This window comes from Arthrobacter sp. Hb9-2, assembly GCF_059091165.1.
In genome coordinates this window covers 1-47,257 of record NZ_JBNHGJ010000038.1, presented here as the reverse complement: position 1 = coordinate 47,257, position 47,257 = coordinate 1, and the positions used below count along the sequence as shown (strand labels likewise).

Sequence of the window (47,257 nt, the reverse complement as noted above, 5' to 3'; positions counted from 1 at the left end):
CCGCGCCTCGCCGCGCTGCTCGACCAGCGCCTGCTCGAAGCCGGGGTGACGGACCGCGACGTGATTGTCCTGGCCGCCGCCGGCTCGTCCAACCCCAAGGCAGCCAGGAGCGTTGAGGAGTTGCTCGGCCAGCTCCAGGAACTGCGGCCCAACCGGATGGTCGCCGCCTATGGGGCGTCTGCCAAGCCGTCCGTGCCCGACGCCGTCGCGATGCTTCGTGAGGAGCTGGAAGGGGGTGCCGGGGCAGGGGAGTCAGCAGGAGCTGTCGACGTCGGCGGGCGGGTGGTGATTGCCTCCTACCTCCTGGCGCCTGGCTACTTCCACGACCAGCTCGCCAAGGCGGGAGCCGACCTCGTGACGGAACCACTGCTGCCGTCGCCGGTGCTCGCCGAAATCGCGCTGGAAAGGTACGACGCCGCCGTCGCGAAAGCCCACGAAACCGCAGCCGGAACTGCTGCTGAAATACCAACAGGAACACCAGCTGAGGCGTCAGCCAGCGGTCCCGCCGCAGCCCCCGCGGAAGCCGGGCCAGATGCACAGCAGGGTGGCTTCTTCAAGGCCGTCCGGCGTTTCGTGACGAAATATTTCCCTAGGTGACTTAGCGTTTCCGGGCCTTTGTGACGCTATTCGGGCGGGACCTACAGTCGATGCATGACTGATACAGCTCTAGCCGGAGCGTCCACGGACACCGCCGCCCCGAAGCGCCCGGCCCGCACGTCCCGACCCGCCGCGAAGCCGCACGGGCAGTGGAAAGTGGACGGCAAAACGCCTTTGAACGCCAACGAAACCTGGAAACAGGAAGACGACGGCCTTAACGTGCGCGAGCGTATCGAGTCCATCTACTCCAAAGAGGGCTTCGACGCCATCCCCGGCCAGGACCTGCACGGCCGGTTCCGCTGGTGGGGCCTGTACACCCAGCGCAAGCCCGGGATCGACGGCGGCAAGACCGCAACGCTTGAGCCGCACGAGCTCGAGGACAAGTACTTCATGCTCCGCGTGCGGATCGACGGCGGTGCGCTCACCACCGAGCAGTTGCGCGTCATCGGCCAGATTTCCGTTGACTTCGCACGGGATTCTGCCGACCTCACCGACCGCCAGAACATCCAGCTGCACTGGATCCGCGTGGAGGACATCCCCGAGATCTGGACCCGACTGGAAGCTGTTGGCCTGTCCACCACCGAGGCCTGCGGCGACGTTCCCCGCGTCATCCTGGGTTCGCCCGTGGCCGGCATCGCCAAGGACGAGATCATCGACCCCACTCCGCTGATCGAGGAGCTGGGAGAGCGGTTCATCGGCAACCCCCTGCTGTCCAACCTGCCGCGCAAGTACAAGACCGCCATCACCGGCCACCCCAGCCAGGACGTGGTCCACGAGATTAACGACTTCGCCCTGGTGGGTGTCCGCCACCCTGAACTCGGCATCGGCTACGACCTCTGGGCCGGCGGCGCGCTCTCCACCAACCCCATGCTCGGTAAACGCCTGGGCGCCTTCGTGACGCCGGAGCAGGCCGCTGATGTGTGGCTCGGCGTCACCAGCATTTTCCGTGACTACGGCTACCGGCGCATGCGCACCAAGGCCCGCCTGAAGTTCCTGATGGCCGACTGGGGCCCGGAGAAGTTCCGCCAGATCCTCGAGGACGAGTACCTGGGTTACAAGCTGGCCGACGGTCCCGCCGCGCCCAAGCCCACCACTCCGGGTGACCACATCGGTGTCCACGAGCAGAAGGACGGCAAGTTCTTCATCGGCGCCACCCCGCTGGCCGGCCGCCTGTCCGGCGCAGCCCTGGTCAAGCTGGCCGACACCCTCGAAGCCCGCGGCTCCTACCGCCTGCGCACCACGCCGCATCAGAAGCTGGTGGTCCTGGACGTCGCGAAGGACCAGGTGGAGCCCCTGGTGGCCGAACTGGATGCGCTGGGCCTGTCCGCCCGCCCGTCCGTGTTCCGCCGCGGCACCATCGCCTGCACCGGCATCGAGTACTGCAAGCTGGCCATCGTGGAGACCAAGCACACGGCCGCCACCGCCGTGGCCGAGCTGGAACGCCGCCTGGCCGACCTCGCCGAATCCGGTGACCTGCCGCACGCGCTGTCCCTGCACATCAACGGCTGCCCGAACTCCTGCGCCCGCATCCAGACCGCGGACATCGGCCTCAAGGGCATGATGCTGCCCACGCCCGACGGCGACCCCTCCCCGGGTTTCCAGGTCCACCTGGGCGGCGGGCTGGCTTCCAACGAGCGTGAGGAAGCAGGCCTGGGACGCACTGTCCGTGGGCTCAAGGTCTACGTTGACGACCTTCCCGACTACGTGGAGCGCGTTGTCCGCACATTCGTGGCCCAGCGCGCCGAGGGCCAGACCTTCGCGGAATGGGCCCACGCAGCAGACGAGGAGGCACTCCAGTGAGTCCCCAGCCGCACCCCAACCTCGCAAGCTCGGCCGGGGACCCCGGCGGCCGTGGGCCCAAACACGCAGCTGGCATCACCCCGGTGGTTGCGCCGGCCGTTGCCTCGGCCGAGGTTGACGCCACCGTTGCGGCAGCAGCTCCGAAACTCCGCTCGAAGGAAGAGCTGAAGGCCCTTGCCGAAGCCGGTGCTGCCGAGCTCGGCTGGGACGCTCCGGCCCGCGATGTGATCGCCTGGGTGGAGCGCAACTTCGACCTGCCCGCGGTCGCCGTCGCCTGCTCCATGGCCGACGCCGTCCTGCCCGCCCTCGTGGCGGACCAGCTGCCCGGCGTCGACGTCCTGTTCCTGGAGACCGGCTACCACTTCCCGGAAACCTATGCCACGCGCGACGAGGTGGCCGCAAACCTCCGTGTCAACGTGGTGGACGTTCTCCCCGAGAACACCGTGGAGCAGCAGGACCGGCTCCTGGGCAAGGACCTCTTTGCCCGCGATGCCGCCCAGTGCTGCGCCCTGCGCAAGGTGGCTCCGCTGCGCCGCACCCTGTCCGGCTATGAGGTGTGGTTCACCGGCGTCCGCCGTGAGGAAGCACCCACCCGTACCAACACCCCGCTGGTGACCTGGGACGAGGCGAACGGCCTGGTCAAGGTCAACCCCGTGGCTGCATGGACGTTCGACCAGCTGGTCCAGTACTCGGACGACAACCTCCTGCCCGTCAACCCGCTGCTTTCCCAGGGTTACCCCTCCATTGGCTGCCAGCCCTGCACGCGGAAGGTGGCGCCGGGCGACGACCCCCGCGCCGGCCGCTGGGCGGGCTCCGACAAGACAGAATGCGGACTACACGTATGAGCACTTTCCTAACCGAGGAGACTACCCAGGTGACTGACTCCGCCGTCTCCACCCGACTGAGCAGCCTGGACACTCTCGAGTCCGAGGCCATCCACATCATCCGCGAGGTTGTTGCCGAGTTCGAGAAGCCCGCGCTGCTGTTCTCCGGCGGCAAGGACTCCGTGGTGATGCTGCACCTGGCCACCAAGGCATTCTGGCCGGGCAAGGTTCCGTTCCCCGTGCTGCACGTGGACACCGGGCACAACTTCCCCGAGGTCATCGACTTCCGCGACCGCACCGTGGAGCGCCTGGGCCTGAAGCTCGTGGTGGGCTCGGTGCAGGAGTTCATCGACCGCGGCGAACTGGCCGAGCGTGCCGACGGCACCCGCAATCCGCTGCAGACCGTCCCGCTGCTGGACGCCATCCAGCAGAACAAGTTCGACGCCGTCTTTGGCGGCGGCCGCCGTGACGAGGACAAGGCCCGCGCCAAGGAGCGCATCCTGAGCCTGCGCGACGAGTTCGGCCAGTGGGACCCGCGCAACCAGCGCCCTGAGCTGTGGAACCTCTACAACGGCCGCCACACGGTGGGACAGCACGTCCGCGCGTTCCCCATCAGCAACTGGACCGAGCTGGACATCTGGCGCTACATCGAGCGCGAGAATATCGAGCTGCCCGGCCTGTACTACGCCCACGAGCGCGAGGTCTTCGCCCGCGACGGCATGTGGCGCGCAGTAGGCGAAGTGTCCCAGCCGCTGCCGCACGAGGACGTCATCACCAAAACCGTCCGCTACCGAACCGTGGGGGACATGTCCTGCACCGGCGCCGTCGAGTCCGACGCGTACACGGTGGCCGACGTCGTGGTTGAAGTCGCCGCCTCCACCCTGACCGAACGTGGCGCCACCCGTGCAGATGACCGCATCTCCGAGGCAGCCATGGAAGACCGCAAGAAGGACGGGTATTTCTAATGACCACCGAAGCAGTTCTCCCGGCGGACCTGGAAACAGCCCTGCCCACTACGCTCTTCCGGTTCGCCACCGCAGGATCGGTCGACGACGGCAAGTCCACCCTGGTGGGCCGCCTCCTTCACGATTCCAAGGCCATCCTGGCTGACACGCTCGACGCCGTTGCCCGCACCTCGGCCGACCGCGGCTTTGGCGGGGAGAAGGGCGGCATCGACCTGGCCCTGCTGACCGACGGCCTGCGTGCCGAGCGCGAACAGGGCATCACCATCGACGTGGCCTACCGCTACTTCGCCACCGACCGCCGCAGCTTCATCCTGGCCGACTGCCCCGGGCACGTTCAGTACACCAAGAACACGGTGACCGGCGCGTCCACCGCGGATGCCGTCGTCGTACTCATTGACGCCCGCAAGGGTGTCCTGGAACAGACCCGCCGGCACCTGTCCGTACTCCAGCTGCTGCGCGTGGCGCACGTGATCGTGGCCGTCAACAAGATCGACCTGGTGGACTTCAGCGAGTCCGTGTTCCGTGAGATCGAAGCCGACGTGCAGCAGGTGGGCCGGGAGCTGGGACTCGGTTCCGATGGCATCACCGACCTGCTGGTCATCCCGGTGTCGGCGCTCGACGGCGACAACGTGGTGGACCGCTCGCAGCGCACCCCCTGGTACACCGGCCCCGCGCTGCTCGAGGTGCTCGAGACCCTTCCGGCCGCCGACGAGCTGGAAAGCCACCTGGAAAGCTTCCGCTTCCCGGTGCAGCTGGTCATCCGGCCGCAGGGCGCCCTGGCTCCCGACGCCGTTGCCGCCGGCCTGGATGTGGAGGCCTACCGCGACTACCGCGCGTACGCCGGCCAGATCACCGAAGGTTCAGTCAAGGTGGGGGACAAGGTCTCCGTCCTGACTCCCGGCCAGGACCCGCGCACCACCACGGTGGTGGGCATCGATTTCGCCGGCGCCTCGCTGGAGGAAGCCGCTGCCCCGCAGTCGGTCGCCATCCGCCTGGCCGAGGAATTCGACGTCGCCCGCGGTGACACCATCGCCGCCGCCGGCACCGTCCGTGAAGCTTCCGCGGACCTGTACGCCTCACTCTGCTGGCTCTCCCCGAAGCCGCTCCGTGAAGGCGCCAAGGTGCTGGTCAAGCATGGCACCCGCACCGTCCAGGCCCTGGTACGCAACGTTGGCGGCAAGCTGGACCTGGCCTCCTTCAAGCTGGAGCCGGCATCTACGCTGGAACTGAACGACATCGGCCACGCGCAGCTCCGGCTCGCCGCACCGCTGCCGCTGGAGAACTACCTGCACCACCGCCGCACCGGCGCGTTCCTGGTCATTGACCCGCTGGACGGCAACACGTTGGCCGCCGGCCTGGTCAAGGACCACCCGGGCGACCACGAGGACGAGCGTTACAGCATCTAGGGTTTCGCCCAGGTCGCCGGAACGCTGCGTGGTAGCCGTAGCGCTACGGCTACCACGCAACCGTTCCGGCGGACTCGACGGTGGTTCCGGTCTAGTATCAGGCAGTGGGAGGCACTGCATGGAAACCATCAACAGCAAGCTGCTGAACTGGGCTTCGATCCTGGACGGCCAAACGCGGGAGCAGGCCGTGATGACGTCCACGCTGCCGTTCATCTATCCGCACCTGGCGCTCATGCCTGACGCGCACCTGGGCAAGGGCGCCACCGTCGGTTCGGTCATCCCCACGCTGCACGCGATCATCCCGGCGGCCGTGGGGGTGGACATCGGCTGCGGCATGATCGCCGTCCGGACCCAGTATTCGCTGAAGGACCTGCCGAAGGACCGTAAGAAGCTCCGCGAAGACATCGAGCGCGCGATTCCGCTGTCCGCCGGGCACAACAACAAAAAAGTGCTGCCCACGGCGGAGCCCCGGATCGCGGAACTGAAGGAACTGGCGGCAAAGGCGGGCTTCAATCCCGCCCAGTACGTGGCGAAGTGGGAGCTGCAGCTGGGTTCGCTGGGCTCGGGCAACCACTTCATCGAAGTTTGTGCCGACGAGGCCGACGACGTCTGGCTGTTCCTGCACTCCGGCTCGCGCGGCGTCGGCAACAAGATCGCCCAGCACCACATCGGCGTGGCCCAGCACGTCTCCCGGAAGAACCAGATCCACTTGCCCCACCCGGACCTGGCCTACCTCGATGAGGGCACGCCGCAGTTCGACCGGTACATCGCGGAGCTCCGCTGGGCCCAGCACTTCGCCCTGCTGAACAGGGAGGAAATGATGGACCGCGTCCGCACGCAGTTCGGCAACTGGGTGGGCGGGCCGGTGCAGGAACGCGAGCGGATCAATTGCCACCACAACTTCACGCAAAGGGAGACGCACTACGGCAGGTCCCTCTGGGTGTCGCGGAAGGGGGCCATCAAAGCCGCGCCAGGCGATCCCGGACTCATTCCCGGTTCCATGGGGACGGCCTCGTACGTGGTGGAAGGACGCGGCAACCCCGCCTCCCTGAACTCCTCGCCGCACGGGGCGGGCCGGGAGTACTCCCGCAACGCTGCCCGCAAAACGTTCTCCCTCGAGGAGCTGAAGAAGGCCATGCGGGGCATCGAGTTCCGTGCCTCCGAAGCGTTCATTGACGAGATCCCGGCTGCCTACAAGTCGATTGACCAAGTGATGCAGGACGCCGCCGACCTCGTCACGGTCCGGCACAAACTTCGGCAACTGGTCAACGTCAAAGGCAACTGACGCGGATGGACCGGCCGGTCCTGTTGGAAAACCGGAGAACTTACGTCAGCCCAGGTCCGGTTTCTGTTTAAGCGTTGCCTGCAGCAGGTACGTCGTTTGGCGGCCACACTGTTTGATCCGTCGGAGGTGCTCCGCGGCCAGATGGGGCAGTGCAACGGCAGGGTCAGTGCCACGGATCTCGTTGCGAAGGGCCCGCTCCAGGTCGATGGCCATCTCGGCAAGGCGTTCAGCGCCCACCATCTGGCTGGACGACTTGAGGCTTAACACCGCATCCATTGCCCCTCGGACGTCCCCGGTTGTCAGGGTTTGCCGCAGCCGTTCAATCCGGTCGGGCAGGTACCCGATGAAGTTCTGCACGAAAACCCTCCAGACTCCCTCATCGCCTTCCAGCTCTTCGCGAAGCCTTTCCAGCACGGCTGGATCAAGGAGGGGCGCGTAGCCGTCGCCCTGCGTCACTGTTGCCCCCCGCGGCAAGCCCACCCGCCGGGCAGGGCCCAGTGACACAACCGTCGCCTGCATCGCTCGATACCCATGACGTGCCCCTGAAAGTCAAAACACCTATGTGCCTCCCAGCAGGACTTTAGATGGACGCTACGTGGCGGGGGATGGCGAAGCACGAGTAGTGAGTACTCGAATCTCTTGGCATGGGGAATTCCCAGCTCACAAGTGGTGCGACGCCGTCGTCGAAATATGACGCTAAATGAACCCGCGTGACCCCCCGTTTCCGCTTCATTGAACGGCTTTCGGCCACTCCCTATGGTGAAACAATGACTAGTTCCAAGCCCGGGATGACCCGCATCGTGGCAGGCGAAAGCGCGGTCCCCAAGCGCAGGCGTGCCATTGAGGCTGCCCTGGCTGTTGGGCTGGTCCTGCTGATCGTGGTGGGGGCAGTGGTGGCATCCACCATTTCGCGTAACACTGAGGCGCAGGCTGTTGAACCCACGCCCGCGGCGGACTTAAAGCTGGGATATTTTGGCAACGTCACGCACGCGCCCGCACTGGTGGGCATCAAGGAAGGCTTCCTGGCTGAAGCCCTTGGCAATACCGCCCTCAGCACTGAAACTTTCAATGCCGGGCCGGCGGCCATCGAGGCGCTGAATGCGGGCGCTATCGATGCTGCCTACATCGGCCCCAACCCGGCCATCAACTCCTTTGTGAAGAGCCAGGGCGAGTCCGTCAGGATCGTGGCCGGGGCTGCTGCAGGAGGTGCCCAGCTGGTGGTCAAGCCGGGGATCACATCCGCGGCGGACCTCAGGGGCAAGACCCTCGCGTCGCCGCAGCTCGGCGGTACGCAGGATGTGGCACTCCGCGCCTGGCTTGCGGACCAGGGCTACAAAACCAACGTCGACGGCAGCGGCGACGTCGCCATCAACCCCACCGAGAACGCGCAAACGCTCAAGCTGTTCCAGGACGGAAAGCTCGACGGCGCGTGGTTGCCTGAGCCTTGGGCGTCCAGGCTCGTGCTCCAGGCCGGCGCGAAGGTACTGGTGGACGAAAAGGACCTGTGGGATGGCAGCAGCACCGGCAAGCCGGGCGAGTTCCCCACGACGGTCCTGATCGTGAACCAGAAGTTCGCTGCCGACCATCCGGACACGGTGAAGGCGCTGCTGGCGGGCCACGCAAAGTCTGTCGCCTGGCTGAACGAAGCACCGGCCGCGCAGAAGGCCTCCGTCATCAACTCGGCCCTTCAGGAGTCAGCGGGCGCAGCATTGGCCGACGACGTCCTCGCACGGTCCCTGGCCAACATCACCTTCACCCTCGACCCGCTGGCCGGAAGCTACCCCCGGCTGCTGCAGGACGGGGTGAAGGCCGGCACCACCAAACAGGCCGACATCAACGGCCTCTTCGATCTTCGCCCGCTCAACGACGTCATCGCCGGCAGCGGCACGCAACGGATCCCGGCTGCCGGCCTCGGCCGGGACTGATCCCCTTCCATCACTACCTAAGGACGGCACCATGCCAGTCGTACTGGAACATCTGGGCAAGCGCTTCGGCGACGGCGCCCCGGTACTGGACGACGTCAACGCCAACATCGGCAAGGGCGAGTTCGTTGCCCTCCTCGGTGCCTCCGGCTGCGGCAAATCCACCCTGCTAAACATCATGGCGGGACTGGAGGCGCCGACGTCGGGCGCCCTCGAAGTGCCCAGCGACGGTGCCGCCTTTATGTTCCAGGACGCCGCACTGTTTCCCTGGCTTACAGCCCGGGAGAACATTGAGCTGGCCCTGAAGCTCCGTGGAGTGGGCAAGGCCGAGCGCAAGGCCAAGGCACAAGAGCTCCTCGAACTGGTGCACCTTGGCACCGCGGGGGACAAGCGCCCGCACGAGCTGTCCGGCGGCATGCGCCAGCGTGTGTCCCTGGCCCGGTCGCTGGCGCAGGACCGGCAGCTGCTCCTCATGGACGAGCCGTTCGCTGCCTTGGACGCCATTACCCGCGACCTGCTGCACGACGAGCTCGAGCGCATCTGGAAGGAAACCGGGCGCACCATCGTCTTCGTAACCCACAACGTCCGCGAGGCCGTGCGGCTGGGCCAGCGTGTGCTGTTGCTGTCCTCGCGTCCCGGCCGCGTTGTCCAGGAATGGGCAGTCACTGAGGAACACCGGACCGACGCCGGGCTTGCCGGCCAGCTGACCGGGGTCATCACAGCCCGGCTGCGTGAGGAGATTCGCCGCCATGCCAAGTAATCAGATCCCAGTTGCGGAAGCACCTGCCGAACCCACGGAAACCCGGCACGTCCATGCCGCTTTAACAAGAAGTTCTACGGGCAGGGAGGACTTGCGGGAACTGGAATCCGGCCTTGACTCGCTTCAGTCCGACGCCGACCGCAAGCACCGGATCGACTGGAGCCGTGTGCTCCTGCCCATCGCGGCCCTGGTGGTCCTGGTGCTCATTTGGCAGTTCTACGTCTCGCTCGGCGTGAAGCGCCGCGACCTGGTGCCCGGCCCCATGGACGTGGTGACCCAGATGGGCGTCCTCTGGAACGAGGGCAAACTTCAGGAAGCCGTCTTGACCTCCATGCAGCGGGGGGTGGTTGGCTTCGTGATCAGTGTGGCCATCGCTACTCCCGTTGGCCTGTTGCTGGCCCAGGTGGCTCCGTTGCGCCGTGCTTTCGGTCCTCTGATTTCCGGCCTTCAGGTGTTGCCTTCGGTGGCCTGGGTGCCTGCCGCCATCATCTGGTTCGGCCTCACCGACGCCACGGTGTACTTCGTCATCTTTATGGGCGCCATTCCGTCCATCATCAACGGACTCATTTCCGGGGTGGACCAGATCCCGCCGCAGTACCGGCGCGTGGGAACGGTCCTGGGTGCCTCCCGGCTGGAGATGGCGCTGCAGATCATCCTTCCCGCCGCCCTGCCTGGATACCTGGGCGGGCTCAAGCAGGGCTGGGCTTTCTCCTGGCGCTCACTCATGGCCGCGGAAATTATCGCCGTGGGCGGAACCATCGGGTTCGGCCTGGGCTCCCTCCTCGACCAGGGCCGCATCCTGTCCGACATGACAGTGGTGATGTCGGCAATCCTGCTGATCCTCGCAGTCGGCATCCTGATCGAACTGCTGGTGTTCGGCCCGATTGAGAAGCGCCTCCTGCGCAGCCGCGGCCTGCTCTCCGGCAGCACCCGCTAACCGGCACCGCACAAAACCCCAAGCAGAGCCCGACGGCAATTCCCGCCGTCGGGCTTTGCTGTGTTTCCGTTCCTGCCAGTACTAACCGGGGCAAGTTGGCGCGGACACGCCGCTGAATGCGCCTGTTCCGGCTCCAACACCCGCCAATGTCCCCCACGGCGACGGCGGACCGGTATGTGACGCAGCATTACCTTGCGTGAACTGGTGTTGCTCGGCCTTTGTTGGCGATTGTGACGCGGCCCTACCGTTGATTCATGGCAATTCAGGATATCTACCCCACAGCGCTGCGGTTGCTCGGCCGCCCGGTGCTGGTGGTGGGCGGTGGCCCCGTGGCCGCGCGCCGCGCCAAGGGCCTGCTCGACGCCGGTGCACAGGTCACCGTCGTGGCGCCGGTTGCCTCCGCCGCGCTCCGGGAGCTCGCCGACGCTGGCCTCCTCGCCTGGGAGCCGCGCACCTACGTTCCAGCCGACGTCGACGGCGTGTGGTTCGTCCAGACGGCCACCGGCGATTCCGCTGTGGACGCCCAGGTTTCTGCCGACGCCGAGGCGCAGCGCATCTGGTGCGTCAACGCCTCCGACCATGAAGCCTCCGCCGCCTGGACCCCCGCCGTCGCCGTGGTGGACGACATCAAAATCGCCGTGAACGCCGGGGGAGACCCGCGCCGCGCCATGGCCGTCCGCGACGCCGTAGCCACCGCGCTCGAGACCGGAGACCTGCCGCTGCGACGCCGCCGGGCTTCCGCCGGAAGCGTTGCCCTTGTAGGCGGTGGTCCCGGGGACACCGGCCTCATCACCGTCCGCGGCCGCCGCCTCCTTGGCCAAGCCGACGTCGTGGTGGCAGACCGCCTGGGCCCCCGCGAACTCCTGAACGAGCTGGCCCCCGATGTCCGCGTGATCGAGGTGGGCAAGACCCCCGGCCACCACCCCGTGCCGCAGTCAGAGATCAACCGGATCCTCGTCGAGGAAGCCCTGAAAGGCCACCGCGTGGTCCGGCTCAAGGGCGGCGACCCGTACGTCCTGGGCCGCGGCGGGGAAGAAGCCGAGTACTGCCGGCAGCACGGCGTCGAGGTCGAAGTGGTGTCCGGCGTCACGTCCGCAATCTCCGTTCCCGCCGCCGCCGGCATCCCCGTCACGCACCGCGGCCTGGCCAAAGGCTTCAGCGTAGTGACTGGCCACGAGGAACTGTCCGAAGTTCCGGCCCGCCCGGACCACACCGTCGTGCTGCTCATGGGCGTAGGCCAGCTGCGCGAATCGGCGTCCGCTCTGGGCAAAGCCGGTCTGCCCGCTGACACCCCGGTTGGTATTGTGGAAAACGGCTATTTGCCGAACCAGCGCGTTACCATCGGCACGCTCGGTACCATTGCGGACCAGGCGGAAGCCACCGGCGTCGCAAACCCGGCAGTCATTGTCATCGGCGACGTGGTGCGCGTGAGCCCGTTTGCCCCGTCGCACTTCAAAACCGCTGACTACAGCACCATCACCCCGAACAAGCCCCGCGTCCTCACTACCTAGCCCACCAACCCAACTGGGTAGCGCCAAGTGTCGTTATGAGCTGTGAAAACGACAAGTAGTGCTACTTAGTTGGGACGGACCGAAGAAAAGGAACACAGCCGTGTCATCAAGCACCACCGTAGGTTCTGCCGAACGCCCGCTGCGCGTCGCCGTCGTGGGCTCCGGCCCGGCAGGCGTCTACGCCGCGGACATCCTCACCAAGAGCGAAGCCGTCAAGAGCGGCGAGCTGACCGTGAGCATCGACCTCTTTGACCGCTACCCGGCACCCTACGGACTGATCCGCTACGGCGTGGCCCCGGACCACCCCCGCATCAAGGGCATCGTCAACGCCCTGCACAAGGTCCTGGACCGCGGCGACATCCGCTTCTTCGGCAACGTTGACTACGGCACCGACCTCACCATCGAGGACCTCCGCACCCACTACGACGCCGTTATCTTCGCCACCGGCGCCATCAAGGACGCGGACCTGAACATCCCCGGCATCGAACTGGACGGCTCCTACGGCGGCGCCGACTTCGTCTCCTGGTACGACGGCCACCCCGACGTCCCCCGCGAATGGCCGCTGGAGGCCAAGGAAATCGCCGTGATCGGCAACGGCAACGTGGCCCTGGACGTGGCCCGCGTCCTGTCCAAGCACGCCGACGACCTGCTCGTCTCCGAAATCCCGGACAATGTCTACGCCGGCCTGAAAGCCTCGCCCGTCACCGATGTGCACGTCTTCGGCCGCCGCGGCCCGGCACAGGTCAAGTTCACCCCACTGGAACTGCGCGAGCTGTCCCACTCCAAGGACGTGGACATCATCCTTTACCCGGAGGACTTCGAGTTCGACGAGGAATCCGACCGCCAGATCCAGACCAACAACCAGACCAAGACCATGGTTGGCACGCTCACCAACTGGATCGCCGAGCAGCCTGAGGACCTCTCCGAGCTCAAGGCTTCCCGCCGACTGCACCTGCACTTCCTGCACAGCCCGGTGGAGATCTATGACGACGCCGAGACGCCGGGCAAGGTGGCCGGCATCAAGTTCGAGCGCACCGAGCTGGACGGCACGGGCAACGCCCGCGGCACCGGTGAGTTCGTGGACTACCCGGTCCAGGCCGTCTACCGCGCCATCGGCTACTTCGGCTCCGCCCTGCCGGAGATCGAGTTCGACCACAAGAAGGGCGTCATTCCGAACGACGGCGGACGCGTCCTGGACGCCGCCGGCACCCACGTGCCGGGCATTTACGCCACGGGCTGGATCAAGCGCGGCCCGGTCGGCCTGATCGGCCACACCAAAGGCGACGCCCTCGAGACCGTCACCTACCTGCTCGAAGACCGTGAAAACCTGCCGGTTGCCGCCGTTCCCGAGGCGGACGCCGTCGTCGACCTCCTTGACGGCCGCGGCGTGAAGTTCACCAGCTGGGAAGGCTGGCTGGCACTGGACACCCACGAGCTCTCCCTCGGCGCTGCTGCCACCGAGGCCGGCGGTTCGCACGGCGTTGAGGTCAAGCGTGAGCGCATCAAGGTGGTGCCGCGCGAGGACATGGTGGCCATTTCCCGCGACGGCGTCGCCGCGCAGGTCTAAGACATCGCAAGCAACGCCCGCCGGCACCGGCAGGGTCTGCGGGTGGCGAGGTCACTTAGCGCCCATCCCTTGAGGGGGTTATGGGCGCGAGGTGACCTCGCGTTGTTTCAACCAGCTTGCGCTACTTCCCGGCCCCGCCGGCCGCCATCAGCTCCAGGCGCTTGAGCGTCTCGCGGTTCCGCACTGTGATCATGGGGTCCCGCATGATTTTGGGCACCTTACTGCCCGGACCGCGGATGGCGTCTTCCGCAATGGTGACCAGGCACTGCGCCCCCTGGTCCTGCAGCGTGATGGCCACCTTGGCTTCGCCCATGGGCCAGCCGCGCGCCACCAGTTCCAGGGACTTGCCGGGTTCGACGGCGGTCACCCGGGTACTGTCGTTGATGACCAGCGGCCAGGCTCCCACGGAGTGATGCAGGCGCGATCCCGCCTGGGGCCAGGTGTCGTCCACGGCGCGGATCCGGGACGCGCCCACAACCCAGCCGGAGTACAGCCAGCCGTCGGCAATGACCCGCCAGACGTCGGCGGCAGGGGTATTGAACAGCTGGGACACGGTGGACATGGTGTTCCTTCCTGGGGTAGCTGGGCTGGTGTGGATCCCCTCCCGAGGGGGAGGGGCGGCAGAATGCGCGACCGCGGGCGGCGGGGGTTGCTGCGCCGCCTGGTAGGAGCGCTCCCGCAGGCGGCGGGTCCAGTCGTAGGCCTGTGTGCCGGGCGGCTGGTTCTCGAGCGGATTGAAGCGCAGGGGAGTGTCGGCCGGCTCAGGGGAGGCGCGCAGCCGCAGTTCGCCGCACTGCCGCCACGGCCCCGCAGGCTTGGCCCAATACAGCCCGAGCACCCATTCGCCGCCCGTGACCGACCCCGCCGGCAGGCTGATGGTCCGGAGCCCCAGTACCACGGGTCCCTTCCGGCCTCGGTAGGGCATCAGCGTGGTGAAGGTGGTCGAGGAGACGTCGAGCCTGGGCTGGAGCAGGAACCTGCCGGGAAGCTGCCAGCCGGTGGAGGCGAAGAGGACGTCGGCAGCGCCGCCGCCCGCTGTTGCACCGTCCGGGGTGCCGTCAGCAAAACCGCCGCCGCCCGGGCTGCCATCAGCAGAACCCCTGTCCACGCCGTCGTCGAGCAATATACCTCGAGCGCTGTTGCGGGAGGGCGTCACCCGGAGCGCCAGCCCCAGGACGTCAGGCAGCCTCTCCGGCAAGCCTGCCGAACGTGAAAACCGGGCCACAACAGCGTCAACGCCGGGAGCGTCGAGCCAGTCCAGGCCGCTCGGCTCGCCGGGTGTCCCGGTCCTGGTCAGTTGTCCGGCCAGCCCAATTCCCGTGGGATGGATCGGACGGTCAGGCCGTGCCACCTTGAGGAGCCGGAACAGGGCGGCAAAAGCCCGGCCCGCCGTGGCCGTGACGGCAGGGGCAACGTCCCGCGGCCCGCCGCCGTCGGCTGTCTGGTCACTCAACACATGGTGCGTCATGCTTCCTTCCTACCCACATCCGGGGGAAACTACATGCGTCCGAACCGGGACCGGATCAGGGCGAATATCCCGTAAGCAATGAATCCTGCCCCAATGGCGACCAGAACATAGGGACCGAACGGGTGGTCGCGGAGGGCTTTGAGGCCGCCGTCCAGTCCGGTGGACTCCTCCGGACTGTGCTTGGCGGCGGCGATCACAAAGAGCAGGCCGGTGAGGCCCAGAGCGGCGCCTTTGGAGATGTGGCCTGTGACGCCGAGTGTGTCGATGAGCCGCCCGCGACGGGTGCCGTCAAAGTGGAAGAGCTCTTCCTTGAACCCGCGCCGCACGCCCTTGAAGACAAAGTAGATGCCGATTCCGATGATGGTCAGGCCCAGCGCCACCAACGCCCACAGCCCCAGCGGTGTTGCCATCAGCGAGGCGCTGAAGTCCTTCGTGCGTTCACTCGAATCCCCACGCAGTCCCACGGCAAAACCGCCGAAGCTCAACCCCACGCTGGTGTAGGCGACGGCCAGGAAGCCCGATGAGATCAGCTTGGACAGCCGTTCCTTGCGGGGCAGGCGGCGGGCGCGCAAGGTAGCTTCGCTCGCCTGCCACAGCCCCAAACCGACGCACGCCGCGACACAGGCCCACATCACTGCCGGACCCCAGGGGTTGGCGGCCAGTTGCTCTATGGCGCCCGTAGGTTCCGCTTCGCCGGGCTGGCCGAAGGCCACGGCGATGGCAATCGCACCGATAATGACGTGCAGCAGGGCCATCACGGCGAACCCCGTCCGGGCAAGGACGTCCAGGGCGGGATGGTTGGAGGCCTCCTCGACGGCGTCCGCGGCCTGGCTGATGGTGGAATCGCTGTCCGACATCGGTCAGCCGTTCATGGGTCCTTCGGCACGGATCTTCTCAGCGCCTGGTCCTTCGACATGAACTGTGCAGCGGACCACGAGCTTTCCGGGGGCGTTGTCCAGCTCCACGAGGGTGTCATCCGCGCTCAACACCGTGAAAACCTCCGAGCCTGCCACAACGGCCACTCCTTTGGCTTTCGCGGTATCCCGGGCGTTCCCGAATGCTTCGCGCTGAAGCCCTTTCACGTAGCCGTCCTCATTTTCACGGGCGGGGTCTCCGAAGGCCCAGCCGAACAAACTGCCTGTAGTTCCCATGGCGACGATATTACGCGGTCCGTCCGAGCAAGACGGTCTTTCGTAACATTAGTAAGTGTGCTTACCATAGACGGACCATGACCTTGATGGGACACGGCAAGTGAAGTCCGCAGGCGCGGCATCTCAACCAGTTCAACGTTAGGAATGCACATCATGGCAGGAAATCTCATTGCCCGGTCAGTTCACGATCTGACGGCAGCAGCGTGGTTCGGTGGATCTTTGATGGGTGCCATTGGCCTGAACGGTGCAGCGGCGGCGGCTAAGGACCCGTCCGAGCGCACGCGGCTCTCCAGCGCAGGGTGGATGAAATGGGCACCGTTCCAGACGGCAGCCTTTGCCTCGCACCTGGTGGCGGACCTCGCCATCGCCTGGGAGAACAAGGAGCGCATCGCCAAGCAGGACGGCGTGGCCAGGGACACCGTGATCAAGACTGCGGTGACGGTGGTGGGCGCAGCGGTGACCCTCTACTCCGGGATCCTGGGCAAGAAGGTTGAAAAGCTGGCGGGGGAGGGCGCTGAAGGTGCCACCGAGCCGCGGCCGGGCGCCTCTGACGAGCTCCAGGCTGCCCAGCAGCAGCTCAAGATGCTGCAGTGGGTGATCCCCGCGTTCGCGGGCTTGGTGGTCATCCTCGGTGCCAAGCATGGTGAGATGCAGCGTCCAAAGAACGTCTTTGCAGGGCTCCAAAAGTAGCACTGACGGAACGTAAAAAAGGCTGGCGCACCTGGTTTTCCAGGTGGGCCAGCCTTTTTTATGCGTCTCCAAGCCGGAGTCCGCGGCCTAGATGGGTTTGGTGCCGGCCGGTGGAAGGTCCGGGTTCATGTCCTCAAGGTTCGGATCCTCCGCCGTCCACACCTGGATGATGGCCCAGACGACGGCGGCCAGCGGCACGGAAAGCACAGCACCTACGATGCCGGCCAGGATGGTTCCGGCGGTCAACGCCATGAGGATCACAAGCGCATGGAGCTGCAGCGACTTGCCCATAACGATCGGCTGCAGGAGGTCACCTTCGAGCTGGTTGACGGCGATGACTACGCCCACCACGATCAACGCCACCACGGGACCGTTGGCCACCAGTGCCACCAGGGCGGCCAGGATACCGGCAACAGTGGCACCCACCAGCGGGACGAAGGCGCCGATAAAGACGATGAGCGCCAGGGGGAGGGCCAGCGGAACCTGCAGGATCAGCAGTGCGGCCCCAATGGCTACCGTGTCCACCAGTGCCACGATCGCAGTGCCGCGGACGTAGCCGCCAAGCACCTCAAGGGTACGCTTGCCCACGCGGCGCAGCTTTGCCTCGCGTTCCCCCTTAAAGGGACGGAGGAAGAAGTTCCAGATCTTGGCGCCGTCCTTCAGGAAGAAGAACAGGATGATGATCACCAGGCCTGCGCCGGCAAGGAACTCGGTTACCACGGACAGTCCGGTGATGGCGCCGGAACGGACCTGGCTGCTGGTGGCAAACTGGATGATGCCCTCACGGGCCTGGTCCAGTTGCTCCTGCTCGATGGGGACGGGGCCGGTGAGCAGGAACCGCTCCAGCTCGTCCAGCCCGGAAGCAGCCTGCTGCGCCAATTCCCCCCACTGGTTGCGGACGGAGTAGTAAATGACTGTGCCGACGCCACCCAGCACCAGCAGGAGCCCGATGAAAGCGATGCCGGTTGCCAGCCCGCCGCGCAGCCCGCGACGGCGAAGCATATTGACGAACGGGCCGATGGCCGCCGCCAGGATGAGTGCGATCAATATCGGTATCACCAGGAGCTTGATCTGCATCAGGGCATAAACCAACACCACAGCTACTGTCAGGATCAGCAGGATCTGTGCTGAGCGGATGCCCACCCTGCCCAGCCCGTCTGCCCACAGTGCGCCGGGCGGCTTGGGTTCCTGTTTCCTGGCGACGGTTGCCGGGGCCTGCTGCTGCAGGGCCGAGCTGGCAGGTGCGGGCTGCGGGGTGTCGCTGTCCGGCCCGTGGTCGTTTACGCGTATTGCTCTCGCCATGGGGACTCCTTATCTCGGCGGGTGCCCTGGCGCAGCGTATACGCGGCAGGGATACTACCTTTCTCAGATAGTAAGCCTACTGACCGATTTGGGAGGCGTGAAACCCCGAAGCAAAAAGCGAACTACGCCGCGAGCCACTCCGCGCAGGAGTTCAGGTTTGCGTTGACGGTGGCGACGGCGGCGTCCTCGTTGCGCTGCTCAATGGCTGCCAGCAGGACGTCGTGCCCCTCGTGCTGGAGCCCGTCGAACCCCGGCCGGCGCAGTTGCCTGAGCAGGTCCTCATGGACAACGGCACCGAAGCTGACGTACAGCTCGTGCAGCAGGGGATTGCCCGATGCCTGGGCCACCCGCTCGTGGAAGCCCCAGTCCGCCCGGGCCCAGGCCTGGTAGTCCTCTGAGTTCCACGCTTCGGTCCGGTCGGTGAGGAGGGCGCGCAGGGCCGCGACGTCGTCTGCTGTTGCGTTCCGCGCCGCCAGCCGGGCTGCCTGGGTGTCCAGGCCGAGCCGGACTTCCAGGATGTGGGCCTCGGTGTGGTCCTGGTACATGCGGCGGGCCGCACCGGAGATCTCGCTGGTTGCTCGGACGTACGTGCCGTCGCCGCGGCGGACTTCCAGCATGCCGCTGTGGGCGAGCGCCTTGATGGCCTCGCGGAGGGTGCCGCGCGAGACGCCCAGGTCAGCCATCAGTCCGGTTTCGGACGGGATGCGCTGGTGGAGGGGCCACTCGCCGGACTGGATCATGGTCCGCAGCTTCGCGGTGACTTCGTCCGCGAGCGGCGGGCGGTGTGAGGGGCTCAGTGCCATGGCGGCCTACTTCCTCTTCCCTGCCACGCGGCCGGCGGTGCTGCCGGCAGCGCCGGAAGGACTGGCGGCGGCTGTGCCGGAAACGCTCCGGATCATCGCGCCCCCGGTGATCAGGTGTGCCACCACAATCTGCACCAGCGCCAGGGCCAGCAGTAGGGCGAGGGGAAGGGTCCAGCCGCCGGTGGCGCTGTGCAGGAGGCCCATCCCGAACGGGCCGGTGGTCGCGAGCAGGTAGCCAGTGGACTGGGCCAGCGTGGACAACGCGGTGGTTTCGGCCGTGCTCGCGCCGCTGCGGCTGATCATCACCATCACCAGCGGGAAGATGCCCAGGCCGAAGCCCAGCAGGACGGCGGGAACGATGGCCAGGCCCACCGGCAGGACCAGGAGCAGGGCCAGGCCCACCGCCATGGTGATGCTGACCAGGTAGAACGCGGGGCGCAGCATCCTGGGGCGGGAGCCGATGGCGATGAGCAGCATACCTGCGGGAACGGACACCAACTGCATCAGTCCGAACATCAGCCCGCTCCCGGAGGCGTCCATCCCCATGGTGGTGAGCATGTACGGGAACCAGCTCAGCAGCGCATAGGCCAGCAGCGACTGCAGCGTGAAAATGGCGGTCAGCAGCTGTCCCTTCCTGGTCCGCAGCAGCGGCCAGGGTGACACGTGCCCAGCCGTCGAACGGATGCTGTTCCGGTGCGCATGCAGAGCTACGGGAAGGAAGCCCAGGAATGCGGCCACGGCCGTGATGCCAATCGCGCCGACGGCTGCTGACGGCGAGCTGAGGGCCTGCGCCAGTGGAACCACAGCGACGGAGGCGACAGTTGCCCCGGTGGTCATGGTCACCGTATAAACGGCCGTCATAAGTGATGTCCGGGAGGCAAAGTGCTCGCGGATGAAGGACGGCATGGCCACGTTGCAGACCGCCAGCCCTGACATCCCCAGCACACTGCCTGCCACCAGCATTCCGGTGGCAGGGATGCCCCGGAGCAGGAGTCCGCCGGCCAGCATGGCCAGGGACAAAAGGATCGCCTTCTCTACACCCAGCTTGCCCGTCAGCCAGGAGGTGCCTGCACCCGCCAGGGCAAAGCACAGGGTGGGGATGGACGGGATGAACGCAGCCACCAGCGGCCCGTAGCCCAGCACCGTCTGCAGGTCATGCAGCAGCGCCGATGCCCCGGTGATGCCTGCCCGCAGATTAAGCCCGATCAGCACCAGGGCAATAACCCCGAAGACGACGGCGGACCGCGGCTTGGTGAGCTTGGTACCTGAGGGAGGTGCGGACGCAGCACGCGCTGGCGACGGCATCTCGGCGGTCACAGGCGAGGCCGCGGTGTAGACGGCGGAAGGCGCGGCAGTAGGAGCGGGGGAAGTGGCGGGCATCTTTTAAGGCTAAAGGTTAGACGTTTGATGTCTCCAGTTTTGTGGCCAAGCTCTCCCGGCCCGTCCTACCCGGGCAATAGACTTCCACCGAGGGCCGGGACCACCGTAGGACCCGCCTGCAGAACCAATGCGGAAGGACGGCTGTGGAGGCTTCGCAAGGGATCGAGATCGAGAAGAAATACGACGTCGACAACGACGCCACAGTGCCTGCGCTGGAACAACTGCCCGGCGTTGCCCGCGTGGGAACGCCCCATACCGCTGTGCTGGAGGCCGTCTACTTCGACACCGCCCGGCACACGCTCGCATCCCGACGCATCACCCTTCGGCGCCGCACCGGCGGGATGGACGCCGGCTGGCACCTGAAGCTGCCCCCGGAAACCCGCACCGGCTCCGGAACAGACCCCCAGCAGCGCCGGGAGCTGCACGCACCGCTGGGCCAGCCCGGCGTCGTACCCGACAGCCTGCTGGCCCGAGTGCAGGCGTACCTCCGCGGAACGGACGTAGCGCCGGTGGTCCGGCTCGAAACGCGGCGGACCACCCATGCGCTCTACGGGGAAGACGGTGTCCACCTGGCCGATCTGGCCGACGACCACGTGGAAGCTACACGCCTGCATCACGGCAGAGCGGACGAACAGCCGCAGCGCTGGCGGGAGTGGGAGCTGGAACTCGTCAACGGCGGACCCGACCTGTTTGGCCTCGCTGAGCAGCTCCTGGCAGCCGCGGGCGCACGCCCCGCCGGCCACGCATCCAAACTCGCGCGGGCACTCGGCAGCGCTGCCGGCGGGAGCGGAGAGCCGGAGAAGGAAAGTCCCCTCGCGCTCCTGGCCGGAAAGAAGGCCCCCGCAGCCGCCGTCGTCACCGTCTATCTGGCGGAACAGCTGGGCCAACTCTTCGCCGGGGATGCCGCGGTGCGGCTGGAAGAGCCCGAGGCCGTCCACGATATGAGGTCCGCGACCCGGCGGATCCGCTCGGTGCTGGCCGCCTACCGGAAGCTTTACCGGGCCGTCCCGGTGCGCCGCCTTCGGGATGAATTTGGTTGGCTGGGCCACCTGCTGGGCGAACCCCGCGACGCCGAGGTCCTGCTGGGCCGGCTGCGGGGCCACCTTGACGAGCTGCCGCCGGGCGAGGGCACGGATGCAGCACGGGAACAGGTGGAGCGCAAGGCCGGTGCTGCCTACGACGCCGGATACCGCCGGCTTCAAGAGGCGCTGCGGTCGGACCGCTACTTTCGGCTGCTGGACGATTTTGAGCTTTTCTGCCGCCAGCCGCCGGTGCTGTCACAGGCCGTGGCTCCTGGGCGGACCGTCGCCGCAAAAGCGGTGGAAAAGTCTGCCCGCCGGCTGCGCCGCTCGCAGAAGGCTGCAGGGCACGCCCGGCGCGGGATGGCCCATGAAAACGCACTCCACCAGGTGCGCAAGGACGCCAAACGGCTACGCCATGTGGCCGAGTCGGCGGGGCTGGTGCGGGGCAAACGCGCCCGGAAGGTGGCCAAGGCTGCCCACCGGCAGCAGAGGATCCTGGGCGACTTCAATGACGCCGTGATTGCGCGGAACCTGCTGCAGACACTCGAAGCGGGCCGTGCGCTGCCCCAGACCACGGCCGAGGCCCTGGCCGCGCTGCGGGCCCGCCAGGCGGAACTGATGACCGCGGCCGAGGCCAAGTACCGCAAAGCCCGCAAGAAGTCCCGCGGCCTGCTGAAGCCCCGCGTCATCTAGTCCCCACCCGCACCCTAGCCTCGCAAGCTCGGCTAGGGAACCCTGCGGGCGTGGGCCCCTCCACCCGCACCCTAGCCTCGCAAGCTCGGCTAGGGAACCCTCCCCGCTACCTCCCCAATCTCGCAAGCTCGATTGGGGCCCCTCGGTAGCGTGGGCCCAGGCGTGGGCCCCTCCACCCGCACCCTAGACGGGCGGCTACTTGCCCTGGCGTGCGGACAGCCGGGCCACCGCCAGTGCCAACCACAGCTGGACGCGGTCGGTGGTGACGGCGGGATCGTAGCCGGTCAGTTCGGTGATCTGCGCCAGCCGGTACCGGACCGTGTTCCGGTGCAGGGTGAGTTCCTCGGCGACGGCGGCCACGGAGCCGTTGTTATTGAGGTAGCTTTCCAGCGTGGTCATCAGCTCCGCGCCATGGGCCGCATCGAACATCCGGAGTGGATTGAGGGACTCGTGCGCCATGTCGGCCAGCGGCACATCCTCGCTCGCCAGCAGCAGCGACGTCAGGCTCAGCCGCTCCGGCTCATTGACGGGCAGCCCGTGGCTCGCCGCGTCACGCGCCTCGAAGTAGCTCCAGCGCAGGCCGTTCGGTTTGGTGTACGCGCCGCCGATGCCGATGGTCGCATGGATGCCCGCCTCGGCCAGGTGGTCGCTCAACTTCCGCGCCAATGACGGCGCCGCGCCGCCGTCGTCATTCAATACCAGCACCAGGTCCTTGCCCACGACGGCGGCAACCGCCTTCTCCAGTTCCCGCGGCACCGAGGTGCTCACCAGGGCCTTGTGGTGGGCTGCGGAGACGGCCAGCAACACGACGTTCTTGCGGGTGCTGTTTATGCCGACGCCGGCCAGCCTGCGCTGGGCCTCACTGGTTTCCAGCGCCCCGTGAATCACATCCTCCAGCACCTGCCCGCACAGGGCACGCTCCGCCTGGCGCTGCTTGACCATGTTGTTCAGTTCAACGCTGATCAGGTTCTGGGCATACCCGATGATGCCGGTGTCCTCGAAGGGCTTGCGGACCCAGAGCGTGCAGGCGTCGCGCCGGCCGGTGGGGATGGGGTAGGAGGCCCAGGTGTCAGCCTGCGGCGTGTCCTTGCTGCTGTTGTACAGCTGGGCCGTGAACTGCGTGAGGACAATGTCCGCCCGGAGCATGCCGCCCAGGTGCTTCAACAGCTCGGCGAGGCCGCCGCCCGTCAGCAGGGCACGGGCCAGCACCTGGTGTCCTGCGATCAGCCGCTCCAGCTTCGCGTAGTGGTCAGCGGACTGGGCATCCGCCACCAGCTTGCCGATGGCGATGAACGGCGTCTCGTACGGGACCTCCACCACGGGCAGGCCCCAGCGGTTCGCCTCGGCGAGCAACGCCGGCGGGACTGCCTCGTGGGAAAGGCCCACACCAAAACCGATACCGACGGCACCGGCCCGCTGCACCTGCCGGACGAACCGCCGCTGCTCGGGCGCGGACTTCAGCCGCAGGCCGGTGGTCAGGATGAGCTCACCGCCGTTGATGAACCGCTGCGGATCCTCCAGCTCGGTCACCGCCACCCAGTTGATGTCCTGGTGCCACGTCGTCTCGGCAACCCCTGCCTTGGACAGGTTCAGGGATTTGACACCCAAGAGGGCAGCAAGGGAAATGGCCATGGACCAAGGATAAACGGCCGCTAGTCAACCGCACTAAAAAGCAGCAGAAAGGGTGTGCAGGTGGCTATTCACGGCGCAGGAGTGCTGGCATAGGCTCAAGGCAGTCAAATCCATCCGCCTTGCCGCCGATGGCCCCCAGGAAAGAGGTTGCACACCGTGGTCCACACCTTGCAGAACTTCATCAACGGGACGTTTGTCACGCCTGCCGGCACCGGCACGCTGGACATCGTCAATCCCACCAACGGTGACGTTGTGGCGCACTCGCCCATCTCCGTCCAGGAAGACGTTGACGCGGCCATGGCAGCCGCCAAGGAGGCCTTTAAGAGCTGGAAGCACGTCACGCCGGGCCAGCGGCAGCTGATGCTGCTCAAGCTCGCAGATGCCATCGAGGCCAACAGCGACGAACTGGTGGAGGCACAGCACCGCAACACCGGGCAGGTGCGTTCCCTGATCGCCTCGGAGGAAATTGCCGCCGGAGCTGACCAGCTGCGCTTCTTCGCCGGAGCCGCGCGGATCCTTGAAGGCAAGTCCGCCGGTGAGTACTTCGAGGGCCACACCTCCTACGTCCGCCGGGAACCCATCGGCGTCGTGGCCCAGGTTGCCCCGTGGAACTACCCGTTCCTCATGGCCATCTGGAAGATCGGCCCTGCGCTCGCAGCGGGAAACACCGTAGTGCTCAAGCCCTCGGACACCACCCCCGAGTCGACCCTGGTCCTGGCCCGCCTCGCCGGTGACATCCTGCCGGCTGGCGTCCTGAACGTAGTGCTCGGGACCGGCAAGACCGGCGCCATGATGGTGGATCACAAGGTCCCGGGACTCGTGTCCATCACCGGCTCCGTCCGCGCCGGCATCGCCGTCGCCTCCGGTGCTGCCAAGGGCCTCAAGCGCGCCCACCTGGAGCTGGGCGGCAAGGCTCCGGCCATCGTCTTCAAGGACGCCGACATCAAAAAGAGCGCCGCAGCGATTGCCGAGTTCGCTTTCTTCAACGCCGGCCAGGACTGCACGGCCATCACCCGCGTGCTGGTGGAGGAATCCGTGCACGACGACGTGGTGGCAGCCATGGTGGAACACACCAGGACCCTCCGCACGGGTTCCCAGAACGACGAAGACAACTACTTCGGCCCGCTGAACAACGTGAACCACTTCAACCAGGTCACCTCCGTGGTGGAAAGCCTGCCCGCTCACTGCAGGATCGAAACCGGCGGACACCGGGCGGGGGAGAAGGGCTTCTTCTTTGAGCCCACCATCATCACAGGTGCGAAGCAGTCGGACAGCATCGTCCAGCAGGAAACGTTCGGCCCTGTCATTACCGTGCAGAAGTTCAGTACGGAGCAGGAAGCCGTGGAGCTGGCTAACGACGTTGACTACGCCCTGGCCTCCAGCGTATGGACGTCCAACCACGGCACCGCCATGCGACTGAGCCGCGACCTGGACTTCGGTGCAGTCTGGATTAACACCCACATCCTGCTCACCGCCGAGATGCCCCACGGCGGCTTCAAACAGTCCGGCTATGGCAAGGACCTCTCCATGTACGGCGTCGAGGACTACACGCGCATCAAGCACGTGATGTCTGCGCTCGACGCTTAATCCCCACCGGCCCCTCACCTCGCTCCGCTTCGGCCAAGGAACTCCGCCGGCGTGGCCCCACCCAGCAAGGAAAGAATCATCATGACCACCACCGCATCAGACATCACCTTCCGCCTGGAGCAGAAGCGGCGCGTCCAGGCCGACTTCCCGGGCCCCAAGTCGCTGGCCTTGGCGGAGCGGCGCAAAGCCGTGGTCGCCGCGGGCGTCGCGTCTGGCGTTCCCGTTTACGTTGCAGACGCCGACGGCGGCGTCATCCACGACGTGGATGGCAACTCCTTTATTGACCTGGGTTCAGGCATTGCCGTGACCAGCGTTGGAGCCTCCGATCCCGCCGTCGTGGGCGCCGTGAAGGAAGCCGTGGAGCACTTCACGCACACCTGCTTTATGGTTACCCCCTACGAAGGCTACGTGGCCGTCGCCGAGCAGCTGAACCGCCTCACCCCGGGCGACCACGAAAAGCGCACCGTCCTGTTCAACTCCGGTGCCGAGGCAGTGGAGAACGCCATCAAGGTGGCCCGCCTGGCCACCGGGCGCGACGCCGTCGTGGCGTTCGACCACGCCTACCACGGCCGCACCAACCTCACCATGGCACTAACCGCCAAGGCCATGCCGTACAAGACCAACTTCGGGCCGTTCGCACCCGAGGTCTACCGCATGCCCATGAGCTACCCGTACCGTGAGGAAAACCCGGAGATCACCGGTGCCGAGGCCGCCAAGCGCGCCATCACCATGATCGAGAAGCAGATCGGCGGAGACCAGGTCGCCGCGATCATCATCGAGCCCATCCAGGGCGAGGGCGGCTTCATCGTCCCGGCCGAGGGTTTCCTCCCCGCACTGGCCGAATGGGCCAAGGAGAAGGGCATCGTCTTTATCGCCGACGAAGTCCAGTCCGGATTCTGCCGCACCGGCGAATGGTTCGCCGTCAACCACGAAGGCGTCATCCCGGACATCATGACCCTGGCCAAGGGAATCGCCGGCGGCATGCCGCTCTCCGCCATCACCGGCCGGGCGGACCTGCTCGACGCCGTCCACCCCGGCGGCCTGGGCGGTACCTACGGCGGCAACCCGGTAGCGTGCGCTGCGGCGCTGGCCTCCATTGGCACCATGGAGGAGTACGACCTTGCCGGCCGTGCCCGCCACATCGAGTCCCTGGCCACCACGAGGCTCCGCGAGCTGCAGACCGAGCTGGCCGGTACCGGCTCGGGCGTGATCGGTGATATCCGCGGCCGCGGCGCGATGCTGGCCATCGAACTGGTCCAGGCCGGCTCCAAGGAACCGAACCCCGAACTGACCAAGGCTGTTGCGGCCGCGTGCCTCAAGGAAGGCGTCATCATCCTGACCTGCGGCACCTACGGCAACGTGATCCGGCTCCTGCCGCCGCTGGTCATCACCGATGAACTGCTGAACGACGGCCTGGACGTCCTGTCCGCCGCCATCAAGGCCAACGCGTAACGCCGGCCACACAGAGTTAGCGTCCCCTCGCAACGGCGCAAACAAACCCTGAGGCCCCGGAACAACCGTTCCGGGGCCTCAGGGTTTAACCAGCGATCTGCTCTCACGCCGTTATCTGGCGTCGTTGTCCGGTCCGCCGATGACCACCTGCGCCGGGCTGTGCAGGACGTACCCGTTGAGCCAGGAAAACAGGGCCCGGACTTTCTGCTGGAATCCGGACAGGAGGGCGAGGTGCACGAGGAGCCAGGACACAAAAGCCAGTGAACCCTGAAGCTGAACGCGCTTCCGGCCGAGCTCAGCGACGGCGGCGCCCCGGCCAACCATGGCCATGTATCCCTTGTCCGTGTAGCGGAAAGGCTGCCGGGTACCGCCGTGCAGGTCCGCGTAGACGTTGCGGGCAGCCCACTTTCCCGCCTGCTGGGCCACAGAGCCAAGCTGCGGCAGCTTCGCTCCGGTCGAATCGGTGATGTTGGCTGCGTCGCCAACGACGTAGACGCCTTCTGACCCAGGAGCTGTCAGATCCGGGTTGACGTCGATCCGGCCACCTTTGCCCTGCGGAAGCCCCGAGCCGGCGATCAGGTTTCCGGCCTTCAGGCCCCCGGCCCACACAACGACGTCACCCGGGATGTCGGTCCCGTCCGCCAGCGTCACGCCGTCCGCCCGGACTTCGGTCACGCTGACACCCATGTGCAGGTGGACACCGATCTTCGTGAGTCGCCGGCGGGTATATTCCTGGGACTTTGACGAGAACATGGTCAACACCGTCGGGACCATGTCCACCAGGTGCACGCGGCACCGTGCCGCGAGGTCCGGAGAAAAATACTTGCTCACCACGAATTTGATGTTCTCCGCCAGGGCTCCGGCGGTCTCGACGCCGGTAGGACCGCCACCGACCACCACCATGTCCACCGCGGAGCCGGGCTCCCTGTCGGCCCGGTCCAGCAGGCGCGTCACGCTGGTTCCCAGGCGGGTGGCGTCCGTGACCGAATACAACGGGAAGGCATGTTCTTCCGCGCCGGGGGTATTGAAAAAGTTGGGCACGGCGCCGACGGCAATCACCAGGGCCTGGGCCTGGAAGGTGTCACCCTCGGCGGTGGTGACAGTGTGGTTCACGGCATCGATTGCGGCCACGTCCGCGGTCAGGACCCGCACGTTTCGAAGCCGCCTAAAAACGGACCGAATGGGCCGGGCAATGGCAGAGACGCCGATCTGCGATGTGGCCACCTGGTACAGCAGGGGCTGGAACTGGTGGTAGTTGTTCGAGTCAATAAGCAGGACGCGCACGCCTTTGCGGCCAAGTTCCTTCGCTGCCGCTATGCCGGCAAATCCGGCCCCGATCACGATGACCTGATATGAGTCCTCCATCCGAGCAACCTACTCCACAGAGGTTCCCGGCAACAGTGCTTAGGAGGATTTCAGTGTGGCTTTGCTCCGCCGCCGGGCTACTGACGTTTTGCGTGCGGTCCGCAGCATGTCCACCGTCAGGACCAGCAATGCCACCCAGACCACTCCGAACCCAATCCACCGGTCGAGGGTCATCGCTTCCTTGAACACCACGAGGGCGAGGACAAACTGCAGCAGGGGTGCGAAGTACTGGAGCAGCCCGATAGTGGTCATGGGGAGCCTGCGCGCCGAGGCCCCAAAGAACAGCAACGGAACCGCGGTGATGACACCGGAGGCCAGCAGGAGCCAGAAATGACCAGGGCCCTGGGTGGTGAGGGTCGCCGTTCCGGTTAGGGCGAGGTAGACCATGGTCACCGCCGCGAACGGGGCCAGCACCATGGTTTCCACGCTGAGGCTGGTGACGGCGTCCACCCTGGGGCCAACACGTTTCTTGACGAAGCCGTAGAGGCCAAAGCTGAAGGCCAGCGTCAGGGCGATCCACGGCAGCTTGCCGTACGAATAGGTCAGCACCCCCACCGCAACAAACCCGATGCCTACCGCCGCCCACTGGAGCGGGCGGAGCTTTTCCTTCAGCACAAACACGCCCAGCAGGACCGACACCAGAGGGTTGATGAAGTAGCCGAGGGAGGCCTCCACTGCCTGGCCGGTGGTCACTCCATAGGTGTAGGTCAGCCAGTTGACGGCGATCAGGAACGCGGCCAGGGCCAGGGAACCAAACACGGCGCGGTTCCGCAGTGCGCCGGCCAGAGCGGCCCATGAACGGGTGACGGTGATCAGCAGCGCGCAGAACAGCAGCGACCACACCACGCGGTTCGCCACGATTTCCACGGCGCCGGCCGGCATCAGGACAAAGAAGTAAAGCGGGAGCAGCCCCCACAGCCCGTACGCCCCGATGCCAAAGAGGATTCCCGCCGTCGTCTCCTTGTCCACCGCCTTGGGAGGCGCGCCCTTGCTGCCTGCCGCTGGCGCTGCCGCTGGAACGGCCGACGTCAGCACGGCTGGCGATGCTTGAGACGCGGACGGAGCAGGGACAGGGGAGGCAGGTCCATCGGGAGAACGCACGACATCCATAACATCAGTTTTAGGGCAGGTATTCCGGCAAATAGTCAGTAGGCTTGCTTTTATGATGTTTGCCGACCGGATGGAGGCCACCCGATGAGACTCCGCCGCAGCAACGCTTTGGGCCGCGGCTACCGCCGTGTCGCCGCAGGCAAGGGCTTCAGCTACAGGGACCTTGATGGTTCAACGCTGCCGCCCGGCCCTGTGCGGGACCGGCTGGAGAGCATCGGAATCCCGCCGGCCTGGACGGACGTGTGGATCGCCCCGTTCGAGAACGGGCACATCCAGGCCACCGGTGTGGACGCGGTGGGCCGGCGGCAGTACATCTACCATCCGGAATGGCGGGAACGGAAGGACCGGGTGAAGTTCAACCGGGCGCTGCAGCTGGCCGAATCGCTTCCCGCCGCCCGCCGGCGGGTCACCATGGACCTGCGCGGCGAAGGGTTCTCCCGCGAGCGCGTCCTCGCTGGAGCCTTCCGGATGCTGGACAGCGGGTCGCTGCGGGTGGGATCCGAACGGTACACCAACGAAAACGGCAGCCACGGGCTCGCCACCCTCCTGTGCGCCCACGTCCAGGTGCGCAAGGACCGGATCCTCCTGAGGTTCCCGGGTAAGAGCGGAAAGGACTGGGAGTCCGAAATCCGCGACGCCGACCTCGCGGCCTTGCTGCGCCTGCTCAAGCGGCGTGGCGCCAATGCCAGGCTCCTGGCGTATAAGGAAGGCCGGCACTGGCGGCCCGTTACCAGCGCCGACATCAATGCCTACGTCAAGGAGCGGACCGGTTCGGACTTCACCGCCAAGGACTTCCGCACCCTGCGCGGCACCGTGGCCGCTGCCGCCAGCTTGGCCCGGACCGGCGCCCAGCGGACAGCCGCCAAACGAAAGCGCGCCATCAGCCGGGCCATGATGGAAGCGTCCGAGGTGCTGGGCAATACGCCGTCGATTGCCCGCAAGAGCTACGTGGATCCCCGCGTGCTGGACCATTACCACGAGGGCGAAACCATCGACCCAAAGCGTCCCGACTCCGCTGAATCGGAGCTGCGGGCGTTGCTCTACCGCGAAGGCAACGTTGTACCACTCGAGAAAAGCGGTTAGCGCCCTGCGTTACAGGCAGCAATATTTCGCGGAAACGGACAATTAGAATAAGTGACTGTGCGCTGCACCTGCCGCGTATCGTCATCGGCCAGAAGGGTTCCAGGTGTCCAACCTCGGCGAAACCACGCCCGCACGTCCCCTCCGCGTAGCAATTGTGGGCGCGGGACCTGCCGGTGTCTACGCTGCGGACATCCTCACCAAGTCCAGGGGTGTCAAGGACGGCGATTTTGAGGTCAGCATCGACCTTTTCGAGGCTTACCCTGCGCCGTACGGGCTGATCCGTTACGGTGTGGCGCCTGACCATCCCAGGATCAAGGGAATCGTCAACGCCCTCCACAAGGTCCTAAACCGTGGAGACATCCGGTTCCTGGGCAACGTGACCTATGGGCGGGACCTCACCCTGCACGATTTCCGTGCGTTCTACGACGCCGTCATTTTCTCCACCGGCGCCGTTAAGGACGCGGATTTGGCCATCCCGGGCATTGACCTGCGGGGCTCCTTCGGCGGGGCAGACTTTGTATCCTGGTACGACGGGCACCCGGACGTCCCCCGCGAATGGCCGCTGGAGGCCAAGGAAATTGCTGTCATCGGCAACGGCAACGTGGCCCTGGACGTAGCCCGGATGCTGGTGAAGCACCCGGAGGAGCTGCTATCCACCGAAATTCCGGACAACGTGTACCAGGGGTTGAAGGCGTCGCCGGTCACCGACGTCCACGTCTTTGGGCGGCGCGGCCCGGCCCAGGTCAAGTTCACGCCCCTTGAGCTGCGGGAACTTAGCCACATGAACGACGTGGACATCGTGCTCTATCCCGAGGACTTTGAATTCGACGAGGCTTCCGATGAGGCGATCCGGAGCAACAACCAGATCAAGACAATGGTGAACACGCTCACCAACTGGCTGGTGGAGGAGCACACCGAGTCCGAGAACCCGTCGTCCCGGCGCCTGCACCTGCACTTCCTGCACAGCCCGATAGAGATTTACGACGACGGCGGGTCCGGCAAGGTGGCGGGCATCAAGTTTGAGCGTATGCAGCTTGACGGCACCGGCAACGCCAAGGGCACCGGCGAGTTCATCGAATACCCGGTGCAGGCCGTGTACCGCGCCATCGGTTATCACGGCTCGGCCCTTGATGAGCTGGAGTACGACGCCAAGCGCGGGGTCATCCCCAACGAAGGCGGCCGCGTGCTGGACGCCGAAGGAAACCCTGTCCCGGGGATCTACGCCACGGGCTGGATCAAGCGCGGACCCGTGGGCCTGATCGGCCATACCAAGGGTGACGCCCTGGAAACCATCGGTTTCCTCCTGGAGGACCGGCTCACGCTCCCGCCGGCGCAGAATCCTGATCCGCAGGCCATCATCCACCTGCTGGAAGAGCGCGGCATCGAATACACCACGTGGGAAGGCTGGAACAGGCTTGACGCCCACGAAGCAGCCCTGGGCGCAGCCTGGACCGGGCCGGAAGCTGACCATGTGGTGCGCGAACGCATCAAGGTGGTGCCGCGCGAGGAGATGATCCGCATTTCCCGCGCCTGACCTTCCCCGCCTTTGCTCCCGGATAGGTGGGGGAGGAGGGCCGCGTTAGAATGGCGACCTCCCTTGGCCGGCCGAGATGAAGCCGCGCCAGTAGGCAGCAGCAGGAGTTCAATGAGGAACCTGATACAGCCAGGCCCGGCAGCCGACGCTGAAGCGCGCCAACGTGCCGCCCTCGCCGGGCATGAATACTTGGACAACAGCTTCCGCGACAGCAATTTCCCGGAAAGCACCGTTGCGACGGAGAACCGGGAGCTGCCCGGACTGCGGCAGCTCATCAGGGAGTCGTGGCAGCGGTCGGCAGGCTTCAAGGCCAACCCGGACAACCCCGGAGCCCCGCTGGCCATCGACCGGGACGAGCTGGAGGACTACCGGCGGCAGCACCCACTGGCTGCCGTCATGCCGGTCATCAACAAGCTCCTGGTCCAGCCCAGTCATGACAGCGGATTGCTGGTGGCGGTGGGGGATGAGGTAGGGCGCCTGCTGTGGGTGGAGGGTGACCCCGCTCTTCAGCGGCGTGCCGAGGGCATGATGTTCGTCCCTGGCGCGGATTGGTCCGAAGCGACCGTAGGCACCAGCGCGCCGGGTACTGCCCTCGCCCTTGGCCGCGGCATCCAGATCGCCGGGGCCGAACACTACCAGCGGGCCGTGCACGCCTGGAGCTGCACGGCTGTTCCGTTTCACGACCCCGACTCCGGAGCGGTCCTGGGAGTCGTGGACATCACTGGCACGGCCACCGCCGTGGCACCGCACACGCTGTCCCTCGTGGAGGCAACGGTGGCTGCCGCCCAGGCGCAGCTGCGTGTTGAACGCCTCCAGCGTGCGGCCGGGGCCACGAGCAGGCCGGAACGACGGCGGTCGCCACGCGCCGCGTCCCGGGCGCCGGGCGAAAGCACGACGGATGGCAGCCTCTACCGGAACAGCCTTCAGCTGCTGGGCCGCGACCAAGCCTTGCTCAGCCTGGGCGGCAGGACCGTTGCACTGTCCGCCCGGCACAGCGAAATCCTCGCCCTGCTGAGCACCCACCCGGGCGGACTCAGCGCCGAGGAGCTCAACCTCCTGCTCTACCGCGGGGATGGTTCCACCATCACGCTCCGCGCCGAAATGGTGCGCCTGCGCAAAGTCCTCCAGCAACTCGAGCCGGATGCCGTTCCGGGTTCCCGGCCGTACCGCCTTCCCCTCGACCTGGTCCCGGACAGCGCCCAGGTGCTGAGCTGCCTGCAGCGCGGCGCCCACCGGATCGCCTTGGAGATTTACCGCGGCGCAGTGCTTCCCCGCTCCGAAGCACCCGGCATTATCGAGCTGCGGAACAAAGTTTCGTCACTGCTGCGGGAAGCAGTGATGACGGACGGCAGCGCCGAGTCGCTGCTTAGGTACGCCGGGCTCCCGGAGGCAAGGGACGACGTCGGCATCCGCCGTGCCGCGCTGCGCCTTCTTCCGCCCCGCTCGCCAAAGCGGGCCGCCGTCGTCGCGGACCTCGAACGGCTTGACGCCGAACTGGGCACTTAAGCGGGCCCACCTGGTCCCGAAGGTTGCAACCTTGCTGCAACCTTCCCGCTCGTACGCTGGCCACAACGGCGAAAGCCTGATCGGCACAGCAAAGGAGCTAGCAATGACTGTTTACGCACAGCCCGGGACCGAGGGCTCGAAGGTCACCTTCAAGGACCGCTACGAGAACTGGATCGGCGGGGAGTGGGTGGCCCCAGTGAAGGGGCAGTACTTCGAAAACATTACGCCGGTAACGGGTAAAGCCTTCTGTGAAGTGGCCCGAGGCACGGCCGAGGATATCGAACTGGCGCTGGATGCCGCGCACAAGATTGCACCGTCCTGGGGAAAGACTTCCGTGGCAGAGCGCGCTGCGATCCTGAACAAAATTGCGGACCGCATCGACGAGAACCTGGAAATGCTGGCCGTGGCCGAGTCCTGGGACAACGGCAAGCCCATCCGCGAAACGCTTAACGCGGACCTTCCGCTCGCGGCCGACCACTTCCGCTACTTCGCCTCGGCCGTCCGCGCCCAGGAGGGCAGGTTGTCCCAGCTCGATGACGACACCACCGCCTACCACTACCACGAACCCCTCGGTGTCGTCGGCCAGATCATCCCCTGGAACTTCCCCATCCTCATGGCCGTGTGGAAGCTCGCCCCCGCACTTGCGGCGGGAAACGCGGTGGTGCTCAAGCCGGCCGAGCAGACGCCGTCGTCCATCCTGGTCCTGATGGAACTCATCGGGGACCTGCTGCCCGCGGGCGTCATCAACGTGGTGAACGGCTTCGGTGTGGAGGCGGGAAAACCTCTTGCGTCCAGCCCCCGTATCCGCAAGATCGCGTTCACCGGCGAGACCACTACCGGCCGCCTGATCAGCCAGTACGCCAGCCAGAACCTCATTCCTGTCACGCTGGAGTTGGGCGGCAAGAGCCCGAATATCTTCTTCAGCGATGTCGCCCAGGACAATGACGCGTTTTACGACAAGGCACAGGAAGGGTTCGCGCTGTTCGCCTTCAACCAGGGGGAGGTGTGCACCTGCCCGTCCCGCGCGCTGGTGCAGGAGGACATCTACGAGTCGTTTATGGCCGACGCCGTCGCCCGGGTGGAAAAGATGGTCCAGGGCAACCCGTTGGACACCGAGACGCAGGTGGGGGCCCAGGCCTCGAACGACCAGCTGGAAAAGATCCTCTCCTACATCGACATCGGAAAGCAGGAGGGCGCCAAGGTCCTCACCGGAGGCGGCCGTGCAGAACTGCCGGGCGACTTGGCCGGCGGGTACTACGTCCAGCCGACCGTGTTCGAAGGCCACAACAAGATGCGCATCTTCCAGGAGGAGATTTTCGGCCCGGTCGTCGCCGTGACGAAGTTCAGCGACTACAGCGACGCCATGGGCATTGCGAACGACACCCTTTATGGGCTGGGTGCAGGTGTCTGGTCCCGTAACGGCAACGTGGCCTACCGTGCCGGCCGCGAGATCCAGGCCGGGCGCGTCTGGGTCAACAACTACCACGCCTACCCGGCCGGGGCCGCGTTCGGAGGGTACAAGTCCTCCGGTATCGGGCGTGAGAACCATGCGATGATGCTGGACCACTACCAGCAGACCAAGAACCTGCTGGTCAGCTACAACGAAAACAAGCTGGGCTTCTTCTAGGCCATGGCTCCGAGAAGTGCGATCGACGCCGCGGTGACGCTGCCCGGGGAGGACTTTTCCCGGGTGGCCCTCACGCCCGAGGCCGCGGAACTGTTGCGGACGCTCTGGCTCCGGCACGGGCCGCTGATGTTCCACCAGTCCGGCGGGTGCTGCGACGGGTCATCGCCCATGTGTTTTCCTGTGGGCGACTTCCTCACCGGTGACTCCGACGTCCTGCTGGGCCTGTTCGATATCTCGTATGGCCTTGAACCCCAGCCCCTTGAGTTCTGGATGTCCCGGGAGCAGTTCAACTACTGGAGCCACACGCACCTGACTGTTGATGTGGTGCCGGGGCGGGGCAGCGGTTTCTCGGTGGAAGCACCGGAAGGCAAACGGTTCCTGATCCGTTCAACCCTCATGGACTGGCCCGCCTAGCAGTTCGACATTAAGCGCTTGAGGCCCTCCGCCTAGAGGGTCTCAAGCGCTTTCACAGAATAGAGTTCGGCCCGTGGGCCGTCTCACCATTCGGGACAATTGGGACCGTCCAGTGGATGGACACTATCGTTGATAGGTCTGTTTCCATCAGAAATCAGGATAGTGATCCCCTTATGAACCTTCTCCGGACCAAATCGATCGAGCAGTCGATGGCCGACGCCGATGAACCCGGACGCAAGCTCAAGCGGTCCCTCAGCACCTGGGACCTCATGATCATGGGCGTTGCAGTGGCCGTGGGCGCCGGTATCTTCTCCGTCGGTGCCAAGGCAGCTGCCAACTTCTCCGGCCCTGCCGTCACGCTGTCCTTCGCGATCGCTGCCGTCACCTGCGCCCTTGCCATCATGTGCTACGCCGAGTTTGCCACCGCCATTCCCGTGGCCGGCTCCGCTTACGTCTTCACTTACGCCACGATGGGCGAACTCCTTGCCTGGATCATCGGCTGGAATCTGATCCTCGAGCTCTTCACAGCAGCCGCGGTCATCGCCAAGTACTGGGGCATCTACCTCAGCAAGGTCTTCGCCCTCATGGGCGCCGACGTACCGGCGGCACTCTCCCTCGGCGGCGTGGACCTTTACTGGGGCGCCTTCCTGATCGTTGCCGTCTTTACGGTGCTGCTGGTGCTGGGCACCAAGCTGTCCGCCCGAGTAGGCAACATCTTCACCCTGATCAAGATCGGCGTGGTCCTCTTTGTGATCATCGTTGGCTTCACCTACGTGAAGTTCGAAAACTACAGCCCCTTCATCCCTGCTGCCGAACCGACCGGCGGCACCGGCACCGCAGATGTCCTGAAGCAGTCCTTCTTCGGCTTCCTCACCGGCGCCGCCCCGGCACAGTACGGCACCCTCGGCATCTTCGCCGGCGCGGCCCTGGTGTTCTTCGCCTTCATCGGCTTCGACGTGGTGGCCACGTCCGCCGAGGAAGTCAAGAACCCGCAGAAGACCCTGCCGCGCGGCATCTTCGGCGGCCTTGCCCTGGTGACCCTCCTGTACATCCTGGTTTCCCTGGCCCTGACCGGCATGGTGTCCTACACCCAGCTGGCCGAGGCGGAGAGCCCCACCCTCACCACCGCTTTCGAAGCTGTAGGTGACACGTCCGCGGCCAAGGTTATTGCCTTCGGTTCCCTGGTGGGCCTGACAACCGTGATCATGGTGCTCCTCATGGGGCTGTCCCGCGTGGTCCTTGCCATGAGCCGCGACGGCCTCCTGCCACGTTCACTGTCCAAGACCAGTGACAAGCGTTCAACCCCGGTGCGCCTCCAGGTCATCTGCGGCGCCGCGGTTGCGCTGGTGGCCGGCCTGACCAACGTGGACCTGCTTGAGGAAATGATCAACATCGGCACGCTCTCCGCGTTTGTGGTGGTGAGCTTGGGCATCCTGGTGCTGCGCAAGAAGCGCCCGGACCTGAAGCCTGCCTTCCGCGTCCCGTTCGGCAAGGTCCTGCCGATCGTTTCCGCCGTGCTGTGCCTCTACCTGATGACCAACCTGGCCGTGGAAACCTGGATCTTCTTTGCCATCTGGCTGGTGATTGGCCTCGCCATTTACTTCGCCTACGGCCAGCGCCACTCCAGGCTGAACGAACGGTTCGCTGAGGCCAACACAGCTGTCAACGGCGCTCCTGCTGCATCCTCCCAGGATGACGAGGACGAGCTGACCCGCGCCTGATGCCGTAAAAGGTGCCCAACCAAGCTATGCCAACCGCCCGCTGATTCCCGATCAGCGGGCGGTTCTGCTTTCTCCCACCCGATCGCGCTTGAGAATTCTCGTGCAGCCCGGCCGAGTTTGGAGTTCAATAAAAGCTGGACCTGAGGCGGGCCCAAAGACGCCTATGGGAGGAAGCGGGCGCTATGGAGAGCACCATGGAGTCGGTGGCAAGGGCTTTTTCAAGCCACCGGTTTGAGGATTCCCTTCCCCAGCTGGACGACGACGTTGCCTGGGAGCTTGTAGGCGGCGAAGAGCTGAGAGGCAAGGCGGCCGTTGTCGATGTCTGCACCTCCCTGGCGCGGGACCTCGAGGACGTGCACACCAGTTTCGACCAGTTCAGGGTGATGGTCGCCCCTGACTGCGCTGTGGTTGACAGTGTTGCCAGCTACCTCGCCACGGACGGCAGCATCAGCCGGGTTGCGTCCTGCGACATCTATGACTTCGTAGACGGTCGGGTGGTCCGGATCCGCTCCTACAATGTGGAACTGGCTTCCGACACTGCCGGCTGACGCTCACGGCGCGGCGTAGCGGCCAACCCAGTCCACCAACGGCCGCAGTTCATCCCACAACGCCCCGATCTCCTGGACTGCTGCAGGAGTGTCCAGCCAGGCAGGGCGGCCCAGGTCCGTGCTGGCCGCGAGGGACTTGTGCTTCAGGAGCTCGCCCCGCGGATGGTCCCGCGGGTACCCGCGCGGGACAGTCTTGAGCTTCTCTCCCTCCACCGCGAACCCAGCAGCACCGACGGCGTCGATAATATGCCGAAGGGATTCTCCTGTTCCGGAGGCGTCGACCGAATTGCGGTACCTCACCAGCTGGGCGGGGGTGTGGGAATGGTAGCCGCCGCCCACCAGAAGCCCCTCCGCGCTGACCTGCAGGTAGTAGCCCATCCCTTCGTGGATGGAGGCAAAAGCACCCTGTGCCGTTTTGTACGGCGATTTGTCCAGGGAAAACCGGATGTCCCTGTTGGGCCGGAAGATCCTGCCGGGGCCAAACCGGGGCTCCAGCTCCGCGAGCAGGAGCGTGATCGGTTCACGGACCAGCTCCTGGTACCTGTCCTTATGCTCCAGCCACCACTCACGATTGTTGTTGTCCTGCAGCTCTTTGTAGAACTCGAAGGCGCCGGTGGGGATGCCCTGGAAAGTTGTCATGCGTCGATCCTAGGGACGGCTGCCAGCGGCGGCTATGGACTTAGTGCGTATGTGGAAAGCGGAGCTTATGTGGAAATAAAAAACCGCCCCGCCACGGGAATTCGTGGCGGGGCGGTTTCAGCAGCTTTAGACGAATTAGCCGATCTTGTTGGCAGCCTCTGCATCGGAGGACGGTGCCGACGCAACAGCTACGGCGCCGAGATTGGCGCGGAGCTTGGCGCCGAGTTCGGCGTCAACGTTGGTCCAGTACTGGATGGCGCGTTCCTTGATGCCGGGGCTCTTGACGCCGCCCACTGCACCGGTGATGGTCTCGAGCAGGCGGGCCTTGGCGCCGTCGTCGTAAACCTCGCGGTACAGGGTGCCGGCCTGGATGAAGTCGCTGTCCTCGGCGTGGAGGGAGTGCGCGGCAAGGGTCAGCTCGCCGTCGTTCTCCCAGCCACCGGCCGGGTTCTGCGGTTCAACTGCGGCCGGGCCACCAACAGAGTTGGGGGCGTAGACCGGGACGGAGGGAGCGTTGAAGTGGTAACGCCCGGCGCCGTCCTGGCTGTAGTTGTTGACCTGGTTCTTCGGCTGGTTGACCGGGATCTGGGCGTGGTTGGTGCCCACGCGGTAGCGGTGTGCGTCAGCGTAGGAGAAGATGCGGGCCTGCAGCATCTTGTCCGGGGAAGCGGCGATGCCCGGCACGAAGTTCGAGGGGGCGAAGGTGGCCTGCTCGATCTGCGCGAAGTAGTTCTCCGGGTTCCGGTTCAGTTCCATGGTGCCCACCTTGATCAGGGGGTAGTCGCCGTGCGGCCACACCTTGGTCAGGTCGAACGGGTTGAAGCGGTAGGTCTTGGCGTCCTCGTACGGCATGACCTGGACGTGCAGGTCCCAGGACGGGAAGTTGCCGGCTTCGATGTTCTCGGACAGGTCGCGGATGTAGAAGTCCGCGTCCGAACCGGCCAGGGCCTCGGCCTGCTCGCTGGACATTGAGTTCACGCCCTGGTTGGACTTGAAGTGGTACTTCACCCAGAAGCGCTCGCCCTCGGCGTTGATCCACTGGTAGGTGTGTGAGCCGTAGCCCTGCATTTCGCGCCAGGAGGCGGGCAGGCCGCGGTCACCCATGAGCCAGGTGACCTGGTGTGCGGACTCGGGGGAGAGGGTCCAGAAGTCCCACTGCATGTCGGCGTCGCGCAGATGGGTGCCCGGGAGGCGCTTCTGGGAGTGGATGAAGTCCGGGAACTTGATGCCGTCGCGGATGAAGAACACCGGGGTGTTGTTGCCCACGAGGTCGTAGTTGCCCTCGGAGGTGTAGAACTTCACGGCGAAACCGCGGGGATCGCGCCAGGTGTCCGGGGAACCGTTCTCGCCGGCAACGGAGGAGAAGCGGATCAGCATCTCGGTTTCGACGCCGGGCTGGAGGAAGGCTGCCTTCGTGTACTTGGACACGTCCTCGGTGGTCTTGAACGTACCGAATGCACCGCCGCCCTTGGCGTGCACTACGCGCTCCGGAACCCGCTCGCGGTTGAACTGGGCGAGCTTTTCCACCAGGTAGTGGTCAGTCAGGATGATGGCACCGTCGGCACCGACTGACTTTGAGTGTGCGTCGGACGTAACGGGGGCACCTGACTGGGTTGTTGAAATGGCAGTCATTGTTCTCCTATTTCTCTATTTCTTCTGAGGGACGATTGGAAGGAAGTTGTTGGGACTGCTGGCAGTCCTGGCAGATGCCCTGGTACATCACATCGGCGATCTGGATGGTCATGGGCTTGGCATTCTCGTCCCAGTGTGGCGTGAGGCAGGGGGCGTGGCCCACGGCGCAGTCCACGTCCTCCACGCGGCCGCAGCTGATGCAGATGGCGTGGTGGTGATTGTCCCCCACACGGGTTTCGTACAGCGCGGGGGAGTGCGGGGGTTCGAATCTGCGCAGCATGTGCAGGTCCGTCAGGTCCCCGAGGACCACGTACACGGACTGGGCCGTGAGTTCCGGAAGCTCGGCGCGGGCCGCGGCCAGAATGCTTTCGGCAGGAGAGTGGGGATGCCGTTCCACGGCGGTGAGCACCGCCAGCCGCTGTTTGGTCACCCTGCGGCCATGGGCGCGCAGGGCGGCAGCCCATGCCTCGTGGCCGTCAAAGTGCTCTGTCATGACACTATTGAAGCACTTATTATGAACATCTCACAATAAGGTTGGGCTTACCTCGTGGGTCCCTCTGGCAACTTCTGCACCACGAGGGGATTGCCGGGTGATGAACGTGCGCAATTCAAGGAGAGTGCCGGAACCCTGCTCCGGGGAAAGCCGTTCCCATAGAAGAGGGAGGATGAGACGTGCACAGACACTACAACGGACTCAAAACGGTGGCGCTGTTCGGCGTCCTGTGGGCGGTACTGCTGGGCCTTGGAGCGTTGATCGGCGCCAGCACCCGTAGTTCTGCGCCCATCTGGATCATGGCGCTGGTGGGGGTGGCCACCACGGCGTACGGCTATTGGAACAGCGACAAAATCGCCCTCCAGTCCATGCAGGCCTATCCCGTCACCGAAGCGCAGGCTCCGCAGCTGTACCAGATAGTCCGGGAGCTCTCCGTCCGGGCCAACCAGCCGATGCCGCGCATTTATCTTTCGCCCACGATGAATCCGAACGCGTTCGCCACCGGGCGCAATCCGAGGAACGCCGCCGTCTGCTGCACCGAGGGAATCCTGCAGCTCCTGAACGTCCGTGAACTCCGCGGAGTCCTCGGACACGAACTCATGCACGTGTACAACCGGGACATCCTCACATCCTCGGTTGCGGCCGCTGTTGCGGGCGTCATCACCTCGGTGGGCCAGATGCTGCTGTTCTTCGGCGGCGACCGGCGGAACTCGAATCCGTTGGCGATGCTGGCGATGGCTTTGCTGGCGCCTTTCGCGGCGTCCCTGATCCAGCTGGCCATCTCCCGAACCCGGGAGTACGACGCCGATGAGGACGGCGCGCAGCTGACCGGCGATCCGCTGGCGCTCGCCTCAGCCCTGGCCAAGATTGAGCGCGGCGTGGGCATCGCCCCGTTGCCGCAGGACCAGCGGCTGGTCAACGCGTCCCACCTGATGATCGCCAACCCGTTCCGCGGCGGAGCGATGAGCAAGCTGTTCGCCACCCATCCGCCCATGCGGGACCGGATTTCGCGGCTGGAACGGATGGCGGGGCGGCCGTTGGTTTAGCTCGGTATTCGTTGGTCTAGCGGGGATCTTGTGGGCAACGCGTGGATTACATCGCGAGACGCAAAGAGGCCGGCGACGCCCGCTATTTGGGCGTCGCCGGCCTTTGGCTTAGCGGCAATTACAGGCGCGTCGAAAACGACGGTCCGCTGCTAACTGCGGAAGTTCACAAACTGAAGATCGGCCTCGTCGAAGTCCTTCAGCAGTGCCATGGTGGCCTGCAGATCGTCGCGGGACTTGGACGTGACGCGCAGTTCGTCGCCCTGGATCTGGGACTTCACGGACTTGGGGGCTTCGTCACGGATCAGCTTGTTGATCTTCTTCGCCAGGTCCTGGGCGATGCCCTCCTTGATGGAGGCCTCGAGGCGGAACTCCTTGCCGGAGGCGTAGGGTTCGCCGGTGTCCAACGACTTCAGCGAGATGCCGCGGCGGATCAGCTTCGACTGCAGGACATCCAGCACAGCCAGGACGCGTTCCTCGGAATTGGCCTTCATTAGGATCTTCTCGCCGCTGAAGTCCACCTCGGCACCCACGCCCTTGAAGTCGTAGCGCTGGGCCAGTTCCTTCTGTGCCTGGTTGAGGGCGTTTGCCACTTCCTGCTTGTCCACTTTGCTTACGACGTCGAATGTTGACTCGCCTGCCATGACTCTCCTTGTGCTGGTGGGAGCCCCGTCCGCGGACAGGGCTTAGGTGGCTGAATTCAAGCCTAATACGGATGCTCCTGTTGAGGGGTGAGCCGTATTCACAGTTCCCTCTCAGCGGACGCTCCGGGGGAACGAAGGAGGGGCGTGCAGAGTTATAGGAGTTGGAAAGCTGCACGAAAGGAACACCATGCACCGCAATGCCGTCCGATATGTCACCCGCACCACCTCGGCGGCGGCCGGCGCGGTGGCCACAGCAGCAACGTCGGTGGCGGCAGCGGCGGTGGCGGCCTCCATCATCTTCAGTCCAGTGGCGGACGCCTCCTCTCGGATGGAGGGCGTCCACGCGGACCTGGTCCGTGCCGTCCAGCTGAACCAGATCACCGAGGAGCAGGCCGTGAAGTTCGAGGCCAGGCTGGCCGGCAGGATCTTGGGGGAAGCCTGACGTGCGCCTGCTCCGGACGCCCTGAAAGCCCGAAATCCCGCGCGGTTGCGGGCCTGCGGGTGCCGATTCGATTCTTCAGCGGAAGTTCTGTATTGTTGTGTTGCCCGCGGTTACTGGAAGCGGAACGGTCCGGAAACGGGCAGTTCGCAGACTGCAGCCGGGGGTGATCTTCTTTTGAAGTTCGGCAGATTACCCGAGCGGCCAAAGGGGGCTGACTGTAAATCAGCTGGCAACGCCTACGGGGGTTCGAATCCCTCATCTGCCACAGTCCCGGTTTTCCGGGAATTTAGACCCGTTCGGATCTCTTCGGAGGTCCGGGCGGGTCTTTTTTATTGCTTCGAGAGCACAGTTGTGAGCACACCTTTGCTTTTCTTTGACGCCCTGCAGCAGCGAAAAGGTACTCTCAGCGGCGTTCCTCCGGACGCCGCCCACCATGTGCGCTACAGGTCACGAGCGATCCGGCTCCCCGAAGTGCTCAACGGCGGACGCGGATGCGGTGCTCACCACGTCCGGATTATTTCCCTGATCCACTCGTAAATGCTGACGACGATGCACACCAGCCCCATGGCCAGGATCAGCATGCCAACCAGTGGGAGGAGCGTATAGAGATCCTCGTCGCTGCGGTACTGCTCCTGGCTGGATCGTCCGCCCAGTACTTCAAACAGCACCCACCCGATGGGCAGCAGCCCAAGGCCGAGCAGGAATGTCCTCACACGCGCATCTTGCATATGTCCCTCATGTTGAAGACCTTCACCGTATCTGCCGCCGGAAGCGATCGCTCCAGCACGCGGGCGCAACAGCAATTAGGCCGAACCTACGTATGCCTCCAGACAGGAACCATTTCGGGCGCCCGATGGTGAAGCAGCCCGTCGGCATTATGAACAAATGCGGTCGCACGGCACTTCTCGCGTCACAGAGTCAGCATTTAGGAACGCATGCCCTCACGTGTCACAGCAGTCACATATGCTCCTCCTATCACTTCCGCTGCGCCTTTGCAGCACTATGAGAAAGAGACAACATGGGGGCCTCTCAGAGGCGGCTTCTCGCCGCCGCAGCTTCTCTTGCCATCGCAGCATCCGGACTCGGATCTGCTGTACCGGCTATCGCAGCAACACCGCTCACTACCGTTACAGACGAGCAGGTAGCAGTACCCAGCAGTTCACCTACTGGGACATCCGTCGTTCCGGTTGAAACCGCGGCAGCGCCCGCTCCCGCGGAAGCAGGCAGTCCTTTACCAGCAGAGGAACCGAGCGCTCCGGCGGCTACGCCCGCAGACAAGGGCGCGGCACCCGAATCGGTGGCACCTGGCAGTTACACGACCTCGGGTGCAATCGGGGTTAAGTACGCAACCGCCTCCGCTGTCCTCGGTGCCGCCACCTCGCAGGAGTTCACCAGCCAGCGTTTCGGTGGCGCGTACCAACTCTTTGAGAATGGCACAATCGCCTACCTTCCGCAGTACGGTGCGTACATAGTTGTCGGCGGCAACAACAGCGTTTGGCAGTCCATTGGTGCGCAGGACAGCGACCTCGGCTACCCGATCTCCTCCGAGTACGCACCGATGACTGGCGGAGTGATGCAGATCTTCCAGTTCGGGAAAATTTCTTGGAACCCCGCAACGGGTTCTCATGTCACCAAGGGTGGCATTGGTGGGGCCTGGGACAACGCAGGCGGGCCGCTGGGCGGCCTCGGCTACCCGACCACGGATGAATATGCTCCCATGCCCGGTGGTGTTATGCAGGATTTCCAGTACGGCAAGATTTCCTGGAACGCCGCAACGGGTTCGCGCGTCACCAAGGGTGGCATTGGCGCGACCTGGGACTCCGCCGGCGGCCCCCTCAGCGGCCTTGGCTACCCCACAACGGACGAATACGCGACCGCTAACGGCGGCGCCCAGGATTTCCAGTACGGGCAAATCGCCTATTCACCGGCAACCGGATCCCACGTCGTCAGAGGCGCTATTGGGGCGACGTGGATCCTCGTCGCCGGACCTCAAGGGCAATTCGGGTACCCGACGGCCGGCGAGATTACTGGCCTGACGGGCGGTGGGGCCAAGCAGTACTTCCAGTACGGTGAAATTGTGTGGTCCCCAAGCGTTGGTACCAAGCTCATTTCCGGTGGCATTCGATCCGCGTGGGCTGGTCAGGGCTCTGAAGCGGGACGCCTCGGATATCCGACCAACAATGGTTACGGGGTCAGCGGCGGCGGCGTCGGCCAGGATTTCCAGGGTGGCCGAATCATCTGGTACCCCGGTAGCACCAAGGTCGAATACGCCTCCGGCGCGTATCAGCCAGTTCCCGCAGCACCCCAGCCCTACTAGGCCAACTGCGCTGCAGCCCGAAGGCCCTGTCTGTTGTAAGGGGCGGGGCCTTCCTGCTGCTCGGGTCCCTGAGGTCGGCGCCTCAACGACGTACGCTGGCGGGCGCGTCTGGTACCCGTCGCTACGTCGAGGCTCCGAAAGGCAGTCTCGCCCCGGCCGCCGCCACCGTTCCTGCTGCCTGGCCAAGGCAAGCTGTCCGGGGACCCCACGGATATCGTCGCCGACTGGGTGACCGCACATGGGGCGGAAATCACCACCGAGGACGTGGAGCTGGTCATGGAAGCCGTAGGGCCGGGTCGCAGGGGAGGAACCCGAACTGGCAGAGCTGTGGGACGACGCCGACGAACCCGAATGGCGCGACTCCTTCGAAGACCTTCTAAAAGGCTGCGCGCGGCCCTGCGGTAGGGTCGGCACCGGCGGCAGCCGGCTATGTCTAAGCTGCACTTTCATCGGAGCTCTGGATCTCGACACTCTGGAGTGTGCGGCCGACGTCGGCTGGCGGCCGGCGCCGGGCTTTGACCAGAACAATCAGCATGGTTAGGACGGTGACCGTCCAGGCAATCGCGGCCAGGAACACCAGACCGGTTGCCATTAGGGGGTGCATGCCGAAAGTCTAGGACTGCGGCGCTTTGATTATCGGACGCAACTCCGCAGCATCAGAGCCTTAATTTGCACAAGCAGGGACTCGAAGCCGGCGGAAATACGTGAGGGCACGAAAAAGGTACGCCCCGTTCGCTGAGGGCACCCTTCTCGATTCCCCTCGCAGCATTTCAGAGCGCACCGCGACTTCAACACGTGATGCCTTGAACCACTACGAGTTCGGGGAGCGGGCTCTAAACGGCGTTGAACGTGAAGATCGCCATGCTCAGCACCAGGAGTCCGAAAAATGCCACTCCGCAATCAGCTGGCGGACGAGCTGGACCGAACCGGCAACATCTCGCTGATTACCCTCGCCGGTGAACAGTATCGGACCATCTTCCGGGACCTCCCCTGGCCGTACGAGATTCCAATGAGGGCGCTTCGCAAACCGCCGTCGACATCGCTGCCGGCCGGGGCGTAGGCTGGCAGCATCGGCGCACGTGCCCCGATGCCCTGCGTCGATAAACCAATCGATGAAGGAGGACCAATGAGTGCCGTACGTGAGTTTATGACTACGGACGCGCAGTGTATTAAGGAAAACCAGTCCCTGACAGATGCCGCCCGGATGATGATGGATCTGGACTGCGGATCGTTGCCGATCTGCGGTGACGACGGCAAGCTGAAGGGCATGATCACCGACCGCGACATCGTGCTCAAGTGCGTGGCGGCCGGACGTGATCCGCGGGAGATGATGGCCCGCGACCTCGCCTCGGGCAGGCCCCACTGGGTGGACGCCGACGCGAACGTTGATGCCGCCATCGAAATGATGGAAAGGTACCAGGTCCGGCGGCTCCCGGTTATCGCCGACCACAAGTTGGTGGGAATCATCAGCCAGGGAGACATCGCCCGCAACTACTCCGAACAGCGTGTTGGTGAGCTCGTGGAGCACATTTCGGAACGCAAACGGATGAACGCATAGCCGGGATTGACCGTTAAGATCATCCCCGCAATCAACGCCACGGAGTCCTCTCCGTGGCGTTCCTTTTTTGCCCGCTCATTGCCATGTCCGCAGCTCCCCGCCCTGAAGGTTGGGAGCCGCGAACAAGCCTGGAAAGCCAGTGGCGACCGGTTCTGCCTCCTCAGTTCAGGGCGATCAGGAGCATCTGGGTGGTCCCGGGAATGCACGTCTGCAGGATTGCCCGGGGGAAACCGCCGAATACTGCGATGACGTCGTTGGTGGTTCCCGGGTTGGGTACCTGGCCCCTGGCGGTTACGGTGTACGTTCCGTAGCCCGGAATGCTGACCGTCTCGCCCACCCCGATTCCGGAGAACCGCCCCCAGCCGCCGCAGAAATCGTGCTCGGTGATGAAGAGCGAATAGCCGTCGTTGGGCGTGTAGTGGATGGGCCCGATGCAGGCGTCAACCATGGCTTGGCCGCCGGCGCCGGCCACGTAGATCGTGCGGACTGCGGGAGCGGCGGGAACGAAGGCGGGGGCTGCCGCCGGCGGTGGAGCCGGAGCCGCAGCGGCAGCCGGCGCGGGAGCACCGGACTGGACTGGTGCCGCCACGGGCACGGCAACGGCTGGACCCGTCAGGACCAATGTCTGGCCCGGGACGATGATGCTGAAGGAGCTTAGGCCGTTGGCAGCAAGCATGGCGTTCATATCCACGCCGAACCTGGCGGCGATGGTACCTACGGTATCTCCGGGGACCACCGTGTAAAGGTTGGGGTCCGGGGCAGGTGCTGCAGGTGCCGGCTCAGGGGCGGGCGCAGGTTCGGCAGGTGGCGCCGGAGCTGCCTCCGGC

General features: G+C 65.5%; 44 protein-coding genes and 1 tRNA gene. 28 read left to right on the top strand and 17 right to left on the bottom strand.

What is annotated here, in order from left to right; translation table 11 throughout:
- From AC5RV1_RS18165 to AC5RV1_RS18140, 6 genes are all read left to right on the top strand, one after another.
- Positions 1-597, top strand: a 597-nt coding sequence (locus tag AC5RV1_RS18165) for a sirohydrochlorin chelatase (protein ID WP_493995510.1), incomplete at its 5' end; no start/stop codon positions are given.
- A gap of 54 nt (positions 598-651) precedes the next feature.
- The gene (locus tag AC5RV1_RS18160) at positions 652-2,397 is read left to right on the top strand and encodes a nitrite/sulfite reductase (protein ID WP_493995509.1); all 1,746 of its coding nucleotides are present in this window, start codon (positions 652-654) and stop codon (positions 2,395-2,397) included.
- Entirely contained in the window at positions 2,394-3,242 is an 849-nt protein-coding gene (locus AC5RV1_RS18155) for a phosphoadenylyl-sulfate reductase (RefSeq protein ID WP_493946897.1), read from the top strand. The genes AC5RV1_RS18160 and AC5RV1_RS18155 overlap by 4 nt, the downstream gene beginning before the upstream one ends.
- Positions 3,239-4,186, top strand: coding sequence for a sulfate adenylyltransferase subunit CysD (gene cysD, locus AC5RV1_RS18150; protein ID WP_461172169.1), 948 nt, complete (start codon positions 3,239-3,241; stop codon positions 4,184-4,186). The genes AC5RV1_RS18155 and cysD overlap by 4 nt, the downstream gene beginning before the upstream one ends.
- Positions 4,186-5,592: a sulfate adenylyltransferase subunit 1 gene (locus AC5RV1_RS18145; RefSeq protein WP_493946896.1), complete on the top strand. Its 1,407-nt coding sequence runs from the start codon at positions 4,186-4,188 to the stop codon at positions 5,590-5,592. Before cysD ends, AC5RV1_RS18145 begins: the two co-directional genes overlap by 1 nt.
- Positions 5,593-5,710: 118 nt before the next feature.
- Positions 5,711-6,877, top strand: coding sequence for an RtcB family protein (locus AC5RV1_RS18140; RefSeq protein WP_493995508.1), 1,167 nt, complete (start codon positions 5,711-5,713; stop codon positions 6,875-6,877).
- 45 nt (positions 6,878-6,922) lie between these two features.
- Here AC5RV1_RS18140 and AC5RV1_RS18135 read toward each other — a convergent pair whose 3' ends face one another.
- On the bottom strand, positions 6,923-7,333 hold the full coding sequence (locus AC5RV1_RS18135; protein ID WP_493995513.1) for an Hpt domain-containing protein: 411 nt from the start codon (positions 7,331-7,333) through the stop codon (positions 6,923-6,925).
- Between the two features lie 332 nt (positions 7,334-7,665).
- Between AC5RV1_RS18135 and AC5RV1_RS18130 the strand changes: the two genes are divergently transcribed.
- The 5 genes from AC5RV1_RS18130 to AC5RV1_RS18110 all read left to right on the top strand — a co-directional run bounded on the left by AC5RV1_RS18130 (position 7,666) and on the right by AC5RV1_RS18110 (position 13,574).
- Positions 7,666-8,802 (top strand): ABC transporter substrate-binding protein, encoded by a 1,137-nt coding sequence (locus AC5RV1_RS18130; RefSeq protein WP_493995512.1) that lies wholly within the window; start codon positions 7,666-7,668, stop codon positions 8,800-8,802.
- Positions 8,803-8,833: 31 nt separating this feature from the next.
- The gene (locus tag AC5RV1_RS18125) at positions 8,834-9,559 is read left to right on the top strand and encodes an ABC transporter ATP-binding protein (RefSeq protein WP_163161677.1); all 726 of its coding nucleotides are present in this window, start codon (positions 8,834-8,836) and stop codon (positions 9,557-9,559) included.
- Positions 9,549-10,496, top strand: a complete 948-nt coding sequence (locus AC5RV1_RS18120) for an ABC transporter permease (RefSeq protein ID WP_493946894.1) — start codon at positions 9,549-9,551, stop codon at positions 10,494-10,496. Before AC5RV1_RS18125 ends, AC5RV1_RS18120 begins: the two co-directional genes overlap by 11 nt.
- Positions 10,497-10,750: 254 nt before the next feature.
- Positions 10,751-12,007, top strand: a complete 1,257-nt coding sequence (gene cobA, locus AC5RV1_RS18115; RefSeq protein WP_493995507.1) for a uroporphyrinogen-III C-methyltransferase — start codon at positions 10,751-10,753, stop codon at positions 12,005-12,007.
- Between the two features lie 100 nt (positions 12,008-12,107).
- Positions 12,108-13,574 (top strand): FAD-dependent oxidoreductase, encoded by a 1,467-nt coding sequence (locus AC5RV1_RS18110; RefSeq protein ID WP_493995506.1) that lies wholly within the window; start codon positions 12,108-12,110, stop codon positions 13,572-13,574.
- 121 nt (positions 13,575-13,695) lie between these two features.
- Here the strand turns inward: AC5RV1_RS18110 and AC5RV1_RS18105 are convergent, their stop codons facing one another.
- From AC5RV1_RS18105 to AC5RV1_RS18095, 3 genes are read right to left on the bottom strand one after another with little or no spacing between them, the layout of a single operon-like run.
- Positions 13,696-15,042, bottom strand: coding sequence for an SRPBCC family protein (locus tag AC5RV1_RS18105; protein ID WP_493995505.1), 1,347 nt, complete (start codon positions 15,040-15,042; stop codon positions 13,696-13,698).
- Positions 15,043-15,071: 29 nt separating this feature from the next.
- Positions 15,072-15,899 (bottom strand): DUF1206 domain-containing protein, encoded by an 828-nt coding sequence (locus AC5RV1_RS18100; RefSeq protein WP_493946890.1) that lies wholly within the window; start codon positions 15,897-15,899, stop codon positions 15,072-15,074.
- A gap of 3 nt (positions 15,900-15,902) precedes the next feature.
- Positions 15,903-16,193: a hypothetical protein gene (locus tag AC5RV1_RS18095; RefSeq protein WP_493946889.1), complete on the bottom strand. Its 291-nt coding sequence runs from the start codon at positions 16,191-16,193 to the stop codon at positions 15,903-15,905.
- 153 nt (positions 16,194-16,346) lie between these two features.
- Here AC5RV1_RS18095 and AC5RV1_RS18090 point away from each other — a divergent pair, with 153 nt between their 5' ends.
- Positions 16,347-16,883 carry a hypothetical protein gene (locus AC5RV1_RS18090; RefSeq protein WP_493946888.1) on the top strand — a complete coding sequence of 179 codons (537 nt, stop codon included), beginning with the start codon at positions 16,347-16,349 and terminating at the stop codon, positions 16,881-16,883.
- Between the two features lie 87 nt (positions 16,884-16,970).
- Here AC5RV1_RS18090 and AC5RV1_RS18085 read toward each other — a convergent pair whose 3' ends face one another.
- From AC5RV1_RS18085 to AC5RV1_RS18075, 3 genes are all read right to left on the bottom strand, one after another.
- Positions 16,971-18,185 carry an AI-2E family transporter gene (locus AC5RV1_RS18085; protein ID WP_493995504.1) on the bottom strand — a complete coding sequence of 405 codons (1,215 nt, stop codon included), beginning with the start codon at positions 18,183-18,185 and terminating at the stop codon, positions 16,971-16,973.
- A 122-nt stretch (positions 18,186-18,307) separates the two neighbouring features.
- On the bottom strand, positions 18,308-18,988 hold the full coding sequence (locus tag AC5RV1_RS18080; RefSeq protein ID WP_493995503.1) for a FadR/GntR family transcriptional regulator: 681 nt from the start codon (positions 18,986-18,988) through the stop codon (positions 18,308-18,310).
- A 6-nt stretch (positions 18,989-18,994) separates the two neighbouring features.
- On the bottom strand, positions 18,995-20,293 hold the full coding sequence (locus tag AC5RV1_RS18075; protein WP_493995511.1) for an MFS transporter: 1,299 nt from the start codon (positions 20,291-20,293) through the stop codon (positions 18,995-18,997).
- A 218-nt stretch (positions 20,294-20,511) separates the two neighbouring features.
- On the opposite strand from AC5RV1_RS18075, the gene AC5RV1_RS18070 reads away from it, so the two are divergent.
- Positions 20,512-22,083, top strand: coding sequence for a CYTH and CHAD domain-containing protein (locus tag AC5RV1_RS18070; protein ID WP_493995502.1), 1,572 nt, complete (start codon positions 20,512-20,514; stop codon positions 22,081-22,083).
- A 195-nt stretch (positions 22,084-22,278) separates the two neighbouring features.
- Here AC5RV1_RS18070 and AC5RV1_RS18065 read toward each other — a convergent pair whose 3' ends face one another.
- Positions 22,279-23,715, bottom strand: coding sequence for a PucR family transcriptional regulator (locus AC5RV1_RS18065; protein WP_493995501.1), 1,437 nt, complete (start codon positions 23,713-23,715; stop codon positions 22,279-22,281).
- 156 nt (positions 23,716-23,871) lie between these two features.
- On the opposite strand from AC5RV1_RS18065, the gene AC5RV1_RS18060 reads away from it, so the two are divergent.
- Complete coding sequence (locus AC5RV1_RS18060) at positions 23,872-25,302, top strand: gamma-aminobutyraldehyde dehydrogenase (protein WP_493946882.1); 1,431 nt, start codon at positions 23,872-23,874, stop codon at positions 25,300-25,302.
- 81 nt (positions 25,303-25,383) lie between these two features.
- On the top strand, positions 25,384-26,754 hold the full coding sequence (gene gabT, locus AC5RV1_RS18055) for a 4-aminobutyrate--2-oxoglutarate transaminase (RefSeq protein WP_493995500.1): 1,371 nt from the start codon (positions 25,384-25,386) through the stop codon (positions 26,752-26,754).
- A 111-nt stretch (positions 26,755-26,865) separates the two neighbouring features.
- On the opposite strand, the gene AC5RV1_RS18050 is transcribed toward gabT, so the two are convergent.
- The gene (locus AC5RV1_RS18050) at positions 26,866-28,119 is read right to left on the bottom strand and encodes an NAD(P)/FAD-dependent oxidoreductase (RefSeq protein ID WP_493995499.1); all 1,254 of its coding nucleotides are present in this window, start codon (positions 28,117-28,119) and stop codon (positions 26,866-26,868) included.
- Positions 28,120-28,158: 39 nt separating this feature from the next.
- A complete protein-coding gene (rarD, locus tag AC5RV1_RS18045) occupies positions 28,159-29,229 on the bottom strand; it encodes an EamA family transporter RarD (protein ID WP_493995498.1) in 1,071 nt (356 codons plus the stop codon).
- Positions 29,230-29,313: 84 nt separating this feature from the next.
- On the opposite strand from rarD, the gene AC5RV1_RS18040 reads away from it, so the two are divergent.
- The 7 genes from AC5RV1_RS18040 to AC5RV1_RS18010 all read left to right on the top strand — a co-directional run bounded on the left by AC5RV1_RS18040 (position 29,314) and on the right by AC5RV1_RS18010 (position 37,662).
- Positions 29,314-30,312 carry a DNA topoisomerase IB gene (locus AC5RV1_RS18040; RefSeq protein ID WP_493946878.1) on the top strand — a complete coding sequence of 333 codons (999 nt, stop codon included), beginning with the start codon at positions 29,314-29,316 and terminating at the stop codon, positions 30,310-30,312.
- Between the two features lie 103 nt (positions 30,313-30,415).
- Positions 30,416-31,846 carry an FAD-dependent oxidoreductase gene (locus AC5RV1_RS18035; RefSeq protein WP_493995497.1) on the top strand — a complete coding sequence of 477 codons (1,431 nt, stop codon included), beginning with the start codon at positions 30,416-30,418 and terminating at the stop codon, positions 31,844-31,846.
- 111 nt (positions 31,847-31,957) lie between these two features.
- Positions 31,958-33,352: a GAF domain-containing protein gene (locus AC5RV1_RS18030; protein WP_493995496.1), complete on the top strand. Its 1,395-nt coding sequence runs from the start codon at positions 31,958-31,960 to the stop codon at positions 33,350-33,352.
- Positions 33,353-33,455: 103 nt separating this feature from the next.
- Positions 33,456-34,979, top strand: a complete 1,524-nt coding sequence (gene exaC, locus AC5RV1_RS18025; protein WP_493995495.1) for an acetaldehyde dehydrogenase ExaC — start codon at positions 33,456-33,458, stop codon at positions 34,977-34,979.
- Between the two features lie 3 nt (positions 34,980-34,982).
- Positions 34,983-35,393 (top strand): DUF779 domain-containing protein, encoded by a 411-nt coding sequence (locus AC5RV1_RS18020; protein ID WP_493995494.1) that lies wholly within the window; start codon positions 34,983-34,985, stop codon positions 35,391-35,393.
- A gap of 173 nt (positions 35,394-35,566) precedes the next feature.
- Entirely contained in the window at positions 35,567-37,114 is a 1,548-nt protein-coding gene (locus AC5RV1_RS18015; protein ID WP_493995493.1) for an amino acid permease, read from the top strand.
- 182 nt (positions 37,115-37,296) lie between these two features.
- The gene (locus AC5RV1_RS18010) at positions 37,297-37,662 is read left to right on the top strand and encodes a nuclear transport factor 2 family protein (RefSeq protein WP_493995492.1); all 366 of its coding nucleotides are present in this window, start codon (positions 37,297-37,299) and stop codon (positions 37,660-37,662) included.
- Between the two features lie 3 nt (positions 37,663-37,665).
- On the opposite strand, the gene AC5RV1_RS18005 is transcribed toward AC5RV1_RS18010, so the two are convergent.
- The 3 genes from AC5RV1_RS18005 to AC5RV1_RS17995 all read right to left on the bottom strand — a co-directional run bounded on the left by AC5RV1_RS18005 (position 37,666) and on the right by AC5RV1_RS17995 (position 40,426).
- Positions 37,666-38,301, bottom strand: coding sequence for a DUF2461 domain-containing protein (locus tag AC5RV1_RS18005; protein ID WP_493995491.1), 636 nt, complete (start codon positions 38,299-38,301; stop codon positions 37,666-37,668).
- A 135-nt stretch (positions 38,302-38,436) separates the two neighbouring features.
- A complete protein-coding gene (locus AC5RV1_RS18000) occupies positions 38,437-39,933 on the bottom strand; it encodes a catalase (RefSeq protein ID WP_256248193.1) in 1,497 nt (498 codons plus the stop codon).
- A 7-nt stretch (positions 39,934-39,940) separates the two neighbouring features.
- On the bottom strand, positions 39,941-40,426 hold the full coding sequence (locus AC5RV1_RS17995) for a Fur family transcriptional regulator (RefSeq protein ID WP_163161728.1): 486 nt from the start codon (positions 40,424-40,426) through the stop codon (positions 39,941-39,943).
- 179 nt (positions 40,427-40,605) lie between these two features.
- On the opposite strand from AC5RV1_RS17995, the gene htpX reads away from it, so the two are divergent.
- Positions 40,606-41,472, top strand: coding sequence for a zinc metalloprotease HtpX (htpX, locus tag AC5RV1_RS17990; protein WP_493995490.1), 867 nt, complete (start codon positions 40,606-40,608; stop codon positions 41,470-41,472).
- Positions 41,473-41,621: 149 nt separating this feature from the next.
- On the opposite strand, the gene AC5RV1_RS17985 is transcribed toward htpX, so the two are convergent.
- On the bottom strand, positions 41,622-42,113 hold the full coding sequence (locus tag AC5RV1_RS17985) for a YajQ family cyclic di-GMP-binding protein (RefSeq protein WP_050054209.1): 492 nt from the start codon (positions 42,111-42,113) through the stop codon (positions 41,622-41,624).
- Between the two features lie 187 nt (positions 42,114-42,300).
- Between AC5RV1_RS17985 and AC5RV1_RS17980 the strand changes: the two genes are divergently transcribed.
- Together AC5RV1_RS17980 and AC5RV1_RS17975 are read left to right on the top strand one after the other, a co-directional pair.
- Complete coding sequence (locus tag AC5RV1_RS17980; RefSeq protein ID WP_493946869.1) at positions 42,301-42,555, top strand: hypothetical protein; 255 nt, start codon at positions 42,301-42,303, stop codon at positions 42,553-42,555.
- A 183-nt stretch (positions 42,556-42,738) separates the two neighbouring features.
- Positions 42,739-42,820 (top strand) — tRNA-Tyr (locus tag AC5RV1_RS17975).
- Between the two features lie 235 nt (positions 42,821-43,055).
- Here the strand turns inward: AC5RV1_RS17975 and AC5RV1_RS17970 are convergent.
- The gene (locus AC5RV1_RS17970) at positions 43,056-43,268 is read right to left on the bottom strand and encodes a hypothetical protein (protein WP_493995489.1); all 213 of its coding nucleotides are present in this window, start codon (positions 43,266-43,268) and stop codon (positions 43,056-43,058) included.
- A gap of 305 nt (positions 43,269-43,573) precedes the next feature.
- On the opposite strand from AC5RV1_RS17970, the gene AC5RV1_RS17965 reads away from it, so the two are divergent.
- Positions 43,574-44,872: a hypothetical protein gene (locus AC5RV1_RS17965; protein ID WP_493995488.1), complete on the top strand. Its 1,299-nt coding sequence runs from the start codon at positions 43,574-43,576 to the stop codon at positions 44,870-44,872.
- A 433-nt stretch (positions 44,873-45,305) separates the two neighbouring features.
- Here the strand turns inward: AC5RV1_RS17965 and AC5RV1_RS17960 are convergent, their stop codons facing one another.
- Complete coding sequence (locus AC5RV1_RS17960; protein ID WP_493995487.1) at positions 45,306-45,476, bottom strand: hypothetical protein; 171 nt, start codon at positions 45,474-45,476, stop codon at positions 45,306-45,308.
- A gap of 282 nt (positions 45,477-45,758) precedes the next feature.
- On the opposite strand from AC5RV1_RS17960, the gene AC5RV1_RS17955 reads away from it, so the two are divergent.
- Both AC5RV1_RS17955 and AC5RV1_RS17950 read left to right on the top strand, forming a co-directional pair.
- Positions 45,759-45,932: a hypothetical protein gene (locus tag AC5RV1_RS17955; protein ID WP_493946865.1), complete on the top strand. Its 174-nt coding sequence runs from the start codon at positions 45,759-45,761 to the stop codon at positions 45,930-45,932.
- Between the two features lie 66 nt (positions 45,933-45,998).
- Positions 45,999-46,430: a CBS domain-containing protein gene (locus AC5RV1_RS17950; RefSeq protein WP_493946864.1), complete on the top strand. Its 432-nt coding sequence runs from the start codon at positions 45,999-46,001 to the stop codon at positions 46,428-46,430.
- 160 nt (positions 46,431-46,590) lie between these two features.
- Here the strand turns inward: AC5RV1_RS17950 and AC5RV1_RS17945 are convergent.
- Positions 46,591-47,257 (bottom strand): LysM peptidoglycan-binding domain-containing protein (locus tag AC5RV1_RS17945; protein ID WP_493995486.1); only part of this gene is annotated, 667 nt, incomplete at its 5' end.

Bases quoted from the DNA above. Each gene is read 5' to 3' on its own strand.
- AC5RV1_RS18100 (WP_493946890.1), bottom strand. From the start codon at position 15,899: ATGTCGGACAGCGATTCCACCATCAGCCAGGCCGCGGACGCCGTCGAG.
- AC5RV1_RS18030 (WP_493995496.1), top strand. From the start codon at position 31,958: ATGAGGAACCTGATACAGCCAGGCCCGGCAGCCGACGCTGAAGCGCGC.
- AC5RV1_RS18005 (WP_493995491.1), bottom strand. From the start codon at position 38,301: ATGACAACTTTCCAGGGCATCCCCACCGGCGCCTTCGAGTTCTACAAA.
- AC5RV1_RS17955 (WP_493946865.1), top strand. From the start codon at position 45,759: ATGCCACTCCGCAATCAGCTGGCGGACGAGCTGGACCGAACCGGCAAC.
- rarD (WP_493995498.1), bottom strand. From the start codon at position 29,229: ATGGATGTCGTGCGTTCTCCCGATGGACCTGCCTCCCCTGTCCCTGCT.
- AC5RV1_RS18000 (WP_256248193.1), bottom strand. From the start codon at position 39,933: ATGACTGCCATTTCAACAACCCAGTCAGGTGCCCCCGTTACGTCCGAC.
- AC5RV1_RS18050 (WP_493995499.1), bottom strand. From the start codon at position 28,119: ATGGAGGACTCATATCAGGTCATCGTGATCGGGGCCGGATTTGCCGGC.
- AC5RV1_RS17995 (WP_163161728.1), bottom strand. From the start codon at position 40,426: ATGACAGAGCACTTTGACGGCCACGAGGCATGGGCTGCCGCCCTGCGC.
- AC5RV1_RS18160 (WP_493995509.1), top strand. From the start codon at position 652: ATGACTGATACAGCTCTAGCCGGAGCGTCCACGGACACCGCCGCCCCG.
- AC5RV1_RS18020 (WP_493995494.1), top strand. From the start codon at position 34,983: ATGGCTCCGAGAAGTGCGATCGACGCCGCGGTGACGCTGCCCGGGGAG.
- AC5RV1_RS18125 (WP_163161677.1), top strand. From the start codon at position 8,834: ATGCCAGTCGTACTGGAACATCTGGGCAAGCGCTTCGGCGACGGCGCC.
- cysD (WP_461172169.1), top strand. From the start codon at position 3,239: ATGAGCACTTTCCTAACCGAGGAGACTACCCAGGTGACTGACTCCGCC.
- AC5RV1_RS18130 (WP_493995512.1), top strand. From the start codon at position 7,666: ATGACCCGCATCGTGGCAGGCGAAAGCGCGGTCCCCAAGCGCAGGCGT.
- AC5RV1_RS18075 (WP_493995511.1), bottom strand. From the start codon at position 20,293: ATGCCGTCGCCAGCGCGTGCTGCGTCCGCACCTCCCTCAGGTACCAAG.
- AC5RV1_RS17960 (WP_493995487.1), bottom strand. From the start codon at position 45,476: ATGCACCCCCTAATGGCAACCGGTCTGGTGTTCCTGGCCGCGATTGCC.
- AC5RV1_RS18090 (WP_493946888.1), top strand. From the start codon at position 16,347: ATGGCAGGAAATCTCATTGCCCGGTCAGTTCACGATCTGACGGCAGCA.
- AC5RV1_RS17980 (WP_493946869.1), top strand. From the start codon at position 42,301: ATGCACCGCAATGCCGTCCGATATGTCACCCGCACCACCTCGGCGGCG.
- AC5RV1_RS17950 (WP_493946864.1), top strand. From the start codon at position 45,999: ATGAGTGCCGTACGTGAGTTTATGACTACGGACGCGCAGTGTATTAAG.
- AC5RV1_RS18085 (WP_493995504.1), bottom strand. From the start codon at position 18,185: ATGGCGAGAGCAATACGCGTAAACGACCACGGGCCGGACAGCGACACC.
- AC5RV1_RS18105 (WP_493995505.1), bottom strand. From the start codon at position 15,042: ATGACGCACCATGTGTTGAGTGACCAGACAGCCGACGGCGGCGGGCCG.
- AC5RV1_RS18145 (WP_493946896.1), top strand. From the start codon at position 4,186: ATGACCACCGAAGCAGTTCTCCCGGCGGACCTGGAAACAGCCCTGCCC.
- gabT (WP_493995500.1), top strand. From the start codon at position 25,384: ATGACCACCACCGCATCAGACATCACCTTCCGCCTGGAGCAGAAGCGG.
- AC5RV1_RS18080 (WP_493995503.1), bottom strand. From the start codon at position 18,988: ATGGCACTGAGCCCCTCACACCGCCCGCCGCTCGCGGACGAAGTCACC.
- exaC (WP_493995495.1), top strand. From the start codon at position 33,456: ATGACTGTTTACGCACAGCCCGGGACCGAGGGCTCGAAGGTCACCTTC.
- cobA (WP_493995507.1), top strand. From the start codon at position 10,751: ATGGCAATTCAGGATATCTACCCCACAGCGCTGCGGTTGCTCGGCCGC.
- AC5RV1_RS18095 (WP_493946889.1), bottom strand. From the start codon at position 16,193: ATGGGAACTACAGGCAGTTTGTTCGGCTGGGCCTTCGGAGACCCCGCC.
- AC5RV1_RS17985 (WP_050054209.1), bottom strand. From the start codon at position 42,113: ATGGCAGGCGAGTCAACATTCGACGTCGTAAGCAAAGTGGACAAGCAG.
- AC5RV1_RS18015 (WP_493995493.1), top strand. From the start codon at position 35,567: ATGAACCTTCTCCGGACCAAATCGATCGAGCAGTCGATGGCCGACGCC.
- AC5RV1_RS18140 (WP_493995508.1), top strand. From the start codon at position 5,711: ATGGAAACCATCAACAGCAAGCTGCTGAACTGGGCTTCGATCCTGGAC.
- AC5RV1_RS18040 (WP_493946878.1), top strand. From the start codon at position 29,314: ATGAGACTCCGCCGCAGCAACGCTTTGGGCCGCGGCTACCGCCGTGTC.
- AC5RV1_RS18120 (WP_493946894.1), top strand. From the start codon at position 9,549: ATGCCAAGTAATCAGATCCCAGTTGCGGAAGCACCTGCCGAACCCACG.
- AC5RV1_RS18065 (WP_493995501.1), bottom strand. From the start codon at position 23,715: ATGGCCATTTCCCTTGCTGCCCTCTTGGGTGTCAAATCCCTGAACCTG.
- AC5RV1_RS18010 (WP_493995492.1), top strand. From the start codon at position 37,297: ATGGAGAGCACCATGGAGTCGGTGGCAAGGGCTTTTTCAAGCCACCGG.
- AC5RV1_RS17965 (WP_493995488.1), top strand. From the start codon at position 43,574: ATGGGGGCCTCTCAGAGGCGGCTTCTCGCCGCCGCAGCTTCTCTTGCC.